This is a genomic window from Desulfoscipio geothermicus DSM 3669, assembly GCF_900115975.1.
Taxonomy (GTDB): domain Bacteria; phylum Bacillota; class Desulfotomaculia; order Desulfotomaculales; family Desulfallaceae; genus Desulfoscipio; species Desulfoscipio geothermicus.
The window spans coordinates 1-57,671 of record NZ_FOYM01000001.1 but is presented as its reverse complement, the minus strand read 5'-3'; the positions used below and the strand labels follow the sequence as shown (position 1 = coordinate 57,671).

The 57,671-nt window shown below is 50.9% G+C and carries 53 protein-coding genes (1 of these 53 running past the window's edge); 34 read left to right on the top strand and 19 right to left on the bottom strand.

Going from position 1 to position 57,671, the window contains the following annotated elements:
• From BM299_RS00270 to BM299_RS00250, 6 genes are all read left to right on the top strand, one after another.
• A protein-coding gene (locus tag BM299_RS00270; protein WP_092481463.1) for an ABC transporter permease crosses the window boundary here: on the top strand, positions 1 to 639 show its 3' portion. Its footprint begins 366 nt before the window's first position; 639 of the gene's 1,005 nt are visible here — the last part of the coding sequence; the start codon falls outside the window, past its left edge; its stop codon occupies positions 637 to 639.
• Between the two features lie 14 nt (positions 640 to 653).
• Positions 654 to 1,544 (top strand): nickel transporter permease, encoded by an 891-nt coding sequence (gene nikC / locus BM299_RS00265; protein ID WP_092481462.1) that lies wholly within the window; start codon positions 654 to 656, stop codon positions 1,542 to 1,544.
• A gap of 16 nt (positions 1,545 to 1,560) precedes the next feature.
• A complete protein-coding gene (locus BM299_RS19630; RefSeq protein WP_092481461.1) occupies positions 1,561 to 2,541 on the top strand; it encodes an ABC transporter ATP-binding protein in 981 nt (326 codons plus the stop codon).
• Entirely contained in the window at positions 2,542 to 3,513 is a 972-nt protein-coding gene (locus tag BM299_RS19625) for an ABC transporter ATP-binding protein (RefSeq protein ID WP_092481460.1), read from the top strand. It begins immediately after the preceding gene.
• 266 nt (positions 3,514 to 3,779) lie between these two features.
• Positions 3,780 to 3,944 (top strand): hypothetical protein, encoded by a 165-nt coding sequence (locus BM299_RS19145; RefSeq protein WP_165608110.1) that lies wholly within the window; start codon positions 3,780 to 3,782, stop codon positions 3,942 to 3,944.
• A 150-nt stretch (positions 3,945 to 4,094) separates the two neighbouring features.
• Positions 4,095 to 4,742, top strand: a complete 648-nt coding sequence (locus tag BM299_RS00250) for an L-aspartate oxidase (protein WP_092481459.1) — start codon at positions 4,095 to 4,097, stop codon at positions 4,740 to 4,742.
• A 76-nt stretch (positions 4,743 to 4,818) separates the two neighbouring features.
• On the opposite strand, the gene BM299_RS00245 is transcribed toward BM299_RS00250, so the two are convergent.
• Both BM299_RS00245 and BM299_RS00240 read right to left on the bottom strand, forming a co-directional pair.
• Complete coding sequence (locus BM299_RS00245) at positions 4,819 to 5,598, bottom strand: enoyl-CoA hydratase/isomerase family protein (protein ID WP_165608109.1); 780 nt, start codon at positions 5,596 to 5,598, stop codon at positions 4,819 to 4,821.
• Between the two features lie 191 nt (positions 5,599 to 5,789).
• Positions 5,790 to 6,863 carry a KamA family radical SAM protein gene (locus BM299_RS00240; protein ID WP_092481457.1) on the bottom strand — a complete coding sequence of 358 codons (1,074 nt, stop codon included), beginning with the start codon at positions 6,861 to 6,863 and terminating at the stop codon, positions 5,790 to 5,792.
• Between the two features lie 284 nt (positions 6,864 to 7,147).
• Here BM299_RS00240 and glnH point away from each other — a divergent pair, with 284 nt between their 5' ends.
• The 5 genes from glnH to BM299_RS00215 all read left to right on the top strand — a co-directional run bounded on the left by glnH (position 7,148) and on the right by BM299_RS00215 (position 11,585).
• Positions 7,148 to 7,975 (top strand): glutamine ABC transporter substrate-binding protein GlnH, encoded by an 828-nt coding sequence (gene glnH, locus BM299_RS00235; RefSeq protein WP_207545085.1) that lies wholly within the window; start codon positions 7,148 to 7,150, stop codon positions 7,973 to 7,975.
• Between the two features lie 190 nt (positions 7,976 to 8,165).
• Positions 8,166 to 8,846, top strand: coding sequence for an amino acid ABC transporter permease (locus BM299_RS00230; protein WP_092481456.1), 681 nt, complete (start codon positions 8,166 to 8,168; stop codon positions 8,844 to 8,846).
• Positions 8,846 to 9,568 (top strand): amino acid ABC transporter ATP-binding protein, encoded by a 723-nt coding sequence (locus tag BM299_RS00225; RefSeq protein ID WP_092481662.1) that lies wholly within the window; start codon positions 8,846 to 8,848, stop codon positions 9,566 to 9,568. The genes BM299_RS00230 and BM299_RS00225 overlap by 1 nt, the downstream gene beginning before the upstream one ends.
• Before the next feature lie 40 nt (positions 9,569 to 9,608).
• Positions 9,609 to 10,253 (top strand): LysE family translocator, encoded by a 645-nt coding sequence (locus BM299_RS00220; RefSeq protein WP_092481455.1) that lies wholly within the window; start codon positions 9,609 to 9,611, stop codon positions 10,251 to 10,253.
• Positions 10,254 to 10,409: 156 nt separating this feature from the next.
• Positions 10,410 to 11,585 (top strand): CapA family protein, encoded by a 1,176-nt coding sequence (locus BM299_RS00215; protein ID WP_165608107.1) that lies wholly within the window; start codon positions 10,410 to 10,412, stop codon positions 11,583 to 11,585.
• Positions 11,586 to 11,589: 4 nt separating this feature from the next.
• Here BM299_RS00215 and BM299_RS00210 read toward each other — a convergent pair whose 3' ends face one another.
• Positions 11,590 to 12,141, bottom strand: a complete 552-nt coding sequence (locus BM299_RS00210; RefSeq protein WP_092481453.1) for a ferritin-like domain-containing protein — start codon at positions 12,139 to 12,141, stop codon at positions 11,590 to 11,592.
• Positions 12,142 to 12,272: 131 nt separating this feature from the next.
• On the opposite strand from BM299_RS00210, the gene BM299_RS00205 reads away from it, so the two are divergent.
• Positions 12,273 to 14,423 carry a Tex family protein gene (locus BM299_RS00205; RefSeq protein WP_245779575.1) on the top strand — a complete coding sequence of 717 codons (2,151 nt, stop codon included), beginning with the start codon at positions 12,273 to 12,275 and terminating at the stop codon, positions 14,421 to 14,423.
• A 496-nt stretch (positions 14,424 to 14,919) separates the two neighbouring features.
• Positions 14,920 to 16,374, top strand: coding sequence for an SLC13 family permease (locus BM299_RS00200; RefSeq protein WP_245779574.1), 1,455 nt, complete (start codon positions 14,920 to 14,922; stop codon positions 16,372 to 16,374).
• Between the two features lie 97 nt (positions 16,375 to 16,471).
• On the opposite strand, the gene BM299_RS00195 is transcribed toward BM299_RS00200, so the two are convergent.
• From BM299_RS00195 to BM299_RS00185, 3 genes are all read right to left on the bottom strand, one after another.
• Entirely contained in the window at positions 16,472 to 17,698 is a 1,227-nt protein-coding gene (locus BM299_RS00195) for a cation:proton antiporter (protein WP_092481451.1), read from the bottom strand.
• Positions 17,695 to 18,210, bottom strand: coding sequence for a cation:proton antiporter regulatory subunit (locus tag BM299_RS00190; RefSeq protein WP_092481450.1), 516 nt, complete (start codon positions 18,208 to 18,210; stop codon positions 17,695 to 17,697). The genes BM299_RS00195 and BM299_RS00190 overlap by 4 nt, the downstream gene beginning before the upstream one ends.
• Before the next feature lie 77 nt (positions 18,211 to 18,287).
• A complete protein-coding gene (locus BM299_RS00185; protein WP_092481449.1) occupies positions 18,288 to 18,632 on the bottom strand; it encodes a YlbF/YmcA family competence regulator in 345 nt (114 codons plus the stop codon).
• A gap of 233 nt (positions 18,633 to 18,865) precedes the next feature.
• On the opposite strand from BM299_RS00185, the gene BM299_RS00180 reads away from it, so the two are divergent.
• Positions 18,866 to 19,507 carry an HAD-IA family hydrolase gene (locus tag BM299_RS00180; protein ID WP_092481448.1) on the top strand — a complete coding sequence of 214 codons (642 nt, stop codon included), beginning with the start codon at positions 18,866 to 18,868 and terminating at the stop codon, positions 19,505 to 19,507.
• 117 nt (positions 19,508 to 19,624) lie between these two features.
• Here BM299_RS00180 and BM299_RS19140 read toward each other — a convergent pair whose 3' ends face one another.
• Together BM299_RS19140 and BM299_RS00170 are read right to left on the bottom strand one after the other, a co-directional pair.
• Complete coding sequence (locus BM299_RS19140; protein WP_165608106.1) at positions 19,625 to 19,780, bottom strand: hypothetical protein; 156 nt, start codon at positions 19,778 to 19,780, stop codon at positions 19,625 to 19,627.
• Between the two features lie 173 nt (positions 19,781 to 19,953).
• On the bottom strand, positions 19,954 to 21,870 hold the full coding sequence (locus tag BM299_RS00170; protein ID WP_092481446.1) for an ABC-F family ATP-binding cassette domain-containing protein: 1,917 nt from the start codon (positions 21,868 to 21,870) through the stop codon (positions 19,954 to 19,956).
• Positions 21,871 to 22,099: 229 nt separating this feature from the next.
• Between BM299_RS00170 and BM299_RS00165 the strand changes: the two genes are divergently transcribed.
• The 3 genes from BM299_RS00165 to BM299_RS00155 all read left to right on the top strand — a co-directional run bounded on the left by BM299_RS00165 (position 22,100) and on the right by BM299_RS00155 (position 25,075).
• Complete coding sequence (locus BM299_RS00165; protein WP_092481445.1) at positions 22,100 to 23,869, top strand: Na/Pi cotransporter family protein; 1,770 nt, start codon at positions 22,100 to 22,102, stop codon at positions 23,867 to 23,869.
• 363 nt (positions 23,870 to 24,232) lie between these two features.
• Entirely contained in the window at positions 24,233 to 24,550 is a 318-nt protein-coding gene (locus BM299_RS00160) for a TusE/DsrC/DsvC family sulfur relay protein (protein ID WP_092481444.1), read from the top strand.
• 150 nt (positions 24,551 to 24,700) lie between these two features.
• Positions 24,701 to 25,075 carry a NifB/NifX family molybdenum-iron cluster-binding protein gene (locus tag BM299_RS00155; protein ID WP_092481443.1) on the top strand — a complete coding sequence of 125 codons (375 nt, stop codon included), beginning with the start codon at positions 24,701 to 24,703 and terminating at the stop codon, positions 25,073 to 25,075.
• On the opposite strand, the gene BM299_RS00150 is transcribed toward BM299_RS00155, so the two are convergent.
• The gene (locus BM299_RS00150; protein WP_131820588.1) at positions 25,072 to 25,281 is read right to left on the bottom strand and encodes a hypothetical protein; all 210 of its coding nucleotides are present in this window, start codon (positions 25,279 to 25,281) and stop codon (positions 25,072 to 25,074) included. The two genes, BM299_RS00155 and BM299_RS00150, sit on opposite strands and share 4 nt — an antisense overlap.
• Before the next feature lie 181 nt (positions 25,282 to 25,462).
• Between BM299_RS00150 and BM299_RS00145 the strand changes: the two genes are divergently transcribed.
• The 9 genes from BM299_RS00145 (at position 25,463) to BM299_RS00105 (ending at position 38,670) form a co-directional block, all read left to right on the top strand.
• Complete coding sequence (locus BM299_RS00145; RefSeq protein WP_165608105.1) at positions 25,463 to 26,206, top strand: YkgJ family cysteine cluster protein; 744 nt, start codon at positions 25,463 to 25,465, stop codon at positions 26,204 to 26,206.
• 389 nt (positions 26,207 to 26,595) lie between these two features.
• Positions 26,596 to 27,834, top strand: a complete 1,239-nt coding sequence (sat, locus tag BM299_RS00140; RefSeq protein ID WP_092481440.1) for a sulfate adenylyltransferase — start codon at positions 26,596 to 26,598, stop codon at positions 27,832 to 27,834.
• Between the two features lie 907 nt (positions 27,835 to 28,741).
• Positions 28,742 to 29,185: an adenylyl-sulfate reductase subunit beta gene (gene aprB / locus BM299_RS00135; protein WP_092481439.1), complete on the top strand. Its 444-nt coding sequence runs from the start codon at positions 28,742 to 28,744 to the stop codon at positions 29,183 to 29,185.
• A gap of 50 nt (positions 29,186 to 29,235) precedes the next feature.
• Positions 29,236 to 31,116 (top strand): adenylyl-sulfate reductase subunit alpha, encoded by a 1,881-nt coding sequence (aprA, locus tag BM299_RS00130; RefSeq protein WP_092481438.1) that lies wholly within the window; start codon positions 29,236 to 29,238, stop codon positions 31,114 to 31,116.
• A gap of 358 nt (positions 31,117 to 31,474) precedes the next feature.
• On the top strand, positions 31,475 to 32,734 hold the full coding sequence (locus tag BM299_RS00125) for a CoB--CoM heterodisulfide reductase iron-sulfur subunit A family protein (RefSeq protein ID WP_092481437.1): 1,260 nt from the start codon (positions 31,475 to 31,477) through the stop codon (positions 32,732 to 32,734).
• A complete protein-coding gene (locus tag BM299_RS00120; protein ID WP_092481436.1) occupies positions 32,734 to 34,938 on the top strand; it encodes an FAD-dependent oxidoreductase in 2,205 nt (734 codons plus the stop codon). The genes BM299_RS00125 and BM299_RS00120 overlap by 1 nt, the downstream gene beginning before the upstream one ends.
• Positions 34,939 to 35,065: 127 nt before the next feature.
• Positions 35,066 to 35,653, top strand: coding sequence for a 4Fe-4S dicluster domain-containing protein (locus BM299_RS00115; RefSeq protein ID WP_092481435.1), 588 nt, complete (start codon positions 35,066 to 35,068; stop codon positions 35,651 to 35,653).
• Positions 35,653 to 36,534: a CoB--CoM heterodisulfide reductase iron-sulfur subunit B family protein gene (locus tag BM299_RS00110; protein ID WP_092481434.1), complete on the top strand. Its 882-nt coding sequence runs from the start codon at positions 35,653 to 35,655 to the stop codon at positions 36,532 to 36,534. Before BM299_RS00115 ends, BM299_RS00110 begins: the two co-directional genes overlap by 1 nt.
• Before the next feature lie 717 nt (positions 36,535 to 37,251).
• Entirely contained in the window at positions 37,252 to 38,670 is a 1,419-nt protein-coding gene (locus BM299_RS00105) for an ArsB/NhaD family transporter (protein ID WP_092481433.1), read from the top strand.
• A gap of 63 nt (positions 38,671 to 38,733) precedes the next feature.
• Here BM299_RS00105 and BM299_RS00100 read toward each other — a convergent pair whose 3' ends face one another.
• Together BM299_RS00100 and BM299_RS00095 are read right to left on the bottom strand one after the other, a co-directional pair.
• Positions 38,734 to 39,330, bottom strand: a complete 597-nt coding sequence (locus tag BM299_RS00100; protein WP_092481432.1) for a CBS domain-containing protein — start codon at positions 39,328 to 39,330, stop codon at positions 38,734 to 38,736.
• Positions 39,331 to 39,568: 238 nt separating this feature from the next.
• The gene (locus tag BM299_RS00095; protein WP_092481431.1) at positions 39,569 to 41,248 is read right to left on the bottom strand and encodes an IS1634 family transposase; all 1,680 of its coding nucleotides are present in this window, start codon (positions 41,246 to 41,248) and stop codon (positions 39,569 to 39,571) included.
• 432 nt (positions 41,249 to 41,680) lie between these two features.
• Between BM299_RS00095 and BM299_RS00090 the strand changes: the two genes are divergently transcribed.
• Positions 41,681 to 42,838 (top strand): trypsin-like peptidase domain-containing protein, encoded by a 1,158-nt coding sequence (locus BM299_RS00090; RefSeq protein WP_342741307.1) that lies wholly within the window; start codon positions 41,681 to 41,683, stop codon positions 42,836 to 42,838.
• A gap of 180 nt (positions 42,839 to 43,018) precedes the next feature.
• On the opposite strand, the gene BM299_RS00085 is transcribed toward BM299_RS00090, so the two are convergent.
• Positions 43,019 to 44,545 (bottom strand): class I adenylate-forming enzyme family protein, encoded by a 1,527-nt coding sequence (locus BM299_RS00085; RefSeq protein ID WP_092481429.1) that lies wholly within the window; start codon positions 44,543 to 44,545, stop codon positions 43,019 to 43,021.
• Between the two features lie 517 nt (positions 44,546 to 45,062).
• On the opposite strand from BM299_RS00085, the gene BM299_RS00080 reads away from it, so the two are divergent.
• Positions 45,063 to 45,518 (top strand): hypothetical protein, encoded by a 456-nt coding sequence (locus BM299_RS00080; RefSeq protein ID WP_131820587.1) that lies wholly within the window; start codon positions 45,063 to 45,065, stop codon positions 45,516 to 45,518.
• 399 nt (positions 45,519 to 45,917) lie between these two features.
• Here BM299_RS00080 and BM299_RS00075 read toward each other — a convergent pair whose 3' ends face one another.
• The 3 genes from BM299_RS00075 to BM299_RS00065 form a co-directional block, all read right to left on the bottom strand.
• Positions 45,918 to 46,628 (bottom strand): hypothetical protein, encoded by a 711-nt coding sequence (locus BM299_RS00075; RefSeq protein WP_092481427.1) that lies wholly within the window; start codon positions 46,626 to 46,628, stop codon positions 45,918 to 45,920.
• 4 nt (positions 46,629 to 46,632) lie between these two features.
• Entirely contained in the window at positions 46,633 to 47,916 is a 1,284-nt protein-coding gene (locus tag BM299_RS00070) for a sulfite exporter TauE/SafE family protein (protein ID WP_092481426.1), read from the bottom strand.
• A gap of 618 nt (positions 47,917 to 48,534) precedes the next feature.
• On the bottom strand, positions 48,535 to 48,975 hold the full coding sequence (locus BM299_RS00065) for a hypothetical protein (protein ID WP_092481425.1): 441 nt from the start codon (positions 48,973 to 48,975) through the stop codon (positions 48,535 to 48,537).
• A gap of 615 nt (positions 48,976 to 49,590) precedes the next feature.
• Between BM299_RS00065 and BM299_RS00055 the strand changes: the two genes are divergently transcribed.
• From BM299_RS00055 to BM299_RS00035, 5 genes are all read left to right on the top strand, one after another.
• The gene (locus BM299_RS00055; RefSeq protein WP_092481423.1) at positions 49,591 to 50,106 is read left to right on the top strand and encodes a CBS domain-containing protein; all 516 of its coding nucleotides are present in this window, start codon (positions 49,591 to 49,593) and stop codon (positions 50,104 to 50,106) included.
• A 256-nt stretch (positions 50,107 to 50,362) separates the two neighbouring features.
• On the top strand, positions 50,363 to 50,575 hold the full coding sequence (locus tag BM299_RS00050) for a hypothetical protein (RefSeq protein ID WP_245779573.1): 213 nt from the start codon (positions 50,363 to 50,365) through the stop codon (positions 50,573 to 50,575).
• 18 nt (positions 50,576 to 50,593) lie between these two features.
• Complete coding sequence (locus BM299_RS00045; protein ID WP_092481421.1) at positions 50,594 to 50,968, top strand: response regulator; 375 nt, start codon at positions 50,594 to 50,596, stop codon at positions 50,966 to 50,968.
• A 180-nt stretch (positions 50,969 to 51,148) separates the two neighbouring features.
• Positions 51,149 to 51,340, top strand: coding sequence for a hypothetical protein (locus BM299_RS00040; RefSeq protein ID WP_092481420.1), 192 nt, complete (start codon positions 51,149 to 51,151; stop codon positions 51,338 to 51,340).
• Between the two features lie 185 nt (positions 51,341 to 51,525).
• Entirely contained in the window at positions 51,526 to 53,136 is a 1,611-nt protein-coding gene (locus BM299_RS00035) for an SLC13 family permease (RefSeq protein WP_092481419.1), read from the top strand.
• A gap of 85 nt (positions 53,137 to 53,221) precedes the next feature.
• On the opposite strand, the gene BM299_RS00030 is transcribed toward BM299_RS00035, so the two are convergent.
• The 4 genes from BM299_RS00030 to BM299_RS20300 form a co-directional block, all read right to left on the bottom strand.
• Positions 53,222 to 53,836 carry a CBS domain-containing protein gene (locus BM299_RS00030; RefSeq protein WP_092481418.1) on the bottom strand — a complete coding sequence of 205 codons (615 nt, stop codon included), beginning with the start codon at positions 53,834 to 53,836 and terminating at the stop codon, positions 53,222 to 53,224.
• A 501-nt stretch (positions 53,837 to 54,337) separates the two neighbouring features.
• Positions 54,338 to 55,840 carry an ATP-binding protein gene (locus BM299_RS00020; RefSeq protein ID WP_092481416.1) on the bottom strand — a complete coding sequence of 501 codons (1,503 nt, stop codon included), beginning with the start codon at positions 55,838 to 55,840 and terminating at the stop codon, positions 54,338 to 54,340.
• Between the two features lie 22 nt (positions 55,841 to 55,862).
• Positions 55,863 to 56,648, bottom strand: coding sequence for a PH domain-containing protein (locus tag BM299_RS00015; RefSeq protein WP_092481415.1), 786 nt, complete (start codon positions 56,646 to 56,648; stop codon positions 55,863 to 55,865).
• 178 nt (positions 56,649 to 56,826) lie between these two features.
• Positions 56,827 to 56,991 carry a hypothetical protein gene (locus BM299_RS20300; protein WP_165608104.1) on the bottom strand — a complete coding sequence of 55 codons (165 nt, stop codon included), beginning with the start codon at positions 56,989 to 56,991 and terminating at the stop codon, positions 56,827 to 56,829.
• Positions 56,992 to 57,112: 121 nt separating this feature from the next.
• Here BM299_RS20300 and BM299_RS00005 point away from each other — a divergent pair, with 121 nt between their 5' ends.
• Positions 57,113 to 57,472: a Na-translocating system protein MpsC family protein gene (locus BM299_RS00005; protein WP_092481413.1), complete on the top strand. Its 360-nt coding sequence runs from the start codon at positions 57,113 to 57,115 to the stop codon at positions 57,470 to 57,472.
• The last annotated feature ends 199 nt before the right edge of the window (positions 57,473 to 57,671 follow it).

Genomic DNA, 57,671 nt, shown 5'->3' with positions numbered 1-57,671 from the left:
AAGCAGTACTCGGTTTTCGATTATTTCAGCATGATCGGCGCGCTGCTGGGCGTTTCCATGCCCATTTTCTGGCTGGGCCTGATGATGATTGTTTTATTCTCATTAAAACTGCACTGGCTGCCTGTTTCCGGCCGCATTGACATCGGCATGGAACCCGTGCATATCACCGGCCTGTATATCATGGACAGCATTTTGACCCGGGATTGGGAGTCATTAAAAAGCGCCCTTCTGCACATCATTATGCCCGCCACTGCGCTGGCATCGTATTCCATGGCCATTATCGCCCGGATGACCCGCTCCACCATGCTGGAGGTGATCCGGCAGGACTACATCCGCACCGCCCGGGCCAAGGGACTGAAGGAAACGGTGGTAACCTACAGGCACGCCCTGCGCAATGCCCTCATTCCTGTGATCACCGTCATCGGCCTGCAGATGGGGGTGTTGATGGGCGGCGCGGTGCTGACGGAAACGGTTTTTTCCTGGCCGGGCATCGGCAGCCGCCTGGTGGACGCCATTCTGGCCTCGGATTACCCCATGGTGCAGGGCAGCATCATCTTTATCGCCACGGTGTTCGTGGTGGTCAACCTGGTGGTTGACCTGCTGTACGCCTGGCTGGATCCGCGGATCAAGTATTCTTAAAGGGAGTTTTTGGCATGGCTGAATTAGCTAAAGCGACGGTTGAAACGGCGGAAATTGATGAACTTCATTCCCCGCTGCGGGAATTTTGGCGCCGCCTGAGTAAAAACAAGCTGGCCATGGTCAGCCTGGTCTTTTTGCTGGGCCTGACTCTGGTGGCGCTCTTTGCCCCTTACATCGCCCCCTATGACCCCATAAACGGTATAATGGAAGAAAGTTTGCAAGCCCCCAACGCCAAGCACCTTCTGGGCACTGATGAACTGGGCCGGGATATTTTGAGCCGGATTATCTTCGGGGCCCGCATCTCCCTGCGGGTGGGGCTTTTGGCGGTGGCCATCGCCCTGTCCGTCGGCACCGTGCTGGGTTCCATCGCCGGTTACTACGGGGGGAAAATCGACCTCATCATCATGCGCTTTATGGACATCATGCTGTCCTTCCCCTCGTTGCTGCTGGCCATAGCTTTTATGGCCGTGCTGGGCCGGGGGGTGGAGAACGCGGTTATCGCCATCAGTATCGTGACCATGCCCGAATACGCCCGCATAGTGCGGGGATCGGTGCTGTCGGTCAAGGAAAATGAATACGTGCAGGCCGCCCGGGCCATCGGTAACCGGGATGCAGCTATAATTTTCAAGCACATTCTGCCCAACGTGATGGCACCGATTATCGTGCGCGGCACCCTGGGCATCTCCACCGCTATTTTGGAAACGGCCGCCCTGGGCTTTCTGGGCCTGGGGGTGCAGCCGCCTGACGCGGAATGGGGCACGATGCTGGGCTCCGGGCGCGGTTACCTGTTCAACGCGCCGCACCTGGTGTATTTCCCGGGGATCGCCATTACCCTGACGGTGATGGCCTTCAACCTGCTGGGCGACGGCCTGCGGGATGCCCTGGATCCACGGCTGCGCCAGTAGGAGGTGTATTGTTATAATGGATAATTTATTGCTTAACGTAGAAGATTTAAAAACGCACTTCTTTTTGGATGACGGCGTGGTGCCCGCGGTGGACGGGGTCAGCTTTCACCTGCGCAAGGGGGAGACCCTGGCGGTGGTGGGTGAGTCGGGCAGCGGCAAGAGCATTACTTCCCTGTCCATTATGCGCCTGGTCCCCGCGCCGCCGGGCCGGATTGTGGGCGGCAGGATCACCTTCGCCGGGGAAGACCTGCTGGCCAAGTCGGAAAAGGAAATGCGCGACGTGCGGGGCAACCGCATCTCCATGATCTTTCAGGAACCCATGACTTCCCTGAACCCGGTTTACCGGGTGGGGGACCAGATTGCCGAATCCCTGGTGCTGCATAAAAGGATGAAGAAAAAAGAGGCCCTGGAGCAGGCCGTGGAAATGCTGCGGCTGACGGGCATACCGTCGCCGGAAAAGCGGGTGCGTGATTTTCCGCACCAGATGAGCGGGGGCATGCGCCAGCGGGTGATGATTGCCATGGCCCTGTGCTGCCAGCCGGAGCTTTTGATTGCCGACGAGCCCACCACGGCGCTTGACGTGACCATCCAGGCCCAAATTTTGGAGTTGATGCAGGAACTGCAGCGGCAGATGAACACGTCCATTATCCTGATCACCCATGACCTGGCAGTGGTGGCCGAGGTGGCCGACCGGGCCGTGGTGATGTACTGCGGCAAGGTGGTGGAAGAGGCACCGGTGGCCGAGCTGTTTGAAAATCCCCTGCATCCGTATACCAGGGGACTGCTGAACTCCATACCACGGCTGGACGAAAATGTGGACCGCCTGTTCATGATTGACGGCGTGGTGCCCAATATGCTGCGCCTGCCCCCCGGATGCGCCTTTGCCCCCCGCTGCCCCGAGGCCCGCGAGCACTGCCGGGAAACCGCGCCGCGCCTTACCCGGGTGGCTCCTGGCCGCCTGGTGAGCTGCCTGCTGGTGGAAGGGGGTGCCGCTTAGATGGAACCGCTGGTCAAAGTGCGCAACCTGAAAAAATATTTTACTGTGCAGGCTTCCATGTTCGGCAAGCCCCGGGCCGTGGTCAAGGCGGTGGACGGAGTCAGCTTCGACATCCACCCCGGGGAAACCCTGGGGCTGGTGGGGGAAAGCGGCTGCGGCAAGTCCACCACCGGGCGGCTGATACTGCGCTTGCTGGAGCCGACGGCGGGCGAGGTGTTTTTCAACGGGCGGAATATATTCGATGCCTCGGCGGCGGAAATGCGCAACCTGCGGCGGGAAATGCAAATTATCTTCCAGGACCCTTACGCTTCGTTGAACCCGCGCATGACGGTGGGGCAAATTGTGGCCGAGCCCCTGCGGGTGTTTAACCTGGCCGCGGGCGCGGAATTGGAAAAACGGGTACGGGAGCTGCTGTCCTGCGTGGGCCTGGCCGGCTATCACGCCCGCCGTTATCCCCACGAGTTCAGCGGCGGCCAGCGCCAGCGGGTGGGCATTGCCCGGGCTCTGGCCACAAATCCCAAGCTGATAATTTGCGACGAACCGGTGTCGGCCCTGGACGTTTCCATTCAATCCCAGGTTTTGAACCTGCTCAAGGACCTGCAAAAGGAATTTGGTTTTACCTACCTGTTCATCGCCCACGGGCTGAACGTGGTGAAGCATGTTTCCGACCGGGTGGGGGTAATGTACCTGGGGCAGTTGGTGGAACTGGCCGGTGACGATGAACTTTACGGCGCGCCGCTGCACCCGTACACCCGGGCCCTGCTGTCGGCGGTGCCGGTGCCCGACCCCAAGGTGAAAAAAGAGCGCATTATCCTCACCGGCGACGTGCCCAGCCCGGTCAACCCGCCGGATGGCTGCCGGTTCCACACCCGCTGTTTCAGGTGCATGGAGGTTTGCCGCCGCCGGCCGCCGGAATTCCGGGAAGCGCGGCCCGGCCACTGGGTGGCCTGCCACGCGGTGGAGGGGGATTAAAAAAATAGTTAAAATCAGATATTATAGACTGTATTAGCACTATGTCAGTTAATGCATAAAAGCCCGCTTCTCCTTGTTTTTAAGGGGGGGGCGGGCTTAATCTATATTTTTTGTACGGGTTGATTTGCTAGCTGTTATACTACAATTACAAGTCCTTATAATTATTATGTTTGCAAAGCACATAAAAACCACCGGGCGGTGAAAGGAATATTAGTAAATGCTGCCGTTCATAGAAATTACCACAACAAATGCAAGGAGGCCTTTACATGGCAAGAAAAGATAAACAGGCTGAACATAACAATAAGCCCGGAGATAACCGCACTGCAGCTGCTGCCCCCGAGAAGTTGTCCCAAATGATCAACGCCTCCCGGGCGTTTCGGAACTTGCCGCCCGAGTTCACCATGGGCAAAAAGTATGATGGTGAAGAATAAAGATGCCCGGTGCTATAAATTGCTGTACAATAGGTGCAGCAGTTTTTTTGTGTAAACGGCAAGTGTTTTTTTGTCGGGATCGGTTGGAAGATCAAGGGTTTGGCGGGGTTGCTACATAAATTTGGCAAATAAGTCTATGGAGGTAGAAAAGTGCAGATAGCCAGGATTAAAACCGGTGTTCTTGTAATCGGCGGGGGACTGGCGGGGCTGGCGGCGGTGTTATCCGAAGGGGAGGGCGGGGATTCAGTTGATCGCCATGTGGCGGATACCCTGGCCGGCGGCGCGCATCTGAACGACGCCCGGCTGGTGGGAATACTGGCCGGCGGGGTGCACGGGGCCAACCGCCTTGCCGGCAACGCCCTCACGGAGGCGGCGGTCTTCGGCCTGCTGGCCGGTCGGGAAGCGGCTGCTGAGGTTCAGGCCGGGACGGACCGGGATGACCTGCCGGATAATTATATTAAGGAAGTTTTAATGAAAAGCAAAGTATTATCCGGTTTTTCCGGGGGCGCAGTTGCCGGGAAAGATGCCAATGGCCGGCCTTCTTTTTCGGACATCGCCGGGAATTTGCGAGGGATTATGGGGCGTTACGCAGGCCTGGTGCGTACTGCTAAAGGGTTAAAAGAGGCCCGGGACAGGCTGGGTGAACTAACTGCGCAGTTGGAGGACTGCAGCATCAACAGTTATCAGGAACTGCTCTGTTACCACCAAACCATGTTAATGCTGACCACGGCGGGGCAAATCATTGATGCGGCCCTTAACCGGCAGGTCAGCGTCGGTGCTCATTACCGGGTTGATTAGTTATATTTCGGGGGCCATGACGGCCCCCTTTAAATATTATTTTTCAGCGGTTGCCCGCAAGCTGTCACAGCCGGGGTTATTTAAAAGCGGGCTTTCTTTTTTGCAGGAAGGCGCTGACCCCTTCGTTGAAATCGTCATCCGACCAGGCCATCAACTGCATGGAGGCTTCGATTTCCAGCTGCGCGGTCAGGGTGTTCTGGGCGCTCATTTTCAGCATTTGCTTGATATGGCGGATGGCTCTTTGGGGACCGGCGGCCAGCTTTTGCGCCAGCCTGAATGCCGCCTGTTCCAGTTCATCATGCGCCACCACCCGGTTAAACAAGCCCAGTTGCAGGCATTCTTGCGCGTCAAGCAGGCGTCCGGTTAGCATCAACTCCGCCGCTTTGTGGTAACCGATTTTGCGGGGCAGGAACCAAGAAGCGCCGCTGTCCGGCACCGAGGCGATGTTGACGAAGTTCGGGGCAAATTTCGCCCTGTCCGAGGCAATGATGATATCGCAGGCCAGGGCCACCGCTGTTCCGGCCCCGGCCACCGCCCCGTTTACCGCGGCGATGACGGGTTTGCTGAACCTGTCCAGCAAGGTAATAACCGTGGCGGCGTTTTCCAGGATCTCTCTCTTTTTGAGGTTGTCGTCCGCCGCCATCAGCCACGCCAGGTCACCGCCGGCGCAAAAAGCCTTGCCGGCCCCGGTGACCACCAGCACCCGTACGCTGTCGTCCTGTTCCGCCTGCCGGAGCACGCCGGCGACTTCGGTGGCCAGGTCCAGGTTGATGGCATTCAGGCTTGCGGGCCTGTTCAATGTCACCACGGCGACCCGGTTGTCCAGCACCTCGTAAGATATGGCTTTATAGTCCAATAAATACACCCACCTTTAATGAATGAATATTCATTTACTTACTATTATAAAGTTTGACCTGCCGGGTGATATTCCTGCTTAAATATTATAAAATTTTTCCGAGGCCGGCATGTATTTGCCCAAGTTGAGTCAACCTTTCTATGTTTAAGCCCCCAACTTGGTTTACCTTGTTGGGGGCTTGTGATATTGCGTTACTCAGGAATATTGGGGATTTTGGTGATTTGTCCTTTATAGTTTTTCAACGTGTACTCCTCTTCATTCTTATCCATTATATAATAATCGGGCATTAGGGGTATTTTGCCGATGTTGGTGGCCATGACGTACATGGGCTGGGCCAGGCCGGTGGTGTGTCCCCGCAGGCAGTCCCTGATCAGTTCGGCGCCTTTTTCCACCGGGGTCCGGAAATGGTCGATGCCCGGCGCCGGCTCGCAGTAGAACACGTAATAGGGCCTGATCCTGACCGTCAGCAGCTTCTGGTGCAGTTCTTTAAAGGATTTCTTGTCGTCGTTGATGCCCTTTAGCAGCACGGCCTGGTTGCCGACGTTTACTCCGGCCGTCATCAGCTTGTAAACCGCTTCGGCGGTTTGCTCGGTGATTTCCTTGGCATGGTTGCACTGGGTGTTCAGCCAGATGGGCACTTTGTGGAAACCGCCCAGCACCTTTAACAGCCCGTCGGTGATCCGGTGCGGCAGTACAATGGGTACCCGGCTCCCGAAACGGATCATTTCAATATGCGGAATATCCCGCAGTTTGCTGATAATATATTCCAGTTTATCATTGGCAAGGAGCAGCGGGTCTCCCCCGGTTATGAGCACGTCCCTGATTTCGTTGTGCTCCCTGATCCACGCCAGTCCTTCATCAACGTTGAAGTTGAAGTGCAGTGATTCGTCAACCACCAGTTCCTTGCGGAAACAGTGCCGGCAGTAGTTGGCGCAGATATTCATTACTGTAAAGGCAATCCGGTCGTGGTACTGCCGGGCGATGGTGTCCGGCCTTTTTTCTTCATTGGAACGATTTTCCTTGTAAATCAGGTAATTTTCAATTCCGTACCGGTTGACCTTTTCCCTGGGTGACGGAATAACTTGTTTGCGGATGGGGCAGTTTGGGTCGTCGCGATCCATCAGACCGGCAAAATACGGGGTGGTGCCCCATTTGGTGTTGGTGGATGCAATGGCTTCCCTTTCTTCCTGCGTTATGTTGATGAATTTTTCCAGCTTGTCAATGGTGTTTACAAAGTTTTGCATCTGGTATTGCCACTGTTCCATATAAACTCCTCCTTAGAAGTAAATTGCGTCATTTAAGGCAATATGCTCATTACTGGCGCGATTATTTTCTTCAAATTCTACAAAAATGTAGATTTTCCTACAAAACTGCGTAAAAAACTAAAGCACGTTAAAATAAAGCATTCCGGGTGGATAAATACATATAAACCTGCACATAAGGAAGATTTAAAAATAAACGACAAAATTTGCAGGATTTTTTGAATATGTCTGGAATAAATAAAAAATGTAATACAACTAAAAAAACTATTTAAATGAAGGGGGCATTTATGAAGGTCTTGAAAAAAATAGGTTTATTACTTATGGTATTAGTTTTGGCTATCGGCCTGACGGCCTGCGGTTCGTCTTCCAATGAAGGTTCGGACAGCCAGGACAAGAGCGCGGCCGAGAACGGCGTCGGGGAAAAGTTGATCGTGGGTACGGATACCAGTTTTGTGCCCTTTGAGTTTATGGACCAGGAAACCCAAAAATATGTCGGTTTTGACATCGACCTGTGGGCCGCCATTGCGGAAGAACTGGGCCTGGAGTATGAGTTGAAGCCCATGGACTTCAACGGTTTGATCCCTGCTCTGCAGTCCGGTACCATCGACGTGGCGCTGGCCGGTATGACCATTAAAGAAGAGCGCAAGGAAAAGGTGGACTTTGCCCTGCCGTACTATGACGCCGGTTTGCTGGTGCTGGTGCGGGCCGATAACGAAGACATCAAAAGCGTTGACGACCTGAAAGGCAAGGTTGTGGCCACCAAGACCGGCACTACCAGTTATGACTATTCGGTGGCCGTGGAAGGCGTGAAGGAAGTCAAGCCATTCCCAAATATTGACGGAGCTTACATGGAGCTGATCAACGGCGGTGCCGACGCGGTTATCTTTGATTCGCCCAATGTGCTGTACTTTGCCGCCAACAAGGGCAAGGGCCAGGTTAAGCCGGTGGGCGACATTTTGGAAGGGCAGCAGTACGGCATTGCTTTCCCCAAGGGAAGCGAACTGGTGGACGATGTGAACCAGGTACTGCAGAAATTCTTTGAAAACGGAAAATACGAAGAAATATACGTAAAATGGTTCGGGCAAAAACCGCAGCATATTCCAAGCGCAAAATAATCGGCCAAATGCTTTTAAGAAGCGTAACACGCGGTTGTTACGCTTCTTTTTGGTACTTTAGGAAAGTATACCGGCCATACTTAAGGCCGGGGCCGGTGATTAAAGTACCACAAGGCGCGCGCCGGGGGAACAGAATCAAGCGCGCCTTTTCCTGGGATTTGTCGAATAACAAGTGAACGAGGTGTTTTTAGTGGTCAGTGGTTTTAATCTTGATTGGGGCATTGCCATCTATGCTCTGCCGCTATTGCTGGGCGGCATAAAATTAACTATTATCATAACCATTGCCGGCTTATTTTTCGGTTTTTTGCTGGGAGCCGCGGCGGGACTGGCCAGGACGTCCAAAAACAAGCCGCTTTACGGTATAGCCACCGTTTACGTCGAGGCGATACGCGGAACGCCCATCCTGGTGCAGGCATTATATCTTTATTTTGGTGTTAACCAGTTGCTTATGCAGACCATCAACTGGAAAATAGAAAGCGTTCCGGCGGGGATTATCGCCATAGCCATCAATTCCGGCGCTTATATTGCCGAAATCGTCCGGGGAGCCGTGCAATCAATTGACAAAGGCCAGGTAGAGGCCGGGCGTTCCCTGGGGCTCAGCAGCTTTAAAACATTTTACTACGTAGTGTGGCCGCAGGCTTTCAAGCGCATGATTCCGCCCCTGGGCAACCAGTTCATTATCAGCCTCAAGGATACCTCCCTCTTTGCCTTTATTGCCGTGGGTGAGTTGCTGAGGCAGGGGCAAATTGTCATATCGGCCACCTTTGCCGCCTTTGAAATATATACCATGGTAGCGGTTTTATATCTCGCCATGACGTTGTCTATTTCAACCGTACTGAGATTTGTGGAAAAGAGGTTGGATGTAAGTTGATCATAAAAGTGGAGAATCTGCATAAAAGCTTTGGCGAACTGGAAGTTTTGAAGGGCATCGACTGTGAGATCGCCGAGCGGGAAGTGGTTTGCGTGATCGGCCCGTCCGGCTCGGGGAAAAGCACTTTCCTGCGCTGCCTGAACCTCCTGGAAGGTATTACCTCCGGCAAAGTGATTGTCAACGGCCATGACCTGACCGACCCCAAAACGGACATCAACAAAGTGCGCACCGAGGTGGGTATGGTTTTTCAACAATTTAACCTCTTTCCCCACATGACCGCCCTGCAAAATGTCACTCTGGCGCCGGTGAAGGGATTGGGGTTGCCCAGGGATCAGGTTAACCAGACGGCATTAAAGCTGCTGGAAAAAGTAGGCTTGAGCGACAAAGCCCACGTTTACCCCCAGAACCTTTCCGGGGGGCAAATGCAGCGCGTGGCCATTGCCCGGGCGCTGGCCATGAACCCCAGGATAATGCTGTTTGACGAGCCCACCTCGGCCCTGGACCCGGAACTGGTGGGCGAAGTATTGACCGTAATGAAGGAACTGGCGCGGGAGGGGATGACCATGGTGGTGGTGACGCACGAAATGGGGTTTGCCCGGGAGGTGGCGGACCGGGTGATCTTCATGGACCACGGCGTGATTGTGGAGGAAAACACCCCGCAAGAGATTTTTACCAACCCGCAAAACGAGCGGACCCGGGCCTTTTTGAATATGATACTGTAATATTTTGTGGGTGCTGAAACGATGGGGAGGGGCAAAACCTATGGTACTATTCTCTGCGCATTATGCGCTGTTTTTGGGAGCGGCGCTGGCTTTAATCATCACGCCCGGTCCGGACATGGTATATATCGTTTCACGGGGCATTGTCCAGGGCCGCGCGGCCGGCGTTCTTTCCGCCCTGGGCGTGTGTTGCGGGGTGATTGTGCACACGCTGGCGGCGGCCTTGGGCTTGGCGCTGTTATTGCAAACTTCCATGGTTGCCTATTATACGGTAAAGTATATGGGTGCGGTTTATTTAATTTACCTGGGTGTGAAAAATTTAGCCGGCAAACAAAACCTCAGTCTGAATAAAACCGGAATGAAGCAATCGTCCGGCAGTTTATTCTGGCAAGGTTTTGTAACTGATGTGCTGAATCCCAAAATGGCTTTGTTTTTTCTCAGCTTCTTGCCGCAGTTTATTGATCACCGGGCTGCGATGCCGGCGCTGCAGATGATTGTTCTGGGGTTATCTTATTTTTTGCTTAGCTTGCTGGTACTGACAGTAATCGCTTTGCTGTCGGGTAAAATCGGCAGCATGCTGAGCGGCAAACAAAATATCGGTCGTAAAATACAATGGCTGCCCGGGTGTGTTTTAATCGGGCTTGGTTTAAGCATGGCGCTGCCCGGCGTGGGGGGCAACCGGCCATAGCAGGAAAATGCTTGCCATCTTTCCACTGGACTGGCGGGCATTTTTTATTTCAATGAAATGGTGACGGGCAGGGCCGGTGCTTTTTTATTTATTAGCGCAATTGTACTAATGTCTATAGTATAATTAGCAATGAAACAGTCAATAGAGGTTTGTAAAATGAAAGATAAGAGTTTATTGAATAAGAAACATTTTATTCTGCCGGTTTTGATTGCCGGCGGTATCGTTCTGGCATGGTTTGCTTGCTTGGCGGTGGGTACGAAAACAGGTGATGATTTCAGGTGGTATGGATTTTCAGACGCTTTTTTTCGGTCCCGTTCGGAGGGGGGCGGTGTCCGGGAGATAAACGCAGGCGGCGGTGTGGCTGATGCAAATGGCGGGAATGACAGGACTGCGGTTATAAGCATGGTGGGTGACATTATGCTCGCTTCCGGGGTGGGGGAAGTGATTGAGAAAAAAGGACCGGGCTATCCCTGGCAGGGGGTGCGGGATATTCTGGCCGGAGCCGATGTCACCCTGGGCAACCTGGAATGCGCAGTCAGCGGCAAAAAGTATGAACCGGTGCTCGGTAAGCAATATACTTTCCTGGCGCAGCCCGAAGCCCTGGCCGGCGTACGGGACGCCGGAATTGACGTGCTTACGTTGGCCAACAATCATATACTCGATTTCGGCGTCGCCGCCATGGCGGATACATTGCAAATACTGGAGGATAACGGCATTGTGTCCACCGGTGCCGGCAAAGATTTGCTCCGGGCCGTCTCTCCGGTGCTGATTGAAAAAAATGGTTTGCGCATCGGTGTGTTGGCTTTCTCTTATGTTTTCCCCCAAGGGTGGTGGGTGGCGGGTGCCGGACACCCCGGATTGGCCGGCGGGTACGACTACGACCTGGTTTACCGGTTGGTTCAGGACCTCAGTGCCAGAACCGATATTACCGTAGTATCCGTGCACTGGGGAAAGGAACTGGCCGATCGGCCTACGGAAGCGCAAAAAAAATTGGCCCACAACCTGGTGGACCGGGGGGCGGACGTTGTTTTGGGACATCACCCGCACGTGCTGCAAGGGTTGGAAATATATAACAAGGGATTAATTGCTTACAGTTTGGGCAACTTTATTTTTACCGTCTCCAGGGATGTCCGGGGGCGGCAGAGCGCAATTTTGCAAGCAGACGCCGGCCCCGGGGGGATTACGGGGGCGCGGGTCATTCCCGCCTGGATTGAATACGGCTTCACTGTACCGGCGGACGAAAAAAAACATACAGTTATAATTCAAAGGCTGCAGGCATTATCCGAACCCCTGGGAACCGCCATTGACGAAAAAGGGGAAATCGCTTTTTAACGCCTTATCGACAATACTTATCCATGGCTTCGGTAAACAGTCGCAAATGGTGCTGTTCGTCCATGATAATCCGTTCCAGTATCGCATCTATGTAAGGGTCATTGATCAAATCCCGGTGTTTGCGGTACTGGACAATGGCTGATTTTTCCGCGGCGATGTCGGCGGCCAGGCGGTCGCACACGGAATTGCCGTAGTATACATAATTTGCGTTCCAATACACTGTCTGGTTGCCGGTCAGGGTCCTGATCCGGGGGTCGACTCCCAGCAGGAGAATGGTTTCGGCCAGCATTTCCAGGTGCCACATTTCAATAATTGAAATACATTCTTCCAGTGCCGCCAGGTCGGCATACTTTTCTTTAAATACCACGTGGTGATAAAAGTACTGGTTGATGGCGGTCATTTCACTGACCTGCCCGGCGTAATCTTCCAGCAGCAATTCGGCGTAATAGCGGTTCGGTCTCTGCACCCTGATTTCCGGGTAAAGCGTGGGCAGCGCGCACCACCTGTTTAAATGATCCTGTCGGGCAGCGGCCGGCTTCACATTTCCCTGTGTCAATAAAACATCACCTCCGGTGGATGGTTGTTAATAATAATCATATTCCCGGGGGTAAATATTTAGAAGGCGGGATTCTGTGGGGCGGCCCCGCTGCATCCCGACAAACAACCGAAAAGAAAGAGGGAGTAATTTTGGATACCCAACAGCAAGTTGACCTGTTACAGATCGTCGCCCGGGAAACGGAGATACCCCGGCAGAAGGTGGAAAACACCGTGCGGCTGCTTGACGAAGGGAACACCGTGCCTTTTATCGCCCGGTACCGAAAAGAAGTCACCGGTGAACTGGACGAGGTGCAGATTCGCCGTATTGAAGAACTGGTCAAGTATTATCGCAACCTGGAGCAGCGCAAGGCCGAGGTGATCCGGCTGATCGAGGAGCAGGGCAAGCTGACCGGGAAACTCAGGGCGCGGGTTATGGCCGCATCCAGGCCCACCGAGGTGGAGGACCTGTACCGGCCTTACCGGCAGAAACGCAAGACCCGGGCCGGTGTGGCCCGGGAGAGGGGGCTTGAGCCGCTGGCCGAATACCTGGTCTCCTTTCCGCGGTCGGGCAACCCCGAAGCCAAAGCAGAGGCTTTTTTGACGGATTCCGTGCCGTCGGTGGAGGAAGCGTTGCAGGGGGCCATGGACATTGTGGCCGAGCAGGTGGCCGATGACCCCGATGTGCGCGGTTGGGTACGCGATTATACCCGCCGTCGGGGCGTGCTGGCCACCCGGGCCCGGGATGCGGGGGCGGAATCGGTTTATCAAATGTATTATGACTACCGGGAGCCGGTGCGGGCGGTGGCCCCGCACCGGGTGCTGGCCGTTAACCGGGGGGAGCGCGAGGAATATCTCAAGGTGTCGGTGGAAGTGGAGGAGGAAAATGTTATTACCTGGCTTTCCCGCCGCTTCGTGAAAGAAGGGGCGGCAACCACGGATTTGGTGCGCAAAGCTGTACTGGATGCTTACCGGCGGCTCATCGCACCGGCCGTGGAACGCGAAATCCGCAATGAATTGACTGAGGGGGCGGAGTCGCGTGCCGTGCTGGTATTTGCGCGCAACCTGCGCAGCCTGTTGTTGCAGCCGCCGGTGCGGGGCAAAGCGGTGCTGGGGGTGGATCCCGCCTATCGTACCGGCTGCAAGTGGGCTGTGGTGGACGAAACGGGCAAACTACTGGAAGTGGGGGTGGTTTACCCCACGCCGCCCCAGAAAAAGATACGGGAGGCCGAGTCTGTATTCGCGCGGGTGGTGGAACAGTACGGAGTGCAGGCCATCGCTGTCGGCAACGGCACGGCATCCCGGGAAACCGAGCAGTTTGTGGCCGGTTTCATTCAAAAACACGGTAAACCGGGGCTGGCTTATACCATTGTCAGCGAGGCCGGGGCCAGCGTTTATTCGGCCTCGGAACTGGCGGCCCGGGAATTCCCGGAACTGGACGTGGCGGAGCGCAGCGCCGTTTCCATTGCGCGCCGTCTGCAGGATCCGCTGGCGGAGCTGGTGAAAATCGAGCCCAGGGCCGTTGGTGTGGGCCAGTATCAACATGATGTCGCGCCCAAGAAATTAAATGAAAGCCTGGGCAAAGTGGTGGAATCGGCGGTTAATTACGTGGGGGTGGACTTGAACACGGCCTCGGCGCCCCTGCTCAAATACGTGGCGGGGATCAACGCCACCGTAGCGGACAATATAATAAAATACCGGGAACAAAACGGCCGTTTTAAAAACCGCGGTATGTTGGCCAGGGTGCCCCGGCTGGGGCCTAAAACCTTCGAGCAGTGCGCCGGTTTTTTGCGCATCAGCGATGGTGATAACCCGCTGGACGCCACCCCCATTCACCCGGAATCGTATGCCCTGGCTCGAAAGTTGCTGGATTCGATCGGGATTGATATGCGGGACATCGGTGGCTCGGCCCTGCGGGCCAAACTTGCGCGGCTGAATATTGACGAGGTGGCGAAGCAACTGGACGCCGGGGTGCCGACCATGCGGGATATTGTGGAGAGCCTGGCGCGCCCGGGGCGGGACCCGCGCGAAGAACTGCCGCCGCCCGTTTTCCGTACCGACGTGCTTGGCATGGAAGACCTCAAGCCGGGCATGGTGTTAAAAGGTACGGTGCGCAACGTGGTAGACTTCGGGGCTTTTGTGGATATCGGGGTTAAGCAGGACGGCCTGGTGCACATTTCCGAACTCGCCAATGATTATGTGAGTCACCCGCTGGATGTGGTTTCGGTGGGCGATGTGGTCACGGTGCGGGTGCTGTCCGTGGATGTGGAACGCTCCCGCATTGCCCTTTCCATGCGTAATTGAAGAGACGTTAAGGGGGTACAGGCACCGTAAAAGGGGACTGGCTCCATTTTCGTTTTTTGAAAATGGTGCCTGTCCCCTTTTACGGTGCCTGTCCCCTTTTTTACCCGGCATAAAAGCCTATCCCCTTTTTCTTTCTTTTTGAAATTTTTCACCATGGTGACAAAAAGTAGTTGTCAAAAACGACGGCAGCGTATATAATCTTAATAAGTTACATATTGCACAAATTCGAGCAGCGGTTTGCGCCAACGAATGGTGCCGGCGACCAAAAATGTAGTAACAAAGGAGGGGATAAACGGGAGAAGGCATATCTTTATTTTAAGGACTAAAGTGATATATTTCACCATATTTTAATTTGTTAATTATCTAACAAAGTAGTTTAGGACTAATAATATGCCTTGTGAAATTAAGTGTAATCTTGGCTGTCTGAATGTCGGTGCCGGTCATTAATCCGGTGATAAACTTGTTCAGGTTAAAACTAGAGTTGGGGGGGTTGGCTTTGAAAGCCCACGCTGAACAACAGGTTGCGGGACTGGAGAGTAAGTCCCAAAGTTTTCTGGCTCAATTCTTTAGTGAGAGAAAATGGTTTTTGCTGGCTGCCGCGGTGGCTGCGGCCATCTGCCTGATGCCCACGCCGGAGGGACTGTCCGTACAGGGTAAATACGCCGTCGGCCTGATGGCCTTTGTAGTGATTTGTTTCTTCACCGAGGCGATTCCTCTGCCGGCGGTGGCTCTGATCATTGGTTCATATCAGGTGGTCATGGGGCTCTCTTCATTCCGTGATGTGCCGAAGACATTCATGAACGACGCCGTCGGCTTCATTATGGGTGCGCTCATGATCGGCGCCATGCTTGTCAAGCATAATATCCACAACAAGATTGCGCTGGCCATATTGAACGTCGCGGGAACCAAAGTAAACCGCGTGGTATTGGGGATCACTACTTTCTGCGCCTTCAGCGCCGGTTTTATTTCGGAACACGCTACCGCCACCATTATGCTGCCCGTGGGTATGGGTATTGTATCGCTGTCCGGCGGCATCAACAAGGTGCCCCGGTTGGGTAAACTGCTGATGCTTGCCATTGCTTACGGTTGTGTTATCGGCGGTCTGGCGTCACCGTCCGGTGGAGCCCGGAACGCGCTGATGATCGGTTTTCTTTACAAATATGATATTAGCATAAGTTATGGCCAATGGTTGCTTATGTGTATGCCGTTCACCATTATCATGATTCCGTTTGTTACGTTCTGGCTCACCAAAGTGTTTAAACCTGAAGTAACCGATTTATCCAAAGCAGTGGAAGAAATTAAAAAGGAAATGGCTTCGGCCGGGCCCATGACCGCCCAGGCCAAGATGGCCCTGGTGCTCTTCCTCACGGTGCTGGTGCTCTGGATCACCGCCAGCGAGCACCTGGGGTTGGGTAACATTGCTATTATGGGTGCCGTGTTGGCAATGATTCTCGGCCTGGTGGATTGGAAGTACTTGCAGGAACAAACCCAGTGGGGCGTGGTGTTGCTGTACGCGGGCGCCATTTCCATGGGAGCCATGCTGGCCAGTACCGGTGCCGCCATGTGGTTGGCCCAGAACTTCCTGGCCCTGGCAAGCGCTTTGGGGATCAAGTCGGGCTTGCCGTTGCTGGCGGCCACCACCGCCATCACGGCGATTACCACCAATACCATGGCCGACGGCCCCACCGTGGCTGTGCTGGGTCCCATCCTGCTGCAGGTGGCTGACCTGGCCAAAACATCACCGTTTGCCATCGGTATATCTACCTCTCTGGGCGCGGCTTTTGCCTACCTGTTGATTATCGGCACCCCGGCCAACGCCATTGTGTACGGCCCCGGGTATCTAAAGGCTTCGGATTACCTGAAGGCGGGTTCCGTGCTGTTCCTGGTTTCCCTGGTCCTGGTCATTTTCGGCCTGGCGGGGTTCTGGTGGAAAATCCTCGGCATCTGGTAAAATTCCGGCATACAAACTGTGGTAACCTGTATAATGAAAAAGTAAACCGCTCCGTCAACGGGGCGGTTTTTGTCTGTGCTTTAAAATTTAATACTTACTAATTTTCTTTGCCGGAAGATACTCCCGGCCGGGGAATCAAGTCAACCACCCTGGTATAGGCCTGGTAAAAACTGCGGGATTGTTTGGCCAGCACCGGGCTGATAAAGGCTAAAATTAAAACGTACAGGGCGGCGAAAGCGGGTAACACCTGGCTGACCCCGGCGGTTACGGCGAGGCTGGCCACGATGACGGCGAATTCGCCCCGGGCGATGATGGTGAAGGCCACGTTAAAACCGCGCCTGGCTTTATAGCCGGCCAGCCAGGAAGCCAGTAATCCGGTGAAAATGTTGCCCAACACCGTCATCAGCACGGCAGCCAGGGTGATGTAAACGGCGTTGCCGAAAAGCCGGTAATCTATTTCCAGCCCGAAAGCGAAGAAAAAAACGGCGCCAAAAAGGTCCCGCATGGGGGTAATGAATTGAATCACCCGCTTGGAGTGGACGGTCTCCGCCAGCACCAGTCCCAGCAGCAGCGCTCCGATGGCCTCGGCGATGTGGATGGTTTCCACCAGCACGGCGGTTAACAGCAGCATGGTAAACACGATGACCACGAAACTTTCCGCCGACTTGATGGACAGCCTGGGCTCCAGCAGCGCCCCGATGCGCCGCCCCAGTACTATGATGGAAATGATGAACAGGAAAATCAACGCAATGCCGGGGATTATATCCCATGCCGCCAAATGCCCGCCGCTGAACAGAAGCCCGGAAAGCACCGAAAGGTAAATAGCCAGAAAAACATCCTCAAACACCATGATGCCCAATATAAATTCCGTTTCCGGGTTGGCGGTTCTTTTTAAATCAACTAATAATTTTGTGATTATGGCGCTGCTGGAAATGCCCGTGATACCGGCCACCACAAATGCCTCCGGCCAGTTTTGAAAGAACAGCCGGCCGAAAACCAGCCCGCGCACGAAGTTCAAGCCCACGTAAACGGTGCCGCCCTTAAACAGAGCCGGACCGGTGGCGGCCAGCTTGCCGGCGGAAAATTCCAGCCCCAGGTAAAAGAGCATCAGTAAAACACCCAGCCGGGAGAGCAAGTCTATGGATTCGGTGCGCTGCACCAGCGCCAGTGAGATGCCGGACACCTCCGGAGCGTGCGGGCCCACTAGCATACCGACCAAAATTAAAAAGGGGATGGAAGAGAATTTGATTTTATTGGAAATATATATGGCCAGACTGATGAAAGTAAATGCCAGGCCCAAATTTAAAATCATATTGGGGCTCAACGGTCATCTTCCTCTGCCGGGCTTTTTTGCAACAGTTCTTCAAATTGTTTCATTTTATCCTTTGTGCCTGCCGCCACAACGGTATGTCCCGGTGTAAAAACATATGACGGACCGGGATTAATGAGGGTTTTGCCTTTTCGTTTGTCCTCAATGACGGCAATGACGGTGATGCTGTGATTTTTCCTGAGGCCCAGTTCTCCGATATTCTTGCCGGCGACCGGAGAATTGTCCCGCACTTCCAGCCATTCGATCTTTAATTCCGCCACGGCTGTTTCCAGTTTTTCCAGCACCCGCGGCTGGTAGAAAGAACCGCTGATAATGGAGCCGACCTGCCTGGCTTCCTGGTCGGTCATGGTGACGCCGGAAAGGGGGTCGTCTTCGCCTTCCGGGAAATAGTATACTTCCCTGGTTCCTTCGTCGTGAATGACCACGGCCACCCGGTCGCCGTTTTCCAGGGAAATTTCAAATTTTTTTCCCAGACCCGGTAACTCGGCTTCTTTAATGATGGACATTGTTCAACCTCCCGGTTATTGTTGAGAAACAGCGCTGAACTAACGGGCTTAATTAAAGAGGCGGGACACTCCCGCCTTTATTCCTTGACTGCTTTCATACCCGATTCCTTGATGATTTTCATGACCTCGTTCATCATGTTTTGAAATTTTTCCTGCGCGTCTGAAAAGGCCTTGATGGTTTTATTCTCCACGATTTTGAGCTGTACCTGTTCGAAATCCCTGGCTTCTTCCTTGGTCAGGGATTGTCCTTTTTTCTGTTTTTCCTTTTGCGCTTGCTGCAGTTCATGAAACTTTTTCAGCAGAGCCTGGGCGTCGGGATTGCCGATCATTGCGTTTTCACATTTTTGTACTTCTTTGAACTCTTCTGATTCTACAATGCTCCGGCCCAGGGCCCTGGCTTTTTCAAATACGTCACTGGACATATATTTCGCCTCCTTTGATATTTTTCAAGCGTGCATACCGGAACACGGGGTGAAGAGCTATTTCCTATATGCGCCGGGAATACCGCACAGGTGTATTATACCATGCGGGGACAAGGAACCAAAGTAAAGTTATATATTTAATGTTTTTGTATGATAAAGCAATAGCCATCTATTACCGGGTTTGTTATAATTAGCCTTGTGTAAAAAACTTTTTTGCAGATAGGAGATGAACCATGCTTAGGGATTACGTGCTCTTTGACCTGGACGGTACTTTACTGGATTCGCTGCCTCTTATTGAAACGACCTTTCGCCATGTTTTTGAAACCATGGACATTCCGTGGGAAAACGGGGCGGTGATGAAAACGGTGGGACTGCCCCTGCGCGATGCCTGCCGGCAGTTCGCCGGGGAAAGGTGGCAGGAGTTGTTTGATTGCTACATAAAATACCAGCTGGAGATTCATGATGAATATATCAAGGTTTTTCCCGGGGCGCCGGAAACTCTGGCGGAAATCAAGCCTCTGGTCAAGGGCGTGGGAGTGGTGACCTCAAAGCGCCGGCCCATGGCGGAGCGGGGTATCGCCATCACCGGCCTGGGGCGTTACCTGGATCATCTGGTTACTCTGGAAGATGTGGAAAAGCCCAAACCCGACGCCGAGCCGGTGCGGCGCGGTATGGAAAAGTTCGGTGCCGCACCGGAGCAGACGGTATTCGTAGGTGACAGTTATTTTGATATTGAATCGGGGCGCAATGCCGGGGTGATTACCGTGGGGGTGACCTGGGGTATGGCGTCCCGTGCGGAGCTGGAGGTCGCCGGGCCGGATTTTTTGGTGGAAACCTGGGCTGATTTGGTCAGGGTATTGAAAGGACTGTCTTAAAGATTGGTATCTTCCTTTTAGGGCCGGTGGTCCCCGCTGCGTTCAGAACTTCAGCACCGACAGCACCAACGGCTTGCACCGGTCAAAACCGGACCGCCCTCAATTCGCCATCCTAGCTCAGTTCGGGCTCTCGCGGGCATCACGCCCGCTCGTCCGGTTTTGACCGGTACTTCGCCGGGTGCTGTTACCGGCGCTTTCGTACATCTCTTGCGGGGAGCCACCGGCCCCCCAGCAGACTTTTTCATCCTTTTGCTGGTGCCGCGATAGCGGCATTAAGGTCTGTCCCCCTTTTACCGGAGCCAGGCAAAAAAGGGGACAGGCACTTTTTTCAAAAAGCGAAAAAAGAACTAAAAAGGGGACAGGCACTTTTTTCAAAAAGCGAAAAAAGAGCCAGTCCCCTTTTTAGTTCAGACTATCAACCTCGCGTATATTGTACCGCAAGTTAATTACCCGCTGTTTTCTTCCGCCAGCTCCACCCACTCCGCCAGGTAGTCCTCCAGTTCCGCGCGGAGTTTTTCCAGGACGGAACTTTTTTCCCGGTAAACCGCGTGATCGTTGTACACTTCGGGCCGGTAGAGTTCCTGCTCCAGGTCCGCGACAGCCTGTTCGGTTTCGCTGATGAGCTGCTCCAGTTGTTCCGCCCGGCGCTGTTTTTTTCTTGCTTCCCGTTGTATTTCCTTGCGCTGGAGGAAATTCTTTTTGGCTTCGGATAAAGGCGCGTCGCCGCCGGTTTCTACCAGGGCCGCCTGTTCCGCTTTTTTGCGCTGGTAATACTCAAAATTGCCGTGGTAGATGTTAACGCCGTCCGGGGTCAATTCTATAATGCGGGTGGCTATTTTATTGATGAAATAACGGTCGTGGGATACAAAAAGGATGGTGCCCGGGTAATTGAGCAGCGCTTCCTCCATGGCCTCGTTGCTGAGAATATCCAGGTGGCTGGTCGGCTCGTCCAGCAGCAGGAAGTTGGTTTGGCTGCAGATCAGTTTGGCCAGGGCCAGTCTGGACTTCTCGCCCCCGCTCAGGTCATTCACGGTTTTCAGCACATCTTCGCCGGTGAAAAGAAACCTGCCCAGCACGGAACGTACCGCCTGCTCTTCCATGTGCGGGTAATCGTCCCATAATTCATAAAGGATTTGCTTGTTCCCGGTCAGCTGTCGCTGCTCCTGTTCAAAATAACCCGCGGCCACGTGATAACCGGTACGCACCCGGCCGGCCAGCGGCGGCAGTAACCCGGCCGCCGTTTTGAGCAGGGTGGTTTTGCCGGTGCCGTTGGGGCCCAGCAAGGCCACCCGCTCGCCCCGGTATACGGTAAATGTTATATTGCGGGCCACCGGCCGGTTACCGTACCCCACGCTTAATTCCTTCACTTCCAGGACTTCCTTCCCGCTTTGTCTGGCTGCGCCCAGGGTCAGGTGAATTTTTTTGTCATCTATAGCGGGTTTTTCCAATGGCTTGATTTTTTCCAGCAGTTTTTGCTTGCTTTTAGCCCGCCCGGTGGTGGAGGCCCTGGCGATGTTGCGCTGCACAAAATCCTGCAGCCGGGCTATTTCTTCCTGTTGTTTTTTATATTGTTTGGCACGGCGTTCCATTTCTTCCGCCTTTAGTGCCAGATAGCGCGAGTAGTTGCCGCTGTAACGGGTCAGGCGGGTGAACTCCAGTTCATAAACTGTTTCGGCAATGGCATCCAGAAAATAACGGTCATGAGATACGGCCAGTATGGCACCGGGGTAAGTTTGCAGAAATTTTTCCAGCCAGCCCATGGTTTCCATGTCCAGGTAGTTCGTCGGTTCGTCCAAAATCAACACTTCCGGTTTGGCCAGCAGCAGCTTGGCCAGGGCCAGGCGTGTTTTCTCGCCACCGCTCAGCCGGCTTACCGGTATGTCATGGTATTCCTCGCCGAACTGCAATCCGTGGAGCACGCTGCGAATGCCGGCTTCGTACCCGTATCCCCCGTTCCGGCTGAAGGATTCCCGGAGGTCGGTGTACTCCGCTGTTATTTTGACCTGTAATGCCGGGTTGGACGTAACTTCCGGCAGCCCCATCTTTATTTCAAGTTCGCGCAATTGCTTTTCCTGTTGTATGAGGGAGGTAAATACCTGCAGCATTTCTTCCCGTACAGTGCGGTTTGACTGCAGCCCTCCATCCTGCGCCAGGTAACCGACTGAGGTTTGCCTGGCTTTGATTATTTCCCCGGCGTCGGCGGAGAGCTGCCCGGTCATAATTTTCAGCAGGGTGGTTTTGCCCGCCCCGTTTCGTCCCACCAGACCGATCCTTTCACCCGCCCGCACGGTCAGGTTGACATCGTTCAGTACCTGAACATCACCGTAATATTTATAAATATGTGAGGCTTGCAATATAATCACAAAAAATCACTCCCGTACCCATAAAGTTTACCTCATCTCCGCAGGAGTTCACAAGCCGAAATATGCGCTTGTATGGGCGGGGGCGTAATATTAAAATATTGTTAAGTTTTTATTAAGCCCGGCGCAGTAGTTTAATTGTATGTAAAGAAAATGTAAAGGCATGCGCAAGTAATCTTTAATCTGGTAGAATGGTTGTGGAATTTATCACTACTCTGTGGAGGGACATGCCATGTCTTTATCGGTTCAGGACATATTATTCTATGCGCTGGGCGGCCTGGGGATTTTCTTGTTCGGCATCAAGTACATGTCGGAGGGGTTACAGAATGTCGCCGGCGAGCGCATGCGGGAGTTCCTCGAGAAGGGAACCAAGACGCCGCTGCGCGGGGTGATCACCGGCGCGCTGGTTACCGCTTTGATCCAGAGCAGCAGCGGGACTACGGTTTTGACCGTCGGTCTGGTCAACGCCGGGCTGTTGACCCTGCGGCAGGCCATCGGTATAATCATGGGCGCCAACATCGGCACCACCTTGACGGCCTACCTGATCGGGTTCAAGCTGGAACATTATGCCCTGCCCATTATCGCTGCCGGCGTAATCATGTTGTTTTTTATAAAAAATAAGAAGGTTGCCAACGTGGGGCAGGTTATTTTTGGTTTCGGTATGCTGTTTTACGGCATGAGTGTCATGGGGCATGGTTTGAAACCCTTGAAAAATTTGGACATGTTTTTAAACTTGATGACCGGCGTGGAAGACAATCCCTTGCTGGGGGTGGCCATCGGCACTGTTTTTACAGTAATAGTACAGAGCAGCAGCGCCACCATCGGTGTGCTGCAGGAACTGGCCGACCAGGGCGCGGTGACTTACCAGCAAGCGGTGCCCATATTGTTCGGGGACAACATCGGCACCACGGTGACGGCGCTGTTGGCTTCGATAGGCACCACCGTCGCGGCGCGCCGTGCGGCGCTGACCCATACTTTGTTTAATCTGAGCGGCACCGCCATTTTCCTGCCTTTGGCTATGCTGGGCATCTTCCCGGAACTGGTTCGCCTGGCAACAAATTATGTGTTTGTACTGCTGCCCGGTTTCGAGGGTACCTGGGAAACGCTGAATATCCGCATGCAGATTGCCCAGACCCACGGGATGTTCAATATAACCAATACCTTGATTCAGCTTCCGTTTGTTGCTTACCTGGCGTGGGCGGTAAGTAAAATCGTGCCGGGCAAGGACGCCCAGTTTGTCATGGAACCCCGTTACCTGGAACCGCGCCTGTTGGCCAACCCTGCAGTGGCGTTGGGGCAGGCCACCCAGGAAACACTGCGCATGGGGCGGCACGCCCGGGAATTTTTCGGTGAATCGGTGCGTTTTTTCTTCAACCCCAGGAACAAGGAATTAAATCCCATGTATCTGGAGCAAAAGGAGGAATTGATCAACCGGTTGGATGGTACCATCACCGACTACCTGGTCAAAGTGTCTTCCAACCGAAATATTACGGAAGATCAGGCCAATTATGCCCAAACCTTGTTGCAGGCGGTCAGCGATCTGGAAAGGATCGGCGATCACGCGGACAATATCGTGGAACTCAGTGTTTACAGCGTGGAGCACAAAATTAATTTTTCGGATGAGGCGCTGGCCAGCATTCGCTCCATGGCCGAACTGACCGAAGAAACCCTGCAAATGGCCCTGAAAGCCCTGGAAACCGGCGACCGGTCCATGGCCCGGCAGGTGATCCGCAACGAAGTTGTCATAGACAACCTGGAAAAGGAATTCCGGGAAGGTCACATCATGCGGTTGAACGAAGGAATCTGTACTGGAACGGAAGGTTCGGTCTTTTTGGACCTGCTGAGTAATATGGAACGGGTTGGGGACCATTCGGTTAATATCGCGGAATACGTGCTGGGCGAAATGGGCGCCGTGGAGCGGCAGGAAGTTAAAATGGCCAGCAAGCGAATCGCCATGGATGAAGAAAACCAGGTGAAAAAAAATGAGCAAAATTATAGATAACCTTTATATTAAACCGGCAGGATTCTGAAGATGTTCTGTCGTACATTATAAATGTAAGTTATGTATTTGGCTGGGTACGTTCGGTGCCGTTTATGAATAAAATAATACCGGCACTGGTAAATATTAACCTGTAATCCGTTGGGAGGTGGTTGGACGGGTTTTTAGCATTGTGCAGCCCGGATTGATATAGTCGGCGGTGTATATTTTCTAAATGAACCTGTTGCGTTAAAGTGAATGGAATGATAATATAATGTAGTACAAGATATGCTTTTTGCCCTAAAAATGAAAAAACGTAAAGTAATTATTTTTAGGGGAAAAATAAAGAAAAATTTACTTAAACAATATTTATGGAGGTGGAGATTAATGGCTTTTATAGAAGTAGACGGCAAACAAATCGAGCTGGATGAGGACGGTTTTGTAGTTAACCCGGACGAGTGGACTGAAGCCGTGGCCATTCAATTTGCTGAGGGCGAAGGTATCAAGGAACTCACCGAAGATCATTGGAAGGTAATCCATTACCTGCGTGATTATTACAAACAGTTCCAGGTTGCTCCGATGGTACGGAAAATGTGCAAACAAACCGGATACAGCTTGAAGCAAATTTATGAACTCTTCCCGTCCGGCCCGGCTAAAGGCGCCTGCAAACTGGCAGGACTGCCCAAGCCCACCGGTTGCGTTTAATAAAAAATTAAACCGCCGCTCAAGGCGGTTTTTTTTTGCCCAAGTTATAAAAAAGCATTGACATTTCTTATTTTAATATTTAAAATTTAATTAACAAATGTTCATAACGTAATATGCTGTTTAACGACAATAGTTGGAGGTATGCAAACAATGAAGATCGCTTTGCCACATGAATATGGCCATGTAAACCAACATTTTGGCAGGAGCAGGGAATTTGCGGTAATTGAAGCGGATGGTGATAAAATTCTGTCACAAAAAATAATCTCCGCGGAAAGCCTGCAGCATAACCATGAGGGATTGGCCGGATTAATGCAAAAAGAAGGCATAGATGTGGTTATTGTCGGGGGCATCGGCGCCCGGGCCCTGGCTCCCTTGAAAGATAGCGGCCTGGAGGTCATTACGGGGGCCAGCGGTAAAATTACAGAGGTAGTCGGCAGGTATTTGCGCGGTGAACTGGTTTCCAGCGCAGCAGTGTGCGGCCATCATCATGGGGAACACGACCACGGGCACAGTTGCCATCATTAAATGCCGTAAGCGACCAAAATGCCAAATAATGTAAGCAAGGCGCCGCCGCCGGTTAACAACGCCAATTTTTTTACCCGGGTTGGCCACCTGGCGGGGTGGCACCCGGGCCATTTTCCGGTGCCGGCGATGCATAAGGTTAATAATAATATGCCGGCAGTGATTAGAGAAAGACCAGAAAGAATAAGGATAAAGCTCATTAATATCATTTCACCGGCCTCCTTTAACAACCAATACCTCCATCAGGGGGTGCTTTTTGTTTTTGTTAGGTTTTGTTGCTTGATTATTATTATGGAGGAAAAAATATTTTGTGTTTAATTATATTTTACTTTATTATAGGATTAGTTGCAGTAAAAGTTTTGGGATGTTGCATGGAAGGAGATGGTGTTAATGCTGCCACTGGTTAAACTGCATCCGGCGGTAAGCCAGTCCGAGGAAAACGGTTTATTTGAAAAATTACATGAGATATACGATCAAATACCGGAAACCGAATGCAACCGCTGCGCCACCTGCTGTACGGTGCCGCCGCCGGCGTATATAGTGGAATTTTTAAATATGTTCCGCTATGTCAACAAGCACCTGCCCGAAAAATGGCCGGAATTTATCGCCGGGGCGGTGCGTTATTACTTTTTGGAACTGGTGGATATCAACCAGCGCTGCCCGTTTCTGGGGGATGACAGGCAATGCCAAATCTACGAAGTGCGGCCGTTTACCTGCCGTTCTTACGGATTGATGGGCAATGGGAACGGGGAAGATGACCTGGCGCGCCGCAATATGGACAAGCTGGTGGTAAAATACCGGGAGGAGCACGGGGTCGAACTGCCCGAAGAAATCGTGAACTTCCAATTGCCCCGTTGCCAAAATGTCCGGGTGGTCAACGGCAAAAACAAAACGCCTCTGGAATTGATTCAGATGCTTACCGCGGACATCGGACAGCTGGAATCGCTGTTCGTGCCCATGTCTGTAGTGGAGAGCCAGTATACTTTTATGCCCTTTGTTAATCACCTGGTCATGAGTGTCGTCAGTGAGGGGGCCAGGTTCCGCCGCCCCAAGGTGATGCAGGAATTTTTGGCCAACGGACAAAGCGAAATGCTGGAAAAATACGTGGAAAAGTACAAGAGGACATCGTTTTGATGTCCTCTTGAATTTATGTCTTACACTTATTTCAGGCGTAAAGTGCTTGTCAATATTTATGATTCATGCTATATTTTTAATTGATGAACCATTTTTGTGCCTCTCTTCACAATAAATTGCAAACGATGCCTTTTAAAAGAAAATAATTATTTTTACCTAAACAAAAGAAGGAAAACTCTACTTTGTGTCTAATTTCTTAAACAAAGCACATATATATTTTAAACAAAATACAAGTGCTTTGTTAGCAACTATTTGACATTATAATGTCAAATAAGCGACAAAATATGACAAGCAAGCGCCAACAATTGGGAGATTAGGTTTGTATTTGGGAACATTTTGTTCCTTGTTAGTAAAACAAAATAAAAAAATATCTAGGAGGGGAAACATTTATGGCGCTACCCAAACCGCATGGCCCAGAAGGAAAACTCAAGCCCTTGTTGCTGTACGGCGAAGAAAGGGAAGCTGAAATCAAGCGGGCGGAAAGTTTGCCCAAGGTGTACATGAGCTCCCGGGAAACTTCCGATGTTTTGATGCTTGGCATTGGTGCATTCACACCCCTGGCTGGCTTCATGAAAAAGGATGATTACACCGGCTGCGTATTTGATCTTAAACTGACCGACGGTACCATGTGGCCTATGCCTGTTACCCTGTCCATCACCGGCGAGGAAAAAGACGCCATCGGCCTCAAGGAAGGCATGGAAGTAGCTTTGTATGACAGGGCTTCCAAAGAACTGTACGCCACCATGAAGGTTGAAGAAATTTACACCTACGACAAGGAAGCCGAGTGCCGTGAAGTATTCAAGACCCTGGACGCCGAAGGACACCCCGGTGTGGCCAGCGTTATGAAACAAGGCGAATTCAACTTGGGCGGCCCCATCAAGGTCCTGAATGAAGGCGTTTATCCTCAAAAATATCCCAAGTACTACCTGTATCCCGCGGAAGCCAGAAAGCTTTTTGAAGAAAAAGGCTGGTCCAATGTTGTTGCTTTCCAAACCCGGAACCCCATGCACCGTTCACACGAATACCTCTGCAAGTTCGCCCTGGAAAGCGGCATGGTGGACGGCTGCTTTATCCACGCCATTGTCGGCGCTTTGAAACCCGGCGACATTCCGGGCGAAGTACGCACCAAGTGCTATGAAGTGCTGGTTGAAAAGTACTTCCCGAAAGAGAACATCGCCCTGGGCGTGTACCCCATGGAAATGCGTTACGGTGGGCCGCGTGAAGCCCTGCTGCACGCCGTGTTCCGTCAAAACTGGGGCTGCAAATACCTCATCGTGGGGCGTGACCACGCCGGTGTGGGCGACTACTACGGTCCCTTCGACGCTCAGAAGATTTTCGATGAACTCTGGCCGGGCGCCCTGGAACTCAAGCCCATGCTGATAGCCTGGACCTTCTACTGCTACAAGTGCCAGAGCATGGCCAGCCAGCGCACCTGCCCGCACGGTCCGGAAGATCGCTGCGTCGTCAGCGGCACCAAGTTCCGCCGCATGATGCAGGATGGCGAGGAGATTCCGAAGGAATTCGGTCGTCCCGAAGTTATGGAAATCCTCCGCGAATACTACAAGACCGCGGAAAAAGTGGAAATCAAGAAGGGCGCTTACGAGGACATCCCCGGTCCGCAGAAGTAACAACAATCTTGTAATACAGCAAGCATTGTATATTAGTTATTGTAAAAGAAAGGGATGTGCCCGTGCCCTGTTTTGCAGGCGCGGTGCGAATTCCCGAGTGTTTGCTTTAATACGCGGACAGTCCGGCATATATATTTTAATGCCATATTTTTTACTAATATATGGTTGAAGTGCTGAATATAATATGCCTGGAATGCCGGATCCGGTTACATGCTTCTTTTTCGGTCGAAAATTACTATAAAAAAGTGTAATTTTATTTCCTGAAAAAGAAGGAACCCGAAACATGCTTGTCGAAACTACTTTAATATTAAGCATAGGTTATAGTAATTATCAGTGCCGCTTATGATTTGGAACCAATAGTGTTAATAAACTCACGCCACCGGGTAGCCAACCTGGCGCCCGAGACCTGAACAGCATTTGAAGGAGGTGGTTTTAAGCGCGGCATACTGTGTTATGCCGGGCACAAAATCAAAAAACATTTTTGGTTTATTTGGGAGGAGAAGGGTTTCTAAGCAGTGTAGCCGATGAAGCGTCGCAAAGACACGGAGCGAAAGTCGGGCGCTGAGACATTGGGAAATAGGCGAGGGTAACACCCTCTACCGGGCAGAATACTCTAAGTGGCGGTTTTAGATAACCACCCGGTATGTGGTCGAAAGGCCACAGCCAAGCAGTTGAATCCTGTGACACTGCCACCTGTTTGCCGGACGGGTGAAAAACTTACGCTATAGTTTGAATATGTATGCGTAAGTTTTGGAAACCAGGAGAAAGGTTAAGTTATTTTCTCTAGCTGATTGATTTACTTAACCCCTCAAAACCATGTTGTGCCAATCTTAAAGCAACTGGTAACACATCTTTTTGATAATTTGCACGGAAATTTTAAACAAATTGGGAACGGGAGGTTGAATAAATGCCAACTTTTGTAATGACCGAGAAATGTGACGGCTGCAAGGGTCAGGACAAAACCGCTTGCATGTATGCATGCCCCAACGATCTGATGGTGCTGGACAAAGAAAAAATGAAAGCCTACAACCGTGATCCCTGGCATTGCTGGGAGTGCCTCTGCTGCGCCAAAGCCTGCCCGCAGCAAGCTATGGACCTGCGCGGTTACGCTGACTTCGTCCCCATGGGCGCCAGTGTAACTCCTCTGAGAGGTTCTGACAATATTATGTGGACCGTTAAGTTCAGAAACGGAATGGTCAAGCGCTTCAAGTTCCCCATCCGGACCACTGAAGAAGGTACTGCAGTGCCTGACGGCGGGTTCCCGGCAGACCAGGACGACCTGAACAGCCAGGCCCTGTTCACCGAACCGGCATCCCTGCTGATGGACGAAGTACCCACCATCAAAAAATAACCAAATTAAGGCTTGTTATTTAAAGAACTTTACGGAGGAGGTTAATATAAATGCCGATGAATTTTGAAACTGTTGAAGTTACCACTGACCTTCTGATTGTAGGCGGCGGCATGGCAGCCTGCGGGGCGGCCGTGGAAGCAGCTTATTGGGCAAAGAAAAACGGCCTGCAAGTCACCCTCGTGGACAAGGCTTCGATGGACCGCAGTGGTGCGGTGGCCATGGGTCTGTCCGCTATTAACCAATACATTGGTGTTGGCAAAGGCAAAAACACCGTTGAGCAGTACGTCGAGTATGTTAAGAACGACCTGATGGGCGTTGCCCGTGACGACCTGGTCTACAACATTGCCCGCCACGTTGACGGCACCGTGCACCTGTTTGAAAAGTGGGGCCTGCCCATTTGGAAAACCGACGACGGCGAGTATGTAAACGAAGGTCGCTGGCAGATCATGATCAACGGTGAATCCTACAAGGTAATCGTTGCTGAAGCTGCCAAGAACGCCCTGGGCATGGACAATATTTACGAGCGTGTATTCGTTATCGAGCCGCTGCTCGACGGCGACAGAATCGCTGGTGCTGTGGGCTTCAGCGTTCGCGAAAATAAATTCTACGTATTCAAGGCCAAAGCCGTTCTGGCTGCCATGGGCGGTGCCGTAGGCGTATTCAAGCCCCGCTCCACCGGTGAAGGTCTCGGCCGTTCCTGGTATCCTCCGTTCAGCACCGGTTCCAGCGCATACTTCACCATCCGTGCCGGCGCTGAAATGACCTGTCAGGAAATCCGCTTCATCCCGGTCCGCTTCAAGGATGCATACGGCCCGGTCGGCGCATGGTTCCTGCTCTTCAAATCCAGAGCCACCAACGCGTTCGGCGGCGAGTACATGGTTGAGCGCAGAGACGAACTGCAAAACTGGGCTCCTTACGGCTTGGTCAAGCCGATTCCGGCCAACCTGCGCAACTACCTCGGCATGCTGGATGTAAGCGAAGGCAAAGGCCCCATCTACATGAGGACTGAAGAAGCCATCGCCAAGCTGGCCGATGCTTATAAAGATGATCCCAAGGCCTTCAAGAAGAAAATGAAGGAACTGGAAGCCGAAGCTTGGGAAGACTTCCTCGACATGACCATCTCCCAGGCCCTGCTGTGGGCAGCCACCAACACCGCTCCGGAAGAGAAGTCCTCCGAGATTGCCGCTGCTGAGCCTTACTTCATCGGCTCCCACTCCGGCGGTTCCGGCGCATGGGTATCCGGTCCCGAGGACATCGCTCCGCCCGAGTACTTCTGGGGTTATGCCAACATGACCACCGTCAAGGGTCTGTTTGCCGCCGGTGACGCTTCCGGTGCTTCCAGCCACAAGTTCTCCTCCGGCTCCCACGCTGAAGGTAGAATTGCCGCCAAGGCTGCCATCAAGTTCATCGTTGAGAACAACACCCAGCCCAACGTTGACATGGCCAAGGTAGAAGAACTGAAAGCGTTGACCTACAAGCCGCTGGAAACTTACGAAGCCAATAAAGACTTCACCACCGATCCGGAAGTCAACCCGGCTTACATTAAGCCCAAGATGTTCATGTTCCGCCTGCAGAAGCTCATGGACGAGTATGTTGGCGGCGTGAGCGCTAACTTCACCACCAACAAGCCCATGCTCGACAGGGCTCTGGAACTGCTCGAGTTCATGAAGGAAGACGCCGAGAAACTGGCTGCCGCTGACCTGCACGAGCTCATGAGGTGCTGGGAGAACATCCACCGGATGTGGCAGGCTGAAGCACACGTACGTACCGTGCTGTTCCGTGAAGAAACCAGGTGGCCCGGTTACTACTTCCGTTCCGACTGTCCGAAGATGGACGAAGAAAACTGGCTCTGCTTTGTTAACCTCAAGTACGATCCCGCCAGTGGCCAGTGGGATGTATTCAAGAAGCCGGTTATCCGTCTGTTTGAATAGTTAACTATATAAAAACTGATCTCACCCCATGTCCCGGGCGAGATCAAGTAACTCTTCGCATGTGCCATCCACGGCGCAAAGAGGGCCCGTAGCCGATGGCCACGGGTCCTTTTGCGCTGTGATCATATTAGCGGGAGTTACGATACAGACCTGGCTGAAGCGCGCTTGTAGGGACTGGGCGTTTTTTACCAAGGTTAATGTTATTCTGCCAGGCGTCCTTACACGGCCGCCTGGAGTTTTTTTTCGATCCCGGTGGCTGTTTACAAGTTTTAATTGTAATTTCGAGTTTTAAACGGGGTTAGATAATAGAAAAAGCAGGATTAAAAATAACACGGGAGAAATGGCGTGGTGATAAATTATGGCAAATAAAAGTATACTGGTGGTAGGGGGAGGAATCAGCGGTTTAACTGCAGCACTGGAAGCCGCCGAAGTGGGCCATGAGGTCTACATCGTGGAAAAGAACCCGTACCTTGGCGGCAAAGTAACGCAGATCAACCAGTACTTCCCGAAACTATGCCCACCGAACTGCGGTCTGGAAATTAATTTCCAGCGAATTAGAAAAAATCCCCGGATCAACTTCTTTACCATGGCGGAAGTGGAAAGTATTTCCGGCCAGGAAGGTAACTTTGATGTTACCGTTAAATTAAATCCCCGCTTCGTGAACGAAAATTGTACCGGATGCGGTAAATGTACAGAGGCCTGTCCCGCGGAAAGGGCCAATGCTTTCAATTATGGCTTGGATAAAACCAAGGCCGTCTACCTGCCGCACGAATTTGCTTTTCCCATGAAATATGTTATTGACGCCCGGGCCTGTAAAGGAGCGGAATGCGGCAAGTGTGCCCAAGTTTGCGAGTATAACGCTATTGATTTGAACATGGAGCCCAAAACAATAAACCTGAACGTTGGCGCCATTGTCTGGGCCACCGGTTGGGATCCGTACGATGCCAATAAATTGAGCTACTATGGATTTGGCCGGTACGACAATGTTATTACCAACGTGATGATGGAAAGAATGGCGGCTTTGAACGGTCCGACCAAGGGCAAAATTGTACGCCCGACCGACGGCAAGGAAATCAAGAGCGTTGCTTTCATTCAGTGCGCCGGTTCCCGGGATGAAAACCACCTGAAAGCTTGCTCATCGGTTTGCTGTCTGGCTTCGCTGAAACACGCCACTTATGTGCGGGAGCAGTATCCCGACGCCGAGATTTGCATTTACTACATTGACATCAGAGCGCGCGGCAAGTATGAAGATTTCTTTACCAAGGTTCAAGAGGAGGCCAATATTACCCTGATCAAGGGTAAAGCCGGTGAAGTGAAAGAAGATCCGTCTACTAAAAAACTGGTTGTTATTGCTGAGGATCAAGTTGCCCAGGAAGTTGTTGAGAAGAAGTTTGACCTGGTGGTGCTGGCCACCGGTATGGCGCCCACCACTGCTGCGGCCAAAGTGCCTGCCGAAATGGCCTACGATGAGGACGGATTTTTGGTTTCAGGGGCCAACACACCCGGAATTTATGCCGCAGGTTGCGTCAAAAACCCGCTGGACGTTGCCTCAGCTGTAAGAGATGCTACCGCTACGGCTCTTAAGGCGATCCAATCTACGGTGAGGGGGCAACAGTAATGGAAAAGAAGATAGCTGTATATATTTGCACAGGCTGTGGAATTGGTGATGCCCTGGACGTTGACGCCCTGTCCAACGTGGCATTGAAGGAATACAAAGCGGATATTTGCAAAACCGATGCTTTTCTCTGCGGAAAAGACGGGGTTGCGGTCATAAAAAATGATATTGAAAACGAAGGTGTAAATACGGTTGTCGTTGCCGGTTGTTCTTCCCGGGTAAATGCCGATGTCTTTAATTTTGGCCCTAACGTAATTGTAGAGCGGGCCAACCTGCGGGAGCAGGTGATCTGGTGTCACCCGGCCGATGACGAAGATACACAAATGCTGGCCGAAGACTATATCCGTATGGCTCTGGTCAAGCAGAAAAACATGAACCTGCCTGAACCCTACCAGGTGGAAAACCTGTCCAAAACCATCATGGTGGTTGGCGGCGGATTCACCGGTCTTACCGCGGCCCTGGAATCGGCCAAAGCCGGCTACCGGACGGTGCTGGTGGAAAAAGAAGACAAGCTGGGCGGCTACGTGGGTAAAATGTATAAACAAGTCCCATTGAAGCCCCCCTTTACCGACCTGGAGGAAAATTGCATTCCCGGTCTGGTCAAGGCGGTTGAAGAAGCAGGGGTCAAGGTTTACACTTCGGCCACCATTGCCAAAACCGCCGGCGGCCCGGGCATGTTTGACGTTACCATCAACCAGAACGGCGGAACCGTGGAGGAACGGGTGGGCGCCATTGTGCTGGCCACCGGGGCCAGGCCATATGATGCCTCCAAGCTTGCCCACCTTGGTTTTGGCCAATACGAAAACGTGATCACTCAGTCCGCTTTCGAAGAAATGGTTGCCGCCGGTAACATGGAAGCCGGTAAAGTGGCCTTCATCCAGTGTGCCGGTTCCCGCGACCAGGAGCACCTGCCTTACTGCTCGGCGGCCTGCTGCGTGGAATCGATCAAGCAGGCTCTGTACGTGAAGGAAAAGAACCCCGAGGCCAACGTCTATGTATATTACAAAGACATCCGGTCCAACGGGCAGTATGAACACTTCTACAAGAAAGCCCAGCAGGCGGGCGTGATCTTTATTAAGGGTGACGTCACCGCCATCACCGAAAGCGACGGCCAGCTGGCCATTGAGGCCGATGACAAGACCATGGGTACCACTTCCGAAGCGGACGAGTTTGACCTGGTTGTGCTGGCCAACGGCATGGTGCCGACGGCTGCGTTCGGTGAAATGATTGAGGAAGAGGCCGAGGAAGAAGCGGCTGCCGCTGCCGACGAACCAAAAGTGGTTGGACCCACCATTATCAAGTCCAATATGCTGAATTTGGAATACAGACAGGGTCCGGAACTGCCGGAACTGAAATACGGTTTCCCCGATTCACATTACATTTGCTTCCCGTATGAAACCCGGCGTACCGGCATTTATGCCGCGGGCGTGGTAAGAGCGCCGATGGATATGCTTTCGGCAATGGAAGACGCCGCCGGCGCCGCCTTGAAGGCTGTTCAGTGCGTTGAAGCAACTGCCAAGGGCGAGGCGGTTCACCCGCGTTCCGGCGATATGTCCTTCCCGGAATTCAATATGAACCGCTGCACCCAGTGTAAACGGTGCACCGAGGAATGCCCGTTCGGAGCCATCAACGAAGACGAAAAGGCCAACCCGCTGCCCAACCCCACCCGCTGCAGAAGGTGCGGTACCTGTATGGGCGCCTGCCCCGAGCGGATTATTTCCTTCAAGAACTACTCGGTGCCCATGATCGGCAACATGGTGAAGGCCATTGAAGTGCCGGAGGAATTGGATGAGAAACCGAGAATCCTGGTATTTGCCTGTGAAAACGATGCCATGCCCGCCCTGGATATGGCCGGCATCAACCGCCTGCAGTACAACCCCTGGGTCCGGATTATCCCGGTTCGCTGCCTGGGCTCGTTGAACCTGGTATGGATCAACGATGCCATGGCCAAGGGCTTTGACGGCGTATTGTTGATGGGCTGCAAGCACGGCGACGATTACCAGTGCCACTTCATGAAAGGCAGTGAACTGGCGGAAATCCGCCTTTCCAAGATTTCCGAGACGTTAAACCGCCTGGGCCTGGAATCCGAACGGGTGCGTGCGACCACGGTGAATATCATGGATTACGACAAGATTCCGGCCATGCTGGACGAGTTTGCCGAGGAACTGGAAGAACTTGGACCCAACCCGATGAAGGACTTCCAGTAAGATTAAAGCTACAGGACCCAACCGTCAGGATGAATCTTTGATTTTGAAGTACAAAATTAGATAGAAAGGACGGCCCCGGAGGCCGTCCTGTACTCCTTTAAAAAAAAGAAAAGGAGCATGTTCTTTTATGGAACAAAATAATAAACCTGTAAAATATGATTTGACTTTTGCCCGGGAGATTTACAGTTTGGAGAATGGTTCTTATATCAAGCAGTGCATGCAGTGCGGCATGTGCGCTATTTCCTGCGCCACCCGTGAAATAATGGATTATTCGCCCAGACAATTGTTTAACCTGATTAAACTGGGTAAAAAAGATGAAGTGCTGCAGGCCAACACCATGTGGCACTGTACCTCATGCTGCACCTGCAAGGCGCGCTGTCCCAGGGGAGTACCCCTGGTGGATGTGATGCATGATCTGAAGAAATACGCCATTGAAAACGGCTATGCAGATTATCCCCAGGCTGCATTCTATAAAGCATTTTGGTCGGAAGTGGCCGGGCGGGGCAAAGTGTTTGAAGGCGGGGTAACGGGCCGCTATTACCTAATCAGGGGTTTGGATGAGGTGAAAAAGGCCATGGACATGAAAGATGTCGGTATTAACATGCTCAAACATGGCCGGCTGCCTCTGCTGCCGCCCAAAAAAGTCAAAGGTATGGGTAATCTGAAAAAGATTATCCGTAAAGCCCAGGAACTACAGCGGAAGGAGGCCAGATGATGAAATACAGCTTTTATCCCGGATGTTCCATGGAAGCAACAGCCCAGGCCAACTTGAAATCCATCGAGGCCGTAGCTTCTGCCCTGGATATCCAACTGGAAGAAATACCTGACTGGAACTGTTGCGGGGCAACGGTGGTCTCCGGAGTAGTGGGGGATTTTATCCAGCAGGTAATGACAGGGCGCAACCTGGCCATAGCCGAGCCCAAGGGTCAGGACGTGGTGGTGGGCTGCAGTTCCTGTTACCTGAGTCTGGCCGTTACCAACAAGCGCTTCAAGGAAGACGAGCATTTCCGGGCCCTGGCCAACCAGGCGCTGGCGGAAGGCGGCTTAAAATACGACGGCACCCTGCGCGTACGCCAGTTTCTGGAAGTGGTAATTAACGATGTTGGTTTTGATAAAGTGGCCCGGCGGGTCAAGCGCCCGCTAAAAGGATTGAAGGTGGCCGGTTACGTGGGCTGCCAGACGGTGCGGGCGATACCGTATGAATTTGATGATCCTGAATATCCCGTGCTTATGGATCGCTTGATGGAGGCTCTGGGAGCCACCGCCACCGAATTTCCCATGAAAGCGCGCTGCTGCGGCAGTTCACAGACTATTCCCGCCACCGACATTGTCATTGACTGCGCCCGCAAGATATTTGATTCGGCCGCTGCAGGCGGCGCACAGGTTATAGTCACTCCCTGTCCGATGTGCCAGTTAAACCTGGATGCTTACCAGCAGCGGGTTAACCAGTTGCACGGCACCAGTTTTAATATGCCGGTATTATTCTTCACGCAACTGATGGCCATAGCTTTTGACCTGGCTCCGGACGCCCAGGCACTGAAATACAATATCGTATCGCCATATGAAGCCCTGGCGACTTACGGGGCAAGCAAGTAAAATGTATAATCGGATTAATGACAGTGGTTAAGCTCCCAATTCATGCTGGGAGCTTATATTTTTTGGCAATAAAACACTGGGTGGGTAGTGACAAAAAAAAGATGTGACATTTAACAAATACCATGCCTGTATGCAGTATTATTATGCAAAACTGATTGTACTGGCCGGACGGACTGTGGTAAAATATATGTATGTAGTCAGTGTAATCCGTGAGCGCATGTAAAATATTTCACAACATCTGCAAATGTCTTGAATTTTACATAATCAAACTGTTGATTAACAACGTTAAAAACCGGACTTACCGGCTGTAGAGCACTGGCACAGGTGTTTTTTTAAAGTATGGGTTCGAAAAGGAGCACGATAGAAATAAGGAAAGGGGACACACCTCCTCTTTTGGGTCATAGCTTTGGGGTCGGAGGAATGTCCCCAATAAGTGTTCAAGGCGGCGAAGGCTTTGAGGAGCGGAGCGTATATATAATACGTGAGCACCGTAAAAGCCGAGCCGACGCAGAAATTCGACGTAGATCTCGCGCGGACTTTTCGAACAACCTCTTAATGCTGAAATTATGCTGAAGTAAAGTATAAGGGGGCGAATATATGAAGGATTTTTGAAGGCTAATAGAGTATTTAATATTTAAAAAAAATAAATATAAATATTTAGGAAATTTACCCATCCAGTTGCATTGCCAGTGAATGGATTGTAAAGGAGGAAGGGATTTGCCGGAACACATTCAAATATATTTTGCCTCAGCGGTCTTTTTAATTACTTATGCCATCATAGTTTCCGAAAAAATTCACCGGGCGGTAATTGCCCTGGTGGGTGCAGCGCTGATTGCGCTGACTAAAATACTCGACCCCGAAGAAGCGGTGCACGCTATTGATTTCAACACCATCGGTTTGCTGGTGGGCATGATGATTATTGTAGGTATCACCCGCCAGACCGGTGTGTTTGAATATCTGGCCATCAAGGCGGCTAAGAGTTCCAAAGGGGAGCCATTGAAAATTATGGCCGCGCTTTCGCTGGTAACGGCGGTTTTATCAGCCCTTTTGGATAACGTTACCACGGTGCTGCTTATTGTGCCGGTGACATTTGCGATAGCCCAAAAATTGCAAATCAGCCCCATCCCAATTTTAATTGCAGAAATTATTTCGTCCAATATCGGCGGCACTGCCACGCTCATCGGCGACCCGCCGAACATTATGATCGGCAGCGCCACTCACCTGGGGTTTATGGACTTCATCATCAACCTGACACCCATTGTAGTAGTTATTTACGTTGTTACCCTAACGCTGCTGCGGTTGATATACCGAACCCAACTGGTAGCCGACCCGGCAAGGCAAAAAACAATTATGGAACTAAATGAGAATGATGAACTGAAGGATATGAAGCTTTTACGCAAGTGCCTGCTGGTACTGGGGTTAACTATTTTCGGCTTTGTGATGCACCAGTATGTGCATCTGGAGTCATCGGTTATTGCCCTTACCGGCGCCAGCTTGCTGCTATTGATAAGCAAGGAAGACCCGGAACACGCATTGCACGCCGTGGAATGGCCCGTCATTTTCTTCTTTATCGGTTTGTTTGTACTGGTGGGCAGCCTGGAAAAGGTGGGCGTGATTGAAGCCATTGCCGAAACTGCCATGGAGATTACCGGCGGGGTGATGATACCCACTGCCATGCTCATACTCTGGTTGTCGGGAATTGCCTCGGCATTTGTAGACAATATTCCGTTTGTGGCTACCATGATTCCATTGATCAAGGATATGGGCGAGCTTATGGGGGTTACCGACCCGGCCGCGTTAAACCTGTTCTGGTGGTCTTTGTCCCTGGGGGCTTGCCTGGGCGGCAACGGCACCATCATCGGCGCTTCCGCCAATGTTGTGGTTATCGGGATGGCGGAAAAACGGGGTTCCCATATTACCTTCATGGGCTTCTTCAAGGTGGCGTTTCCCTTGATGCTGGTATCCCTGGTGCTTAGTTCCGCATACATGCTGCTCTGGCATATTTACCCGGAAACAATCACCATCGTTGTTACACTGCTGTTCGGCATAGCGGTGGCAGTGGCCTTTATACCAATAAACAAGGCGCTGGAGAAAAGCGCTGCGCAGGCCAAAGCCAAAAAATCAGCGCAATTATAAGCGCAGGTAATTTTCAAAAGGCTCCCCGACGTTACGGGGAGCCTTGCTTTTGTGCAGCAACCATTACCGCTCAAAGGCGAATTCCTTCAACCAGGGCTCGTCGGGTGCCTCAAGGGAATCCAACTCCATATCTCCGTAAACGACCCAATTGGAAATTTCCTGGAAAACATCCACGCTGCGAATCATCCCCACCAACCGGTCTTTATCCATTACCGCCACGAAATCTGATTTGTACTTGGCCATGGAGTAGGAAGCCTTGAGTAAAGTATCGTCAATATGCACGTAAAACTCTATGGGGTTCATGAATTCCTTAACTTTCTTATGGGCGATTTCCCTGCACCGCTCGGTAAACAGCCCGTCCCAAAAGATGGGTATGGCCCAGCTGTTATTTAATTTCATGCTAAAATAGGAGGTTCCTTTAAGAAACTGAGGCTCGATGGCCTTGAGCAATTCATACACGCCGAAAGTCCCCACCGGTTCGTTGTCTTCCACCACAAAAATGTGCTGGCGCCCTGTGCGGGGCTTTTTTTCATGAGGATGAAAAGAATTGCGCAAAACCCGGATAGCATCTTTTAGCGTTGTTTCCGCAGACACTGTCGGATAATCATGTATGGGAATCATCATATCTTTAACCTTTTTTTCACGGAGAGAATTTTTCATATTGCAACCTCCTTTAGTCCCTACAGGGACGGTTAACTTGTCACCACGGGCTCTTATGCAGGTAGTGACAATATTTTAGTGTAAGGTGTTGTCAGAAGGCTGGATGTATGATATTATTAGTGAAATAAAGTATATAGTAGTGTCAATAAATATTAAGTTCTAAAATTTTTTTTCTAAACTTTTATATGTTGTTATTTTTTGTTAGTATTTGTATTGTTATTTTAGTCGCGAGGGCGTGTTATGAGCTGGTGGCGGCCAGCGATGAAGACACTCCCTCAAATTCAATTTTTATCTTATCATAATCTATATGCAACGCCTGTAATATGGCCAGCTGCTCGCTGGTAGCCGGGGTCAATAAGGCAACTTCGTTATCGCCCATCTGATTGATGGTTATTTTTATGCCTTCCAGAATGTCAAGTGCTTTTGAGGCGCTTATTTTTATGTTGTTTTGCTGCAGCATCAACTCCATCATTTGCTCAATGAGGTAGGATATTACGCTTACCTGAACTTGCCCACCAATTAAACTTTCATTGAATGGTGAGTTTTCATATCTGTAGAACCCGCGCATTTGCCGGAAAGTGTTCTTTAACTTGGAAAATAAAGTGTAGGCTTCAATTATTTCCGTGGAGGTCAGGGTATTACAGTTGGTCTTTAATATGAACTTGCCGTTATATAACTGCTGATCTTCGATAACCTTATCGTTGCGGCGGTATGAAAACTCGCGCTGTTCCTCGTTATAAACGCATTCAAAATAGCGCTTGCAGTAATAGTTGCGTAAAATGTTGGTGGCTTTAAAGAAGTTGGCCCGCGGGTTGTCGGAGCAGTCCGTGGCAACCCATTGTTTAATATTTTCCAGTTCCTTTTCAATAAAGGTGAGCCGGTTCTCCAGTTCCTCGTTTTTACGGGCCGCCCGGCTGGGGCTGTAGCAAAGGAGGTATCTTACCGGGCCCTCCTGGATTTCCCTGTACAACAAGTCTTCGGAATGTTTTACAAAATCGCCCGGTACCTTATGCATATCTTCCATTAAGTTTTTTACTTCGGGGGAAGACCAAATTTCTACACCGATAATGTATTCATGCCCGTAGCTGACCAGCAATTGTACATTTTCCCCGGTGATGATGTGCTGGTCGCCGACAAATACGCATCTTTTAATGCCAAATTGCTGTTTAAGCTCATTAATTCGGCGCGGCACGGTTTCCCCGTCGGAAAAGTGCCCCTTGAAGGTGCGGTGCCTGAAGGGAATGCCTTCTTGGGACGTAAGTACGGCCATGTCCACGTTTTCCCTGACCGGGTAATGGTTGAAAAAGTTTTGTTCATCATAAGCTGCCGGGCTGAGCATTTTACCGCGTAACAAATGACAAAATACGGTTTCCGTATCAACCAGCGCCTGGTTTTGTAAATCAAGCAAGATCCGCTCTTCCAGTTTTTCTTTAATAGCAATCAGCTTTTTTAGCGCTGCATTATAACCTTCCTCGGAAATTTCCTCGTTTTGCATTTCAGGCATATATAGTTTTTTACACCAGACGTTGAGCGGCAGACGCTGGTGATTTTTAATCACCTGGTTAAGGACCAATAATTTCACCATCAAAGGAAAGCTATTGCTACCTGCAGTGCCGACACATTCCTTGATGTGAAAATCCAGGTTTAATATCCGCCAGATTTTATTTACTGCCGCCACTGTACCAAAATCCAGCACCAATTTGTTACTTATCTGCTGGTCGAATTGGGTGTCCAAGCCGCAGATTTTGCTCAGTCCGGTAATCAGTGATTGTACTTTGTCCGGAGTCATATTTTCCAGGTTGCCCAGGTTGGCGATAACCCTCTGTTTTACTTTGCTGCCTTCCCGGTAATTTTCGATTAATTTTAAGTAAGTATACTCTTTCCCGCCGCTTTTAGTGGTTACTTTACGAAAAAACAATTGTCATCACCGCCTTGCTTAAAATGATTAATTTTTTAATTGGTAACCAATAATCCCCCCTCCTGGTACAACCGGCAAGGTTGTAATGTTTTTCACAAATAAGCAATAAATTATTGTTTGTATTATTATAACCCATAAGATTAGGTAGTGCAATAATTCACAAATGGTTTGCCAAAATTTAAATTTTCAGAAAATAAGCACAATCCTTGATGCTGGCCGGTCCCGGCACCCTGCCGCGGACAGGCGCCGCTGACAAATTGGCGGGGGTATATAGTGCAAAGCTATGTGTAAAACTGAAAACCTCTGTTATTTTACCTGTAGTATGCGAAAGACAACGGCAGACACTGAGCGGAGCTGTTTTCAAGCCGGTGGAAAAAATTTTTTATCTTTGTTATGATAGAATTAATTATTGCTATAAGGGGGGTAAAGCAATTGTGGGCTGAATACAGGCGCAAAATAATGCTTATCGGCCTGGCCGCCTTTGTGGCCGGTATCATGTTCACCGGAGGCTGCTTGCTGGTTAATGACCTGCAGGGGAATAAAACACCGCCGTCGGGCCTGACGGGCAATAACGCCGGCGCCGCAACCATGCCCGGAGTTAATGCCGGAACCATTGCGGATATTGTTAAAAAATCCGGGCCGGCCGTGGTTAAAATCAGCGTGGAGAAAGTAAGCAGCGGCTTACGGGAAAACCCCTATTGGGACGATCCTTTTTTCCGCTACTTTTTCGGTTCCTCCATTCCCAATCAACCGCGCAGGGAATCCGGTATGGGTTCGGGATTCATCATCTCCAAAGACGGTTATATTTTAACCAATGAGCACGTAGTTTCCGGCGCCGACAAGATCATGGTCACCATGCAGGATGATAAAAAAGAATATCCCGCCAGACTGATCGGCGCCGATTACGACCTGGACCTGGCGGTATTAAAGATTGACGCGGGTAATAATCTATCCTATCTGAAATTGGGCGATTCAGAAAAAATCGAGGTGGGTAACTGGGTTATTGCCATCGGTAATCCGTTCGGATTTGACCATACCGTAACCGTGGGCGTGATCAGCGCCAAGGGCAGGCCGGTGCCGGTGGAGGGACGTTATTACAAGAACTTGTTGCAGACGGACGCTGCCATCAATCCGGGCAACAGCGGGGGGCCGCTGTTGAATTTACAGGGTGAAGTGGTGGGCATCAACACCGCGGTGGCCCAGGCACAGGGGATCGGGTTTGCCATTCCCACCAGCACGGTAAAAAAGGTGCAGGATGATTTGATGCATAAAGGCAAGGTTATCAGGCCCTGGCTGGGCATTCAAATGCATAATTTGACACCCGACCTGGCACAATATTTTGGCCTGGATAGCACTGAAGGCGTCGTGGTGGTGGGTACGGTGCCGGGCAGCCCGGCTGACAGGGCCGGCTTGCGCCAGGGGGACGTGATTTTGAAACTGGATAACGAGCCCGTACCTGATGTTGATGCGCTGGTTGAGCGCGTTAAAAAGGCCGGTATCGGGCAGAAAATACTGCTTCTGGTTTATCGCAACCATCAGCCCTTATACATCACGGTGCAGGTGGGAGAAAAACCGGCTAACGTGCAATAACAAAAAAGGGGACAGGCTCCGGTAAAAGGGGACTGGCTCCGATTCGTTTTATGAATCGGTGCCTGTCCCCCTTTTACCGGTGCCGGCAAAAAAGGGGACAGGCACTTTTTTCTAAAAGCGAAAAAAGAGCCAGTCCCCTTTTTTGCCTGTCCCTTTTTTGTTTTATCGCCTTTTTACAAACTACTTACCGTTGTTGAGCCAGTTTTGCAGTTCCTTGCGCATCAACTTACCGGACGATGTCTTCGGCAGGTTGTCTACAAAACGGTAATAGCGGGGTATTTTATACTTGGCCAGTTTACCCCGGCAGAATTCTTTCAACTCATCTTCTTCAAGCTGCCGGCCCTCCCGGGGCATGATAAAAGCAAGTATTTCCTCGCCCATCAAAGCGTCCGGCACGCCGACAACGGCCACTTCGAATACGCCGGGGTGCTCGTAAAGCACTTCCTCAACTTCCTTCGGGTTGATGTTGACGCCGCCCCGGATGATCAGATCCTTTTTGCGGTCTACGATGTACAGATAGCCCTCCTGGTCCATGTATGCCAGATCGCCCGTATGGAACCAGCCGTTGCGCAATACCCAGCGGGTTTCCTCTTCCCGGTTGAAATAGCCCTTCATGATGTTGGGCCCCCGGACAACGATTTCCCCCACCTGGCCCGGCGGGACTTCCCGGTCCTCGTAATCAAATATTTTAACCTCCACACCGGGTATGGGTTTACCTATGGATCCCTTTTTACCGGATTCGCTGATGAAATTGATGCTGACCACCGGCGAAGTTTCCGACAGCCCGTATCCTTCCGTTAAATGCAGTTTCATTTTAGCGTAAAAAGCTTCATACAGGTCCGCCGGCGTACTGGCGGCGCCGGTGAGGGCAATACGCAATGAGGCGGTATTGTATTGGTCCAAATCCGGGAAGTTGAGAATATATTTGTACATGGTGGGCGTACCGAAAAAGAAAGTGATTCTTTCTTCATCAATAATTTTTAAAAGTTCCGCCGCGCCTTTCCAGCCTTCTTGGATTACCAAAGTGGCCCCGGCTACAATGGCGTTGTTCATCACGCAGGTTTGGCCGCCGGCATGGTAGGCGGGCGCCGTCAACAGGGCGCGGTCGGCGGGACCCATGCGGCACAATTGGGAGAAGGTGAGCGCATTGCTGTACAGATTGTAATTGGTCAGCATGGCTCCCTTGGGTTTGCCGGATGTACCGGCGGTATATAAAATCTCTGCTATGTCCTCGCGGCTGTACCTTATTTCCGGAAAAGCATCCGTACCCTTGCTGCTCACTTGCTCCAGGGTGTAGAAAGTATCTCTTTCAGTACTGCAGCTATTTACAACGATACCCCGGGGAATTTTCACCGATTCGTTAATCATGGAAAAGGTTCCCTGTAATTGGGGGCATGTAATGACTGCTGCCGGTAAACAATCCTTTACGATAACACCCAGTTCATTAATTGTATATTGTGGGCTGACCGGTACGACCACGCCCTTCATTCTAATAATGGCATAATATGCAATAACCATTTCGGGGCAGTTGCCCAGGGCTGTCAGCACCCGGTCGCCGGGTTTGACGCCCAATTGTTGCAGGCCGCTGGCCAGCTGGCTGACCCGGGTATCCAACTGGGCGTAAGTTATTCTTTGATTATCGAAAACTATAGCCTCCTGACCGGGTGAAACCCTGGCAATTTCGGCAAGTCTCATCGGCAAGTTCATATGAGAAACCTCCTTGTTATCCCGGGGTGGTTTATTTTAACAAGACTGGCAAAGCGTCTGGGTTTACTGAAAAACCTAATCGTTGCAGAAATTTTATAATATTTTCGGTTTTCAGGTTGTGTTAATATGATTCTCCCTTGGCTGTTTAAAATCCTTCTTAACAGCTTGTTTCAATGTTGAAAAGGTATGACGTTGTAATGGCCGGGGAGGGATTTTAAAGAACAAAATATCAGTGACAAATATATGAGTTATAACACAAAAATTATAGCAATAGCGGGCATTAAATGTATTTTTAACTTGCTATAACCGTGGTGACAAGGTAAAATACAGGTAAGAAGAAATATATTTAAAAACATTCTGAAAATATAATGTTTGGGATTTTGGGGTTTTGCCGGATGGTGAAACCTTCGACATGCATATGACCCCTTAAGGGAAAAATTAGTGCTTTTGGGCGGTTCAGCGGCGCAATTTAACTGCAGGTAAATTATGATATATATATAACAGGTGGTGGGTGATTATGCGGAGAGCGAATATGTCGAGCGTCTCCCATGCAGGCAATAAATATCTGGACTGGATTCCCGGCATTTCTCTGCAGCATCTGATAAAATCCCTGGAGGGGTTTTTCAGAAGACCGGAGATTACCAAAAGAGCGCGCATCTGGCATGGCAATTTCAGTTACCCGCTGATACCCGATACGGCCATAAAAAGTTTTCATTATATGAGTCCCGCCACATCGATTGATGCCGGGGACTGCTACGTATGTATTTTTGATGATGAGCAATACCGGGGGAACTACCAGGTTATCGGGCCGGGGGAAAAGGCGCAGGTGAGCCAATGCGCTTCCGTGGTAATCAGCGACCGTAAAATACCCGTGGAATCGGTCAGGCGCAACGGGCAACCCCCCGGAGGTTTCTGGGAGCTTGACGGGCCCATGTACGTAATGCAATTTTCCCGCGCCTACAGGTACGTTTAAAGTGTGTGTTCGAAAAGGAGCACGTAGGTACCAGGGCAGCACTTGAGCAAAGTTTGCCAAGTCGGGGTAGTCGGCTTTGGTGCCAGGTGTTGAAAGTTGAAAATCGAAGATTTTTCAACTTTCAACACCTGGCACCTATCAAGGCAGCGGAGGCTTTGAGGAACGGAGCGACTGGCGACGTGGATCTCGCGCGGACTTTTCGAATAACCTCTTAAAGCATAAAGGAAAAAAGGGGACAGGCTGCTTTTTTCGTTTTTTGAAAAAAGATGCCTGTCCCCTTTTTGGCTTTTTTATTGTTGAGGAAAGCATACGCAAAAAGGGGACTGGTAACGATGCGTTTTAGAAATCGTTACCAATCCCCTTATTTTGCCAGGAAAAGTAGCCTGTCCCCTTTTTTGTTTATGCTTCGGCTTTCTTGGCGGCCTTGGTGGTGGCGATGCCCAACCCGTCGAACATGAAATAGAAGGCGAACCCGTACCATAGTGTGTATACCAGGTAGAAGGACATGAGCAGGAATAACATTACTTTGTTGTCCGCCACCTGTTTGGCTTCGATACCGTAATAGTTGTAAGCCGGTTCCACGGCCTTTTTGACCAGGCTCTGCACGGCGGACTGTTCCTTGAAGAGCTTTTGCTTCTCAAAGGCTTTATCCATGCCTTTCAGGGAAGTGTACCAGGCATAGGTCGCTTCCCGGCCTTCCATGCCGTACTTGCCGCTGAGTACATCGCCGTTGTTGTCGTACATGGCCTTGCAGTCCGCCAGAATAGCGGTGAAGATTTGGCCCATGTCACCCTTGATATTGACGTCTGTGCCGGAAACATTGACAGTTGCGCCGGCGGCGGTATACAAGTTGTTCCATTTTTCCGCTTCAACGCCGTCGGAGGCGGCCAGGTTAACTTCAATGGCGGTGCCGGTCAATTTATCGGCTTTTTGCTGTTCACTTTGCATGAAGTTGGCGGACCCTTTGGACAGGGAGTTGAACATATCATCCGCAAATTCCAGGCCGTTTCTGCCATTCCCGTATATGGGCGACATCATCACGGCAAATATTGCGATGAAGGACAGCATCAAAAACAATCCCAGAGCAAAGGTTTTCTTATTGGTTATCATCGGATCATTCCCCCTTCCCGCCAGGGGCTGCAGCCACGGCTTCAGCCCGCAGTTTGGGAATACTGCGCACAAAGGTGGACAATATCCAGAGGGCGAAAACGCCCACCAGGGCAAAGAAAATGACGACGCCTACCTGGGAAATAAGTTTTGTTGTGGCCGGGGTCATGCTGATGTAGCCCATCTGTCTTAATTTATCCGGCAGGTCGAACAGTCTGTTCACAAAGCCGGCCAGGATGGCCAGAGCGTAGAAACCTCTGATATAAATACCCGGCACGACCTTGGTGGTCAGGGCGCCGATCTGGATGCCCAGCAGGGAACCCACCAGCATGCCCATGGCCAGGGTGTAGAAAACGTAACCGTAAATGGCGTACTGGGTGATGGAGCCATAACCGGCGGTAAAGATGATTTGCAGAATGTCGGTGCCCACAGTGGTGAACGAGGATACGCCCAGCCCGTAAACGAACATCGGGAAGGTTAAAAAGCCTCCGCCCACACCCATGATGGCGGCCACGAAGCCGACGATGCCGCCGCAAAAAGCTACAAATATACCGGAGATTTTTCTGCCGCCGGGGGTCAGTTCCTCGTCAAACTTAATCATCGGAGGAATATTGACGCTCTGCAGTTTCCGTGCCAACGGGGTAAGCCCGCTGGACCCGCCGTGTGCATCCCCGGCATTTTGGGGAGTTTTTCTGGACCGCATAAAGTCGCTCATAGCGTAGAAGCCCAGGAATCCCAGCATGAACACGTACACCAGGCTGATGATGAAACCGCTGAGCACCGGGTTATAGTTGAAAATGGCCCGGTTCAATATGCCGCCGCCGGTAACGCCCAGGAAAGAACCGCCCAGGAAGGCGATGGCCAGACCTACGTGCACGTTGCCCAGTTTTTTGTGCACCGTTGTGCCCATGATCGCCTTGGCGAAAATATGGAACATATCGGTACCGACGGCCATTATGCCTTTAACGCCCAGGCTCATCAGCGCCGGGGTAATGATGAAGCCCCCGCCGGCGCCGATACATCCCGTGATCAGACCGGCGCAAAGCCCCACCAGGATGGAGCCGTAAAATGTGGTCGGCGAAAAGAACGATGGACCGAAAGACGATTTGCCGCCGATGAAACCGGGCAGGGTGGACCCGGCATGGGCAATGGCAGGTATTAAAACGGGTAAAAACATGATCAACAGGATCAAGAGTTTTTTTCTGTTTCCGATAATCACCCGGGAGGTTTCGATCTCCCATTGGGCGTGGGCCCTTGCCGCCTGCATAAGGCCCGCGTACAGGTTTCTCATGGGTTAACCCCCTTTTACAGGTTTAATTTTTTTTTCATGCCGCTTGATGCCGTTTTTTTTTCTACCGGAAGTTGTTGTCCGGTTGCCTGCGGGGTAAGGGCCTCCCCGCGGCAATGACAAAATTCCTTATAACATATAAGTGCAAACTGTTGAATTAAGCCTGTTGAGATGGTGAAATATTTCACTATTTCGGTGACAAATTTTCCTTGGGCCGGTAATCACCCCCCTTGTCGATAAAATACTTTATATTAAAAATGCCCTTATTTTACCTCCTTTTTAATTTAATCAACTTCCAGGTTAACCGATTAGGTTGACCGATGCGCCGGTTTCCTTGCCGGACCGGCAAAGATGAGCGGGTTGGTCGCGCCGGTTTTACAACCGGGTGGATGGCGCAACCGTACCTTTGCATAAAGATTATGATTGTGTCACTACATTTGTCAATACCCTTTGATAAAAATTTCACAAGTTCTTTTTTCAAGGGCCGGTTAGCAGGCTATTTAATTTTTTGTAGTAAGGAAAGGGGATACACCTCCTTCGTATGAATGTCCCCAAGTGGCTGATCGGTGAGCGGAAGGTAGCACCATTCGGTTTTTTTGTATACTAAATTGTTTTTGCACCCTACACATATCTGTAGCCGGCAGCAAAATGCCACTGGTACATAGGACCGGAGAGTTCCCAGAACCGGTCCGGGAGCCTGGCGTTTTTCCTGGCCATGTTAACGGAGAACTTTTGCATACCCACTATTACGGAGCCGCAAGCACCGACATCCGCCCTTTCCCCGGGACCGATGATGAAATAACCGCCCTGGTAAAGGGGCTTTTCAAAAATACAAACGTAGCAATCCCCGGCATCCACCGACGTAACCCGCCGCATGTTCATGAAATCGTTGATTGCTGTATCCGGTATTAAATCATAGGCATAATCTCCATGAAAAATTTTAGCCGTCCTGGAGATGGTTTTGGTTCTGGCAAAACCGGTCAGGGATTTTAACAGGCGTCTCAAAAAACCCTTTACCGCAAAGCTGCCGCAATGGTCACCTGTTTGTGAAATTGCTGACATGGCAGTCCCTCCTTCATAAAATTTTAAAAAAAAAGCATGAGCAATATGGCTCATGCTTGATGGTGGAAAGTACGCAGGCATTAAATGAAAACAAAATACCCCTTGATCCTGCTGATCATGTTGTTTTACCCGCTTTAATACCTGCCATTGCCCATACCGGATCCACCCTACCCGGATTTGCATGAGCGACAAGTTCATCCCGGCGCTGTCAGTTATTTTAAAATGAAACAGGCCGGTGAACATTACCTGTTAATGTTCACCGGCCTATCGTTGTTCGATTCGGCTGATGGGATATCCCGACTTCGTTAAATTTTTCTCAATTATAACAAGGAGTTCATCCCGTGTCAATATAAAAATTAAATTAAATAATGTATAAAAATTTAACCAATATTGAGTTGCATAATAATATTTGCCGGTCGTTAATATTTTGTCACTACAAGTACTTGGTTTGTGAAATTATAGCCAAATCAGGTGGTTTGCTGGACTGTCAAATATGTCTGTTAAAGGTGTTTTTGTTTACAACTAAAGCCACTTTATTTTATATTTAAGTTAAATAAAACATAATGCAACGTTTAGCTAAAAGTTGGCTTACATTATGACGGGAGGTGATCTTTGATGTGCGCAAAACGGGTTATGGACATTATGCTTCCGGCGGGTTACCCGATCATCCGTGAAAATTTGCCCTTGCGTGATGCCTGGGAAAAAATGTGCAAATTCGTTTTCACTATTGAAGAACACCCGGACTATAACCAGGGTTACCTGATGGTTTATAACGATGATGACGCCCTGGTGGGCATGGTTACCATGCGGGAAATGTTGAAAACTTTCAACCAGCGTTACCTGGCGGCGGTTCGCAGGGTTCCCGGCTATTATGAGGGGAACCTGAACGCCAATTGCATAGAGCAATACCGGCGCTCGGTGCGGGAAATAATGTGCGCTGATGAAGAAATAATGCTGAAAAGCTGGGATTCACTGGTGGTTGCCCTGCGTATCATGCTTAAACACCGCCTGGAAGCCCTGCCGGTAATCAACATCTATCACAAGGTGATCGGTATCGTGCGGATAGCGGATGTGTACGAGGAACTGGGGTTAAATGCCCGGCACCGGTTGTATTGGCTTAAAATGGCCTAAGAAAAACAAAGCCATAATTATGGGGGCCTTTTTTGGAGGTCTTTTTTTTGCTTTGTTAATAAAAAACCAGTTTAAAAAATAAAAAATTCACAGGTGCAACAGGATCCTTGTATCGCAGCATTCAAGCAATATCAGGCTGCACGTCCCGGCAATGACAAATCAAAATGAATATAAAATTAAGTATTGACGGTTTTAAAATACAGTGGTATTGTGAGATAAATCACAAACCGCACGGGTAGATATGGGGGAAAAGGATGTGGTGCCTTTGCCTTTAAGCAACAGGGAAAAACAATTGATAAAATTTATTAGGGAACTGGGCTGGGGTGAGGTCAAGGTGCGGGTGGAGAACGGAAAACCGGTTTTAATTTACGAAGCCATACGCACTTTCAAACTGGAAGAGCACCCCGTCTCCGGCATAAAATCCAACAAAAGGTCCAAGAGACAGTACGCAGGAGTTCATGAGTGTTGACTTTTGGGGAGGGTAGATATGGCAAGCATATTAATCATTGATGACGATGAGGGTATGTGCTGGGCCCTGGAAAAGTCCTTACAAAGCGGCGGGTACCGAATTTTGACCGCCACCAGCGGCCGGGAGGGCCTGGCATTGTTTACAGATAATCTTGATGATGTCAAATTGATCCTTTTGGATGTTAGTTTAAATGACATGAACGGACTGGATATCCTGAAGCAGGTGATGCAAAAAAGCGCAAGCATACCGGTATTGATCATGACGGGGTACAGTTCCATGTCCGTAGCCCTCGAGGCGATCAACCGGGGAGCCGCGGGATATCTAACCAAGCCTTTTGATATGGCCGGTTTAAGGGAAAAAGTAAGCGTCCTGCTAACGGAAAACCAAGTATAGCCTCAGGATATATACAACGATATAGGTGTCGGACATTTAAAAATGTGGTGCCGAATCGAACAACGATAGGCTGACGTTTCTCCGAAAAAAACCGGGGGTGTGTCAGCCTTTGTTTTATAGATATATTGTGAAAAATAGCACATTATCTGATTTGCAATATATGACGAAGGGGGAAAATCAATGCCTTCGGGTGCTGACTCCGGTTCATTAACCAATCGTGAAAAACAATTGATTCGTTTTATGCGCCGCATGGCCCGGGGGGAGTTGACAATTCGGGTGGAAAACGGCCAGCCGGTGCTCATATATGAAACCGTAAATACCTTGAAACTGGAAGAAAAAACCGCTTTGCCGGAAGGGAATGCCGTAGAATAAAAGCTTTCAAATATTATCCCCCGGAAGGGGAGATAGAAATTACTAACGAAAAAGGGGGTGGTTAAAATGACCCGGTGAAGTTATAACAGCACATTGCGGTTTTGAAAAATATCGGATTTTGACAGCCTGATCATGGACTTATCTTGAAGATTAATAAGTTAGGTTTATAAAAGGAGGTTGAAACAATGGCTGATGTGAGTACTATCGGCGTTGAGCAATCGGCACCGGTCGGTTCCTGGGCCTGGTGGGCGGGCGTGCCGGGGAACAGGCCGTTGATCATGCTGCTTCTGGCGCTCTTTTTCATTACCATGGTTATCATTCCCCCGCCGCAGAGCATGGTGAACCTGATGACCGAGGAAAAACCGTTGGGAGCCAGCCTGGAGAGCGGTACCACAACCTACGTGGATTCATATAACAAGCTGATGAAGTCGGAGCTTACCCCGGTGGAGGTGGCCCAAAAGGCCAAGGTGACCGTGGCGCTTTTGTTCACGGTGGCGCTGCTGTGGGGTACCGAGGCCATACCCCTGGGGGCGACGGACTTTCTGGTGGCGGTGATCCTGTACTTATTCTCGCTTTTGCCCATAAATAAAATCTCTCAGGCATATTTCAAGGATGCGGTATTCTTCATCGGCGGGGTGCTGTGTGTGGCCGCCGGGGTATCCCTCACCGGTCTGGACCGGCGTATCGGTTACCTGCTGCTGGGGAAAATTAAAGGGGCCAAGGGCTTTTGCTTCCTCTTTTTTCCCTTGCTGGCAGTAGTGGCCGGGTTCTTTTCGGAACACGCGCTGGTGGCGCTGCTCTGCCCCATTCTGCTGCTGGTGTATGTCAACGGGTGCAAAAAAGCGGGCGTTAAAGCCGACCCGGCCCTGGCAGCACTGCTCTTTCTGGGCATCTGCTTCGCGGCCAACGTGGGCGGTTCCGGGTCCCCGGCGGTGGGTGGCCGGAGCGCCATCATGGTTGGTTATTTCAGCGGCTACGGGGTGCCCATCAGTTTCGGACAGTGGATGATGTACGGCCTGCCCGTGGTGCCGGTGCTGGCGATTGCCATGGGGGCTTACATGTACTTCACCGCGGGGCGCCGGACCCAGGCCAATGTTGAAATTGCCAAGGTGATGAAGGAAAACGTGGAAAATATCGGCCCCCTCAAGGGCAAGGAACTGCGCATGGCCGTCCTGTTCGCCGCCCTGGTGGTGCTGTGGGTGGGCTTCAGCGACAGGTTCGGCCTGGGCGGAACCACTATAATTATCGTGGTCGCCATGCTACTGTCCCGGGTGGTGACCTGGCAGGACCTGCAGCGGCGGGTGGCCATGGACGTGGTGCTGCTGTACGCCGCAGCCTGCGCCATGGGCGTGGCCCTGAAATCCACCGGCGGTGCCCTCTGGCTGGCCCGGGAGTTTCTGGGTATCCTGCCTGAATCCTGGAGTCACGGCAGCTTGATCCTGCTGGCGGTCAGTTTGTTCACCGTGATAATTACCAACTTCATGTCGGACGGCGCCACGGTGGGCGCAATAGGCCCGGTGGTGCTGCCCATGGCCAAGATCGGCGGTATCCACCTCTGGAAGGTGGGCCTGGCCTGCTCCTTCAGCTCCTCTTACGCCCACGCCATGATTGTCGGCACCGTGAACAACGCCATCGCCTACGGGATGGCCCGGGACCCGGAGACCGGGGAGCACCTGCTTTCGGTGTTCGATTTTATCAAGTACGGCATACCGGCCATTATCATCTCCATACTGATCCTCTGGGGAGTTGCCTGCTTCGGTTACTGGAACTTCCTACCCTGGCCGGGCGTGAAATAAGGTTGGTAAAAACAGCGCAGCGGCCGGGCTTGCCGGCCCGGCCGCCGTTAAAAGGGTTTTTTTCTCTCCCCATACCTTCTCCCTATTATTGAGTCCCCTGCGGGGCTTCTTTTTTTTCTATAATTTCATCGTAATTTGCGTAGTAATCATCAAATAAACCATAGCGTAAATAGTCGTAGTTCATAAACGCCGTTTTACAATAGCCCGAGCCCAGGCCGTGGTGATGGAATACGTCGCCCGCCGCGACAGTGCCGACAACTTGCCGGTAGATGTTTAAAACGGGCAGGCTGCCCAGGTTGTTCCTGAGCATGATGAACAGGGCTTTGGTGATAGTTTCCGTGCTTTTCAGGGCTATGTTTTCAACGGGTAACATAATATCGCTTACTTTAAGGCGGGGCAGCAGGCAGGCGGTGGCGGGATCGCTCTCATTCTCCAGAAAACCCCCGGGAACCCTGGAAGCCAATTCGTAGACCCGCGCATCCACATGTTTGGTGATTAACGCGCCGTTTACCAGCCCCACCAGCCGGTTTTCTTTATTAACCACCAACAGCAGTCGTTCGCCGTTGTCATATTCAAAACGCCTGTTTCGGTAATGGCTTCCCATTATATGCCAGGCCTGCCGGATGGTTTGTTCCGGTGTTACGGTCGGATAGTCCGCGGGTGGGCGCATGATATCCATAATTCTCAAACATCTTTGCATAATTCTCCACCCCCCTTCAAAAAAAAAATAATAGAAAATTATGAATATTTGGATCTCAAAAATGACAAATATTTATCCTATCAATAACATGTTAAAGGGTTTTTGTCAACTTCCGTTTATAGAGGTTGTTCGAAAAGTCAGCGCGAGACACACGTTTGATAGGTGCCAGGTGTTGAAAGTTGAAAAATCTTCGATTTTCATCTTTCAACACCTGGCACCAAAGCTAACTACCCCGACTTGGCAAACTTTGCTCAAATGCTGTACTAGCATGTACATGCTACTTTTCGAACACACACTTAGCAAAAAAGGGGACAGGCACTTTTTTCAGGTAAAAGGGGACTGGCTCCGTAAAAGGGGGACAGGCACTTTTTTCAAAAAGCGAAAAAAGAGCCAGTCCCCTTTTACGGAGCCCCAGTCCCCTTTTTGGCCTTTCATTTTAAATAGGAGGCTATAAGCATAATAACACCAAACAGCGCTATGGCCACCACGATTTTTCTCACTTTACTCAACAGCCATCACATCCCTTTCATAAAGTGGCAGGCTTACGATGAATTCACTCCCGCTTCCCTTTACGCTTTTTACCTCGATGGAACCGCCGTGAATCTGGACGATGCGCTTGCAAATCGCCAGACCCAATCCGTTGCCCCCGGCTTTTTTGGTGTAAAAGGGCTCAAAAATATTGGGTAAATCTTCCGGCGGAATGCCTTCTCCGGTATCGCGGACCGAGACCGCGACCTGCTCGCCGGCGGCATGGGATTCAATGGTTAAAACGCCGTTTTGCCGCATCGCCTCCAGGGCATTGATTATCAGGTTGGTGAATACCTGTTTCAGTTTTTCCGCGTTCCCCTGGATAACCAGCGGTTTATGCCCGGCAGACGGGTAATTAAGTTTAATGCCGGTCTTCGATATTAACGGTTCGTTGGCGGTGAGTACGGATTTAATCAATTCATTTATATCCATTTTTTCAATGGTGCCGGGGTCCGGGCGGCCGAAATCAAGCAATTCGTTAATTAACTTACTGTGACGTTCCACCTGCCGGTCAATTTGTTGAATATACTCGTCAAGCCGGGGCAGGTCTTGAAAATTGAGGGCCATCGCCTGGGCGGCGGCTTGAATAACACTTACCGGCGCGCGCAATTCGTGGGCGATTTCGGTAATGGTGCGCCCCATGGCGATCAAGTTTTCCGAGCGCCTGTACTGGTCGATGAGCTGCTCCTTTTCAATGAGCCCCCGGGCCATCTTGTTGATGGCGGAGGTGATCTGACCCATTTCCCCGGGCATTTGCGGTAACGCATAGTTTAAATTCTGCTCCAGCTTAACCGTTCCGTCTTTGATGATGTTTATTCTTCTGACCAGGCCGAAAATGGTGGCCAGCGAGGCGGCAATTCCGAGACCGAACACGCCCAGTATGACATAGCGAATCACCAGGCGCATGCGGGAACTCCGGGCGAAGATGGGGTGCATCATTTCTTCGGCCCAGATCACTGCGATAGTTCGGGAGTTTATTTGCAGCGGCACCAGGCGCTCCAAAAACTGGTCGTCGTAAGTCTTACCCAGCCTGCTGATGGCGTTGCCGCTGGCCAGCACCGCATTGATGCCCGCTTTTGTTTCATTATATATGCGCCGTTCACGTTCTTTTTTTTCTTCGGGCAGGCGGGTGCCGAATTCATGTAAATAGCCCAGGATGGTTATGTCGCCGGAGTCTTTGTCATACAAGCAAATCCTTACCCCGGGGTAATGTTTGATCAAGGGGTCGGTGACCGCCGTAAAAACTTCTTCCAGGGGCTGGCTGTTGCCGGGATAAGATTTTAATTCCCGCCGGACCTGGTCATGCACCAGATTGGCGATGCGGGTTAATTTTTTATCCGTGGCATGAATGAGCACATCGTCGGTTTTGGCGGCAAAAAAAATATCGTAAAACATGGCGGCCGCCGGCAGCAGCAGCGCCAAAAATACAATAACCAATAACTGCGTTTTTAAACTCTGCCTGCGGAAAAAAGGCATTGCCAAGGCCCCTTTTCAGGTGTTAAGTGTTTTTAACACCGGCGGTGTTATAGACCCGGGTGAGGATAATATGCGGATAAGGGCTGTAAATGTTCAAGATCAGTGCCCGGTCTTGAAAGTTTAAACGGAAGTTGCCGCTGATAAATTCAGCCAACCGGCCGGCGTTGTTTTCATCAAGGTCCTGCATGTTAACGTTTACGCGTACCGCGTTGGTTTCTTCGTACATTTTAATGTCGGTAACGATGCCGGTTTCATTTTCCCGGCTGTTCCAGTATTCTTTAATTTTGGCCGACCATTCCCGGTAGGCCGCCTGTCGCTGGGCTTCGGTAAGCGCCGGCCGGTCCGGTTCCTGGTTAAAGTAGCCCCGGTTCTGTATTTTTTCCGTTATAAAGGGCATGGTTAACAGGAAAATAAAGAGCAGGGTGACGGTGGACCACTTGTTGCTGGCCAGCCGCCGGTTAATGGGAATTTGTTCGATCCTGAACTTCCCACCGCACCGGTCGTTGATGATGTTCTGGATTTCATTGATATGCGACTGGGTGATGCTGACGCCGATCGGCCCGGCGGTGGTTTTCAACAACAGGGTGCAGGACGTGTGGTCCGGATTTTCCACCTGCCAGCCCCGGATATCCAGGTAGTCCAGCTCGTGAAAAATTGTACCCCGCCCAAAAAAATTATCCGAAGTGATCAGCAGCCGTTTGTCGGTCAGGACCAACCGGCAGTTTTCCTGTTCCGCCATGCTGGCGGAAACGGTTTTCCGCACCCGTTCGCCCGTATGTAAAAAGTTTTTCACAAAAGCAGGAACCATCCGGAACTTACCTCCCCCAAAAAAAAAGGTGAAAGTTATATCTATCACAATTTATTAAAAATAATATATCACAGAGCCGGGGAAATCACAATTGGTGCGGCAATAAAAGTAAAAAAACACAAAAAAATTGTGGTAAGATGTAGGGAACAATAGTAATTAACCGTTACAGCTCATTAACTTATGATAAAATTTCCGTAACACTGATCTTACGGGAGGGGTTTACAGCAATGTTCATCGAACAGGGGCCGATCAGGCCGCCCAGCGAAGCCGGCAGCCTGCTTATCCGGGTGACCCGCAACTGTCCCTGGAACAGGTGCGTTTGTGGGAGGCGCGATACCAGCAAAAGAAGGGTCCAGTGTGCCTTGTTGCTTTCAAATTTAACTCCCTTGCATTTTGGGGTTTATTAATATATACTTATTATAATGGTTGAAAGGGGCCATGGACTAAGCAATCAGGAGTTGCTTATGAAAAATTTTTCTAAAGGTCAAATAGAAGATCAGTTGTCAAAAAAATTTATGCAGTTTGAGCGCGAGTTTCTTGGCAGGGGACCAATTAATGTTAAAACTGATATTATACGCGATATGGTATTGGTTAGGCTTGAAGGGGTGCTGACCAAGGCTGAAGTTGAACTTGCCAAGGATCTGGACGGCATACTTATGGTAAAGTCAATGCGTTCAAAGTTGTTGGAAAACGGGAAGCAATATCTTACAAAGATAATATCCGAAGTAACTGGTTGTGATATTGTTAGTATGCATACTGACATTAGCACAAAGAGTGGCGAGAGGGTAATATTAATTAAAATGGATAAGGTTTTGTTTGGTTGATTCTTAAAAAGGCATGTTTGATGTCAGTTTGGAATATACCAACTCTTCATTAAAATGTTGAAGGGTTGGTTTTTTTATTTGCGCAATTGATTGAACCTAAATTTTTTTCATAAGAGGAAATAATTAATAATTCAACTTTCGCACTAGAAAAATGCCCTCAAACCCTTGGTAAATCTGAAATCTAACAACAAAAACACCC

Coding starts and splice junctions, on each gene's coding strand:
- nikC (WP_092481462.1), top strand. CDS start 654: ATGGCTGAATTAGCTAAAGCGACGGTTGAAACGGCGGAAATTGATGAA.
- BM299_RS19630 (WP_092481461.1), top strand. CDS start 1,561: ATGGATAATTTATTGCTTAACGTAGAAGATTTAAAAACGCACTTCTTT.
- BM299_RS19625 (WP_092481460.1), top strand. CDS start 2,542: ATGGAACCGCTGGTCAAAGTGCGCAACCTGAAAAAATATTTTACTGTG.
- BM299_RS19145 (WP_165608110.1), top strand. CDS start 3,780: ATGGCAAGAAAAGATAAACAGGCTGAACATAACAATAAGCCCGGAGAT.
- BM299_RS00240 (WP_092481457.1), bottom strand. CDS start 6,863: ATGGAACAGTGGCAATACCAGATGCAAAACTTTGTAAACACCATTGAC.
- glnH (WP_207545085.1), top strand. CDS start 7,148: ATGAAGGTCTTGAAAAAAATAGGTTTATTACTTATGGTATTAGTTTTG.
- BM299_RS00220 (WP_092481455.1), top strand. CDS start 9,609: ATGGTACTATTCTCTGCGCATTATGCGCTGTTTTTGGGAGCGGCGCTG.
- BM299_RS00215 (WP_165608107.1), top strand. CDS start 10,410: ATGAAAGATAAGAGTTTATTGAATAAGAAACATTTTATTCTGCCGGTT.
- BM299_RS00190 (WP_092481450.1), bottom strand. CDS start 18,210: ATGTCCATCATTAAAGAAGCCGAGTTACCGGGTCTGGGAAAAAAATTT.
- BM299_RS00185 (WP_092481449.1), bottom strand. CDS start 18,632: ATGTCCAGTGACGTATTTGAAAAAGCCAGGGCCCTGGGCCGGAGCATT.
- BM299_RS00180 (WP_092481448.1), top strand. CDS start 18,866: ATGCTTAGGGATTACGTGCTCTTTGACCTGGACGGTACTTTACTGGAT.
- BM299_RS19140 (WP_165608106.1), bottom strand. CDS start 19,780: ATGCCGCTATCGCGGCACCAGCAAAAGGATGAAAAAGTCTGCTGGGGG.
- BM299_RS00165 (WP_092481445.1), top strand. CDS start 22,100: ATGTCTTTATCGGTTCAGGACATATTATTCTATGCGCTGGGCGGCCTG.
- BM299_RS00160 (WP_092481444.1), top strand. CDS start 24,233: ATGGCTTTTATAGAAGTAGACGGCAAACAAATCGAGCTGGATGAGGAC.
- BM299_RS00155 (WP_092481443.1), top strand. CDS start 24,701: ATGAAGATCGCTTTGCCACATGAATATGGCCATGTAAACCAACATTTT.
- BM299_RS00150 (WP_131820588.1), bottom strand. CDS start 25,281: ATGATATTAATGAGCTTTATCCTTATTCTTTCTGGTCTTTCTCTAATC.
- BM299_RS00145 (WP_165608105.1), top strand. CDS start 25,463: ATGCTGCCACTGGTTAAACTGCATCCGGCGGTAAGCCAGTCCGAGGAA.
- sat (WP_092481440.1), top strand. CDS start 26,596: ATGGCGCTACCCAAACCGCATGGCCCAGAAGGAAAACTCAAGCCCTTG.
- aprB (WP_092481439.1), top strand. CDS start 28,742: ATGCCAACTTTTGTAATGACCGAGAAATGTGACGGCTGCAAGGGTCAG.
- aprA (WP_092481438.1), top strand. CDS start 29,236: ATGCCGATGAATTTTGAAACTGTTGAAGTTACCACTGACCTTCTGATT.
- BM299_RS00125 (WP_092481437.1), top strand. CDS start 31,475: ATGGCAAATAAAAGTATACTGGTGGTAGGGGGAGGAATCAGCGGTTTA.
- BM299_RS00120 (WP_092481436.1), top strand. CDS start 32,734: ATGGAAAAGAAGATAGCTGTATATATTTGCACAGGCTGTGGAATTGGT.
- BM299_RS00115 (WP_092481435.1), top strand. CDS start 35,066: ATGGAACAAAATAATAAACCTGTAAAATATGATTTGACTTTTGCCCGG.
- BM299_RS00110 (WP_092481434.1), top strand. CDS start 35,653: ATGAAATACAGCTTTTATCCCGGATGTTCCATGGAAGCAACAGCCCAG.
- BM299_RS00100 (WP_092481432.1), bottom strand. CDS start 39,330: ATGAAAAATTCTCTCCGTGAAAAAAAGGTTAAAGATATGATGATTCCC.
- BM299_RS00085 (WP_092481429.1), bottom strand. CDS start 44,545: ATGAACTTGCCGATGAGACTTGCCGAAATTGCCAGGGTTTCACCCGGT.
- BM299_RS00080 (WP_131820587.1), top strand. CDS start 45,063: ATGCGGAGAGCGAATATGTCGAGCGTCTCCCATGCAGGCAATAAATAT.
- BM299_RS00075 (WP_092481427.1), bottom strand. CDS start 46,628: ATGATAACCAATAAGAAAACCTTTGCTCTGGGATTGTTTTTGATGCTG.
- BM299_RS00070 (WP_092481426.1), bottom strand. CDS start 47,916: ATGAGAAACCTGTACGCGGGCCTTATGCAGGCGGCAAGGGCCCACGCC.
- BM299_RS00065 (WP_092481425.1), bottom strand. CDS start 48,975: ATGTCAGCAATTTCACAAACAGGTGACCATTGCGGCAGCTTTGCGGTA.
- BM299_RS00055 (WP_092481423.1), top strand. CDS start 49,591: ATGTGCGCAAAACGGGTTATGGACATTATGCTTCCGGCGGGTTACCCG.
- BM299_RS00045 (WP_092481421.1), top strand. CDS start 50,594: ATGGCAAGCATATTAATCATTGATGACGATGAGGGTATGTGCTGGGCC.
- BM299_RS00040 (WP_092481420.1), top strand. CDS start 51,149: ATGCCTTCGGGTGCTGACTCCGGTTCATTAACCAATCGTGAAAAACAA.
- BM299_RS00035 (WP_092481419.1), top strand. CDS start 51,526: ATGGCTGATGTGAGTACTATCGGCGTTGAGCAATCGGCACCGGTCGGT.
- BM299_RS00030 (WP_092481418.1), bottom strand. CDS start 53,836: ATGCAAAGATGTTTGAGAATTATGGATATCATGCGCCCACCCGCGGAC.
- BM299_RS00020 (WP_092481416.1), bottom strand. CDS start 55,840: ATGCCTTTTTTCCGCAGGCAGAGTTTAAAAACGCAGTTATTGGTTATT.
- BM299_RS00015 (WP_092481415.1), bottom strand. CDS start 56,648: ATGGTTCCTGCTTTTGTGAAAAACTTTTTACATACGGGCGAACGGGTG.
- BM299_RS00005 (WP_092481413.1), top strand. CDS start 57,113: ATGAAAAATTTTTCTAAAGGTCAAATAGAAGATCAGTTGTCAAAAAAA.